The sequence below is a fragment of the Streptomyces sp. NBC_00370 genome (genome assembly GCF_036084755.1).
Taxonomy (GTDB): domain Bacteria; phylum Actinomycetota; class Actinomycetes; order Streptomycetales; family Streptomycetaceae; genus Streptomyces.
The window spans coordinates 1,886,207-1,943,447 of sequence record NZ_CP107968.1 but is presented as its reverse complement, the minus strand read 5'-3'; the positions used below and the strand labels follow the sequence as shown (position 1 = coordinate 1,943,447).

50 protein-coding genes and 1 tRNA gene (2 of these 51 cut by a window edge) are annotated in these 57,241 nt (G+C 71.3%); 30 read left to right on the top strand and 21 right to left on the bottom strand.

Going from position 1 to position 57,241, the window contains the following annotated elements; translation table 11 throughout:
* Window positions 1–74, top strand: partial view of a TetR family transcriptional regulator gene (locus OHS57_RS08320; RefSeq protein ID WP_328581523.1) — the 3' end only. It extends 511 nt beyond the left edge of the window; only the last 74 of its 585 coding nucleotides appear in the window; its start codon lies off the left edge, out of view; its stop codon occupies window positions 72–74.
* 46 nt (window positions 75–120) lie between these two features.
* On the opposite strand, the gene OHS57_RS08315 is transcribed toward OHS57_RS08320, so the two are convergent.
* Together OHS57_RS08315 and OHS57_RS08310 are read right to left on the bottom strand one after the other, a co-directional pair.
* Window positions 121–813 (bottom strand): alpha/beta hydrolase-fold protein, encoded by a 693-nt coding sequence (locus OHS57_RS08315; protein WP_328581522.1) that lies wholly within the window; start codon window positions 811–813, stop codon window positions 121–123.
* Window positions 814–851: 38 nt separating this feature from the next.
* Window positions 852–1,799: a pseudouridine synthase gene (locus OHS57_RS08310; protein WP_328581521.1), complete on the bottom strand. Its 948-nt coding sequence runs from the start codon at window positions 1,797–1,799 to the stop codon at window positions 852–854.
* 119 nt (window positions 1,800–1,918) lie between these two features.
* On the opposite strand from OHS57_RS08310, the gene OHS57_RS08305 reads away from it, so the two are divergent.
* Complete coding sequence (locus OHS57_RS08305; RefSeq protein ID WP_041991293.1) at window positions 1,919–2,791, top strand: DMT family transporter; 873 nt, start codon at window positions 1,919–1,921, stop codon at window positions 2,789–2,791.
* A 27-nt stretch (window positions 2,792–2,818) separates the two neighbouring features.
* Here OHS57_RS08305 and OHS57_RS08300 read toward each other — a convergent pair whose 3' ends face one another.
* From OHS57_RS08300 to aroA, 6 genes are all read right to left on the bottom strand, one after another.
* On the bottom strand, window positions 2,819–4,507 hold the full coding sequence (locus OHS57_RS08300; RefSeq protein WP_328581520.1) for a class I adenylate-forming enzyme family protein: 1,689 nt from the start codon (window positions 4,505–4,507) through the stop codon (window positions 2,819–2,821).
* A gap of 50 nt (window positions 4,508–4,557) precedes the next feature.
* Window positions 4,558–5,787, bottom strand: coding sequence for a beta-ketoacyl-ACP synthase II (gene fabF / locus OHS57_RS08295; protein WP_041996776.1), 1,230 nt, complete (start codon window positions 5,785–5,787; stop codon window positions 4,558–4,560).
* A gap of 67 nt (window positions 5,788–5,854) precedes the next feature.
* On the bottom strand, window positions 5,855–8,023 hold the full coding sequence (locus OHS57_RS08290) for an oxidoreductase (RefSeq protein ID WP_328581519.1): 2,169 nt from the start codon (window positions 8,021–8,023) through the stop codon (window positions 5,855–5,857).
* Between the two features lie 41 nt (window positions 8,024–8,064).
* On the bottom strand, window positions 8,065–8,907 hold the full coding sequence (locus OHS57_RS08285; RefSeq protein WP_328581518.1) for an SDR family oxidoreductase: 843 nt from the start codon (window positions 8,905–8,907) through the stop codon (window positions 8,065–8,067).
* A complete protein-coding gene (locus OHS57_RS08280) occupies window positions 8,904–10,073 on the bottom strand; it encodes an acyl-CoA dehydrogenase family protein (protein ID WP_328581517.1) in 1,170 nt (389 codons plus the stop codon). Before OHS57_RS08280 ends, OHS57_RS08285 begins: the two co-directional genes overlap by 4 nt.
* A gap of 102 nt (window positions 10,074–10,175) precedes the next feature.
* Entirely contained in the window at window positions 10,176–13,175 is a 3,000-nt protein-coding gene (aroA, locus tag OHS57_RS08275; protein WP_328581516.1) for a 3-phosphoshikimate 1-carboxyvinyltransferase, read from the bottom strand.
* A gap of 635 nt (window positions 13,176–13,810) precedes the next feature.
* On the opposite strand from aroA, the gene OHS57_RS08270 reads away from it, so the two are divergent.
* Window positions 13,811–14,626, top strand: coding sequence for a mycofactocin-coupled SDR family oxidoreductase (locus tag OHS57_RS08270; RefSeq protein WP_328581515.1), 816 nt, complete (start codon window positions 13,811–13,813; stop codon window positions 14,624–14,626).
* 12 nt (window positions 14,627–14,638) lie between these two features.
* Here OHS57_RS08270 and mftG read toward each other — a convergent pair whose 3' ends face one another.
* Entirely contained in the window at window positions 14,639–16,201 is a 1,563-nt protein-coding gene (mftG, locus tag OHS57_RS08265) for a mycofactocin dehydrogenase MftG (RefSeq protein ID WP_328581514.1), read from the bottom strand.
* Window positions 16,198–16,818: a mycofactocin system transcriptional regulator gene (mftR, locus tag OHS57_RS08260; RefSeq protein ID WP_041991307.1), complete on the bottom strand. Its 621-nt coding sequence runs from the start codon at window positions 16,816–16,818 to the stop codon at window positions 16,198–16,200. Before mftR ends, mftG begins: the two co-directional genes overlap by 4 nt.
* 112 nt (window positions 16,819–16,930) lie before the next feature.
* On the opposite strand from mftR, the gene mftA reads away from it, so the two are divergent.
* The 10 genes from mftA to mftF all read left to right on the top strand — a co-directional run bounded on the left by mftA (window position 16,931) and on the right by mftF (window position 25,829).
* Entirely contained in the window at window positions 16,931–17,083 is a 153-nt protein-coding gene (mftA, locus tag OHS57_RS08255) for a mycofactocin precursor MftA (protein WP_063779667.1), read from the top strand.
* 19 nt (window positions 17,084–17,102) lie between these two features.
* Complete coding sequence (gene mftB, locus OHS57_RS08250; protein ID WP_041996781.1) at window positions 17,103–17,369, top strand: mycofactocin biosynthesis chaperone MftB; 267 nt, start codon at window positions 17,103–17,105, stop codon at window positions 17,367–17,369.
* Window positions 17,366–18,613 (top strand): mycofactocin radical SAM maturase, encoded by a 1,248-nt coding sequence (gene mftC, locus OHS57_RS08245; protein ID WP_041991309.1) that lies wholly within the window; start codon window positions 17,366–17,368, stop codon window positions 18,611–18,613. Before mftB ends, mftC begins: the two co-directional genes overlap by 4 nt.
* A 98-nt stretch (window positions 18,614–18,711) precedes the next feature.
* Window positions 18,712–19,545: a mycofactocin-coupled SDR family oxidoreductase gene (locus OHS57_RS08240; RefSeq protein ID WP_041991312.1), complete on the top strand. Its 834-nt coding sequence runs from the start codon at window positions 18,712–18,714 to the stop codon at window positions 19,543–19,545.
* A 49-nt stretch (window positions 19,546–19,594) separates the two neighbouring features.
* Window positions 19,595–20,431, top strand: coding sequence for a mycofactocin-coupled SDR family oxidoreductase (locus tag OHS57_RS08235; RefSeq protein ID WP_041991314.1), 837 nt, complete (start codon window positions 19,595–19,597; stop codon window positions 20,429–20,431).
* Between the two features lie 11 nt (window positions 20,432–20,442).
* Window positions 20,443–21,405: an AAA family ATPase gene (locus OHS57_RS08230; protein WP_078863713.1), complete on the top strand. Its 963-nt coding sequence runs from the start codon at window positions 20,443–20,445 to the stop codon at window positions 21,403–21,405.
* 6 nt (window positions 21,406–21,411) lie between these two features.
* Complete coding sequence (locus OHS57_RS08225) at window positions 21,412–22,380, top strand: vWA domain-containing protein (protein WP_328581513.1); 969 nt, start codon at window positions 21,412–21,414, stop codon at window positions 22,378–22,380.
* Between the two features lie 18 nt (window positions 22,381–22,398).
* The gene (gene mftD, locus OHS57_RS08220; protein ID WP_328581512.1) at window positions 22,399–23,643 is read left to right on the top strand and encodes a pre-mycofactocin synthase MftD; all 1,245 of its coding nucleotides are present in this window, start codon (window positions 22,399–22,401) and stop codon (window positions 23,641–23,643) included.
* 9 nt (window positions 23,644–23,652) lie between these two features.
* Window positions 23,653–24,435 (top strand): mycofactocin biosynthesis peptidyl-dipeptidase MftE, encoded by a 783-nt coding sequence (mftE, locus tag OHS57_RS08215; RefSeq protein ID WP_328581511.1) that lies wholly within the window; start codon window positions 23,653–23,655, stop codon window positions 24,433–24,435.
* Complete coding sequence (gene mftF / locus OHS57_RS08210; protein ID WP_328581510.1) at window positions 24,432–25,829, top strand: mycofactocin biosynthesis glycosyltransferase MftF; 1,398 nt, start codon at window positions 24,432–24,434, stop codon at window positions 25,827–25,829. The genes mftE and mftF overlap by 4 nt, the downstream gene beginning before the upstream one ends.
* 87 nt (window positions 25,830–25,916) lie before the next feature.
* On the opposite strand, the gene OHS57_RS08205 is transcribed toward mftF, so the two are convergent.
* Window positions 25,917–26,001: transfer RNA gene (locus tag OHS57_RS08205), tRNA-Leu, on the bottom strand.
* A gap of 176 nt (window positions 26,002–26,177) precedes the next feature.
* Between OHS57_RS08205 and OHS57_RS08200 the strand changes: the two genes are divergently transcribed.
* The 3 genes from OHS57_RS08200 to OHS57_RS08190 all read left to right on the top strand — a co-directional run bounded on the left by OHS57_RS08200 (window position 26,178) and on the right by OHS57_RS08190 (window position 28,895).
* Window positions 26,178–27,503, top strand: a complete 1,326-nt coding sequence (locus OHS57_RS08200; RefSeq protein WP_041996787.1) for a M20/M25/M40 family metallo-hydrolase — start codon at window positions 26,178–26,180, stop codon at window positions 27,501–27,503.
* A gap of 147 nt (window positions 27,504–27,650) precedes the next feature.
* On the top strand, window positions 27,651–27,884 hold the full coding sequence (chpH, locus tag OHS57_RS08195) for a chaplin ChpH (protein ID WP_041991321.1): 234 nt from the start codon (window positions 27,651–27,653) through the stop codon (window positions 27,882–27,884).
* Between the two features lie 138 nt (window positions 27,885–28,022).
* Window positions 28,023–28,895 (top strand): chaplin, encoded by an 873-nt coding sequence (locus tag OHS57_RS08190; RefSeq protein WP_328581509.1) that lies wholly within the window; start codon window positions 28,023–28,025, stop codon window positions 28,893–28,895.
* A gap of 59 nt (window positions 28,896–28,954) precedes the next feature.
* On the opposite strand, the gene OHS57_RS08185 is transcribed toward OHS57_RS08190, so the two are convergent.
* Window positions 28,955–29,143, bottom strand: coding sequence for a DUF5703 family protein (locus OHS57_RS08185; protein ID WP_030354641.1), 189 nt, complete (start codon window positions 29,141–29,143; stop codon window positions 28,955–28,957).
* A gap of 47 nt (window positions 29,144–29,190) precedes the next feature.
* On the opposite strand from OHS57_RS08185, the gene OHS57_RS08180 reads away from it, so the two are divergent.
* Window positions 29,191–29,841, top strand: coding sequence for a hypothetical protein (locus OHS57_RS08180; protein ID WP_041991325.1), 651 nt, complete (start codon window positions 29,191–29,193; stop codon window positions 29,839–29,841).
* Window positions 29,842–29,924: 83 nt separating this feature from the next.
* Here the strand turns inward: OHS57_RS08180 and OHS57_RS08175 are convergent, their stop codons facing one another.
* Complete coding sequence (locus tag OHS57_RS08175; protein ID WP_443043062.1) at window positions 29,925–32,084, bottom strand: helix-hairpin-helix domain-containing protein; 2,160 nt, start codon at window positions 32,082–32,084, stop codon at window positions 29,925–29,927.
* Window positions 32,069–33,049, bottom strand: coding sequence for an aldo/keto reductase (locus OHS57_RS08170; protein ID WP_041991327.1), 981 nt, complete (start codon window positions 33,047–33,049; stop codon window positions 32,069–32,071). Before OHS57_RS08170 ends, OHS57_RS08175 begins: the two co-directional genes overlap by 16 nt.
* Before the next feature lie 132 nt (window positions 33,050–33,181).
* Between OHS57_RS08170 and OHS57_RS08165 the strand changes: the two genes are divergently transcribed.
* Together OHS57_RS08165 and OHS57_RS08160 are read left to right on the top strand one after the other, a co-directional pair.
* Window positions 33,182–34,234 (top strand): LLM class F420-dependent oxidoreductase, encoded by a 1,053-nt coding sequence (locus OHS57_RS08165; protein ID WP_041991329.1) that lies wholly within the window; start codon window positions 33,182–33,184, stop codon window positions 34,232–34,234.
* 253 nt (window positions 34,235–34,487) lie between these two features.
* A complete protein-coding gene (locus OHS57_RS08160) occupies window positions 34,488–35,273 on the top strand; it encodes a hypothetical protein (protein ID WP_041991331.1) in 786 nt (261 codons plus the stop codon).
* 42 nt (window positions 35,274–35,315) lie between these two features.
* Here OHS57_RS08160 and corA read toward each other — a convergent pair whose 3' ends face one another.
* The gene (corA, locus tag OHS57_RS08155) at window positions 35,316–36,323 is read right to left on the bottom strand and encodes a magnesium/cobalt transporter CorA (RefSeq protein WP_041991333.1); all 1,008 of its coding nucleotides are present in this window, start codon (window positions 36,321–36,323) and stop codon (window positions 35,316–35,318) included.
* 133 nt (window positions 36,324–36,456) lie between these two features.
* Here corA and OHS57_RS08150 point away from each other — a divergent pair, with 133 nt between their 5' ends.
* The 4 genes from OHS57_RS08150 to mshC all read left to right on the top strand — a co-directional run bounded on the left by OHS57_RS08150 (window position 36,457) and on the right by mshC (window position 40,067).
* On the top strand, window positions 36,457–37,173 hold the full coding sequence (locus tag OHS57_RS08150) for a histidine phosphatase family protein (protein ID WP_328581508.1): 717 nt from the start codon (window positions 36,457–36,459) through the stop codon (window positions 37,171–37,173).
* Between the two features lie 124 nt (window positions 37,174–37,297).
* A complete protein-coding gene (locus OHS57_RS08145) occupies window positions 37,298–37,888 on the top strand; it encodes a DUF3090 domain-containing protein (protein ID WP_078863714.1) in 591 nt (196 codons plus the stop codon).
* The gene (locus tag OHS57_RS08140) at window positions 37,852–38,733 is read left to right on the top strand and encodes an SCO1664 family protein (RefSeq protein ID WP_328581507.1); all 882 of its coding nucleotides are present in this window, start codon (window positions 37,852–37,854) and stop codon (window positions 38,731–38,733) included. Before OHS57_RS08145 ends, OHS57_RS08140 begins: the two co-directional genes overlap by 37 nt.
* Window positions 38,734–38,837: 104 nt before the next feature.
* Window positions 38,838–40,067, top strand: a complete 1,230-nt coding sequence (gene mshC, locus OHS57_RS08135; RefSeq protein ID WP_041991340.1) for a cysteine--1-D-myo-inosityl 2-amino-2-deoxy-alpha-D-glucopyranoside ligase — start codon at window positions 38,838–38,840, stop codon at window positions 40,065–40,067.
* A 102-nt stretch (window positions 40,068–40,169) separates the two neighbouring features.
* Here the strand turns inward: mshC and OHS57_RS08130 are convergent, their stop codons facing one another.
* Window positions 40,170–41,198: a PAC2 family protein gene (locus OHS57_RS08130; RefSeq protein ID WP_328581506.1), complete on the bottom strand. Its 1,029-nt coding sequence runs from the start codon at window positions 41,196–41,198 to the stop codon at window positions 40,170–40,172.
* 307 nt (window positions 41,199–41,505) lie between these two features.
* Here OHS57_RS08130 and OHS57_RS08125 point away from each other — a divergent pair, with 307 nt between their 5' ends.
* From OHS57_RS08125 to OHS57_RS08105, 5 genes are read left to right on the top strand one after another with little or no spacing between them, the layout of a single operon-like run.
* Complete coding sequence (locus OHS57_RS08125; RefSeq protein ID WP_328581505.1) at window positions 41,506–42,825, top strand: L-fuconate dehydratase; 1,320 nt, start codon at window positions 41,506–41,508, stop codon at window positions 42,823–42,825.
* Window positions 42,822–43,616: an SDR family NAD(P)-dependent oxidoreductase gene (locus OHS57_RS08120; RefSeq protein WP_041991346.1), complete on the top strand. Its 795-nt coding sequence runs from the start codon at window positions 42,822–42,824 to the stop codon at window positions 43,614–43,616. Before OHS57_RS08125 ends, OHS57_RS08120 begins: the two co-directional genes overlap by 4 nt.
* Before the next feature lie 36 nt (window positions 43,617–43,652).
* Window positions 43,653–44,726, top strand: a complete 1,074-nt coding sequence (locus tag OHS57_RS08115) for a sugar ABC transporter substrate-binding protein (protein WP_041991348.1) — start codon at window positions 43,653–43,655, stop codon at window positions 44,724–44,726.
* A 2-nt stretch (window positions 44,727–44,728) separates the two neighbouring features.
* Entirely contained in the window at window positions 44,729–46,276 is a 1,548-nt protein-coding gene (locus OHS57_RS08110) for a sugar ABC transporter ATP-binding protein (RefSeq protein WP_241778639.1), read from the top strand.
* Window positions 46,273–47,301, top strand: a complete 1,029-nt coding sequence (locus OHS57_RS08105) for an ABC transporter permease (RefSeq protein ID WP_041991350.1) — start codon at window positions 46,273–46,275, stop codon at window positions 47,299–47,301. Before OHS57_RS08110 ends, OHS57_RS08105 begins: the two co-directional genes overlap by 4 nt.
* Window positions 47,302–47,378: 77 nt before the next feature.
* Here OHS57_RS08105 and OHS57_RS08100 read toward each other — a convergent pair whose 3' ends face one another.
* From OHS57_RS08100 to OHS57_RS08080, 5 genes are all read right to left on the bottom strand, one after another.
* Window positions 47,379–48,050 carry a FadR/GntR family transcriptional regulator gene (locus OHS57_RS08100; RefSeq protein WP_041991352.1) on the bottom strand — a complete coding sequence of 224 codons (672 nt, stop codon included), beginning with the start codon at window positions 48,048–48,050 and terminating at the stop codon, window positions 47,379–47,381.
* A 114-nt stretch (window positions 48,051–48,164) separates the two neighbouring features.
* On the bottom strand, window positions 48,165–49,775 hold the full coding sequence (locus OHS57_RS08095) for a glycerol-3-phosphate dehydrogenase/oxidase (protein ID WP_041991354.1): 1,611 nt from the start codon (window positions 49,773–49,775) through the stop codon (window positions 48,165–48,167).
* A gap of 44 nt (window positions 49,776–49,819) precedes the next feature.
* Entirely contained in the window at window positions 49,820–51,370 is a 1,551-nt protein-coding gene (gene glpK / locus OHS57_RS08090; RefSeq protein ID WP_041991356.1) for a glycerol kinase GlpK, read from the bottom strand.
* A 49-nt stretch (window positions 51,371–51,419) separates the two neighbouring features.
* Window positions 51,420–52,211 carry an MIP/aquaporin family protein gene (locus tag OHS57_RS08085; RefSeq protein WP_041991358.1) on the bottom strand — a complete coding sequence of 264 codons (792 nt, stop codon included), beginning with the start codon at window positions 52,209–52,211 and terminating at the stop codon, window positions 51,420–51,422.
* A gap of 226 nt (window positions 52,212–52,437) precedes the next feature.
* Window positions 52,438–53,202, bottom strand: coding sequence for an IclR family transcriptional regulator (locus OHS57_RS08080; RefSeq protein ID WP_041991360.1), 765 nt, complete (start codon window positions 53,200–53,202; stop codon window positions 52,438–52,440).
* A gap of 201 nt (window positions 53,203–53,403) precedes the next feature.
* Between OHS57_RS08080 and metH the strand changes: the two genes are divergently transcribed.
* Complete coding sequence (gene metH, locus OHS57_RS08075) at window positions 53,404–56,922, top strand: methionine synthase (RefSeq protein WP_041991362.1); 3,519 nt, start codon at window positions 53,404–53,406, stop codon at window positions 56,920–56,922.
* Between the two features lie 148 nt (window positions 56,923–57,070).
* Window positions 57,071–57,241, top strand: the start of a protein-coding gene (locus OHS57_RS08070; RefSeq protein ID WP_328581504.1) for an HAD family hydrolase. It continues 531 nt past the right edge of the window; 171 of the gene's 702 nt are visible here — the first part of the coding sequence; the start codon lies at window positions 57,071–57,073; its stop codon lies beyond the right edge, outside the window.

Below are 57,241 nucleotides of genomic sequence, written 5' to 3'. Positions count from 1 at the left end.
CACACCTCCTTCAAGCGTTCAACGATCTGCACACCCTGGCCGCGCCCGCACCGGTCGCCGACCCGACCTCCTGACGATCCGCGTACCCCGCGAGAAGCGCGCCGACTGACGCGCGCGGGCTCAGTCGGTGCGGTGGTGGGCCAGGAGCCAGGTGTAGAGGTCGGGGTTGTCGTAGGTCCGGGTCCAGGAGTCGTGGCCGACGCCCTCGTACCGGGTGAAGCGGACGTCCGCGTCCAGCGCTTCGAGGCCTGCCACGATCTCTTCGGTCAACTCGATCGGGACGGTCTTGTCCTCCTCGCCGTGGAACGCCCAGACCGGCAGGTGGCGGATGGGGTCGACGTCCTGCAGCCACAGGCCTCCGCAGACCGGGGCGATGGCGGCGAAGCGTTCGGGGTAGCGGACGGCCAGGCTCCAGGTGCCGAAGCCGCCCATGCTCAGACCGGTGGCGTAGACGCGGGACGGGTCGATGCGGTAGTCGGCGGCGACGTCGTCCAGCAGCCCGGCGAGCGTGGTCAGCTCGGCGACCCATTGGCTGGACGCGGGGCATTGTGGCGTGGCGATCACGAAGGGGAACTCGTGGCCGGCCTCCGCCAGTTTCGGTATGCCGTGGACCGTTGCCGAGTCCAGGTCGGAGCCGCGTTCGCCGGCGCCGTGCAGGAACAGCACCAGCGGCCAGCTGCGCCCGGAGTCGGCGTCGTAGTCCTCCGGCAGATGGACGAGGTAGGGCAGGACGTCGGCAGGAGCGGGGCCGGGGGCGCCGTCGGGCAACTCGTGCTTGCGCGCGGCCGGGGTGACGCTTCGGACCTTGCGCATCACAGGTACCTCGATCGAGTCGTGGGGGTCGGGCCGTATCAACTATCGGCCGAGGGCCCGGCGAGCCGCCAGGCGCTTTCGAAGTGCCGTTGTTCGCCGGTCACCGGGTCCCTGAACTCCAGCACCCTCGCCAGCAGCCGCAGCGGGCGGCTGTAGTCGTCCGGGGCCGGTGGGAGGACCGTCGGGTACAGCGGGTCGTCCAGCAGGGGGAGGCCCAACGCGTTCATGTGGACGCGCAGTTGGTGCGTGCGGCCGGTGGTGGGCAGCAGGCGGTAGCGGGCGTGGCCGGCGTCGGCGTCGGCGTCGTGGGACAGCAGCTCGATCCGGCTCTCGCTGTTGGGCTCGCCGGGCACCTCACGGGCCGTCAGTACCCCGCGTTCCTTCTCGATGCGGCTGCGGACCGTCGTCGGCAGGGGCACTGCCGGGTCGTACGGGGCGATGGCCTCGTACTCCTTGCGCACCAGCCGGTCCCGGAACAGGGTCTGGTACGCGCCGCGCAGCTCGGGGCGTACCACCAGCAGGACGAGGCCCGCCGTCAGGCGGTCCAGGCGGTGGGCCGGCTGGAGGGCGGGGAGGTCCAGTTCGTGGCGGGCCCTGGCCACCAGCGTCTCGGTGACATGGCTGCCGCGCGGGGTCGTCGCCAGGAAGTGCGGTTTGTCGGCGATCACGATCCGGTCGTCGCGGTACACCACCCCGATCTCGAACGGCACCCGCTCCTCGGGGGCCGCGTCCCGGTGGAACCACAGCCAACGGCCTACGGTGTACGGCTCCCCGGGCGCGACGGACCGCCCGTCCGCGTCCACGAACCGTCCGTCGCGGAACATGCCGTCGACCTCCGGCACCCCGACGGCCCCGGCGAACCGTGCGACCAGATGGTCCCGCACGGTGGGCCAGGCCCCCGCGGGGTCGGCCGGGAGCCGCAGCCGCACCGGGTCGACCCCGTTCCGCTGGGGCAGCGGCGCGGCCGGGATTCGTTTTCTGCGCACCCGCCGTGTTCCTCACTCGCCGGTTCCGGACCGCTGGAACGTACCTCATTCGGACCGTGCGGGCGGCCTCGGCCAGGTCCGGCGCCGGTTCCCGGCGCCCCGACCCGCATGATGGTGCGGTGATCAGTGTCCTGTTCGCCGTGCTGACCGCCATCAGCAACGGCTCCGCATCGGTGCTCCAGCGCCGCGCCGCTTCCACCGTCCCCGACAAGGAGGCGATGCACCTCTCGCTGATCGGGCATCTGCTGCGGCAGAAGGTGTGGCTGGCGGGGATCGGCCTGGTGATCGTGGCAGCCGCCTGCCAGGCCATCGCCCTCGCCACCGGCGCCATCGCCGTGGTCCAGCCGATCTTCGTCATCGAGCTGCCGTCGACCCTGCTGATCGCCGGCTACGTCTTCCACACCAAGCTGCCACGCTCGGCCTGGTACGGCGTCGCCGCCGTGACCTTCGGGCTGGCGCTGGGGATGGCCAGTGCGGCGCCGGGCGGTGGCAGCGAGACCGTGAGCGGGGTCGCCTGGATCCCCGCGCTGATCATCACCGTGGGGTTCGAGGCCGTACTGATCTCGGTGGCCGTGCGGGTGCGCGGCAATCCGCGGGCCGCGCTGTTCGGGCTCGCCGCCGCCTGTGGGTACGCGCTGACGGCCGCCCTGATGAAGGACGCGGTGGCGCGTCTTGAGGACGGCGACGGCATCGTCGCGCTGTTCGCCTCCTGGCAGCTGTACGCCACGGCCGTCGCCGGGGTCGGCGCGCTGTTCCTGCTGCAGAACGCCCTGCAGGCCGGGTCGCTGGTGGCGTCCCAGCCGATGCTCACCCTCGGCGACGCGCTCATCAGCATCACCTACGGCGTGACGCTCTTCGGCGAGACCCTGCGCACCGGCTGGTGGCTGCTGCCCGAGCTGGCGGGGCTCGGGCTGGTCGCCGCCGGGTGCGTGGAGCTGGCGCGCTCCCCGCTCGTCTCGGGAAACGCGCCACAGCCACGCCGGGTCCGCTGAGGCCGGGCTGAGGTCCGCGGACACGACCTAGCCCAGGCGCTCCAGCAGCCCGGCCGCCGCGTCCGCCGCCACCTGCTCGCGCAGCTGGTAGTGGATCTTCTTGCCGGTCGCCGTGGTCGGCAGCGCGTCCACGAACCGGTAGGCGCGCGGCCGCTTGTACGGGGCCAGCATGGGGTGCGAGCGGCAGTGCTTCTCGCAGTCCTCGGCGGTCAGGGCGGGGTCCTTGCGCACCACGTACGCCGTGACCAGCTGCCCCCACTCCGGGTCGGGCAGCCCCACCACCGCCGAGTCCGCGACGCCCGGCAGCTCGCCCAGGATCTCCTCGACCTGGACGGGGTGCACGTTCTCGCCGCCCGACAGGATCATGTCGTCACGGCGGCCGACGATCGTGACGTACTCGTCCTCGTCCCAGGTCGCCAGGTCCCCGATGTAGAGCCAGCCGTCCCGGAAGTTCTCCGCCTCCTCGTCGGGCCGTCCGATGTAGCTGTACCCGGACTTGGGGGAGCGGACGATCACCTCGCCGATCTCCTGGCCGTCCTTCGCCGCCAGGTCGTCCGGCGCCGCCCTGCGGTCCTCGTAGACCTTGACGATCGCCACGTCGTCGTCGGTGGAGGCGCGCCCCGCGCTGCCCGCGTGCTCCGGCAGGTCCACCGGGCGCAGGAAGGTGTTCCAGAACGCCTCGGTCGTGCCGTAGCCGTTGAAGATCCGCGGGGTGAGCACCCGCTGGTAGCGCAGGGCGGCGGCCCGGTCCAGCGGGGCGCCCATGGTGACGATGCCGCGCAGCGTCGACAGGTCGCGCCCCGACCGCTCCTGCGCGTCGGCCAGCCGCTCCAGATTGGTCGGCGCGCCGATCAGGAAGGTGAGACCCCGCTCCTGGACCAGATCGAGGACGGTGTCCGCGTCGAAGTGGCGCAGCGGCACCACCTCGCCGCCGGCGTAGAACACCGGGTTGGGGCCGCCCGCGTACAGACCGCCCCGGTGGAACCACGGCGTCATGTTGAGTGTGCGGTCCTCTGGCGACAGCGGGAAGTGCATGATCACGTCATGCGCGGAGAGCACCTCGGTGGCGTTGTTGAGCGGTACGCCCTTGGGCAGTCCCGTGGTGCCGGAGGTGTAGAGCCGGGTGGTCTCCGTGTAGATACCGCCGGCGGGTTCGGGCAGGGGCGCCAGGTCCGCGCCGCTCGCGGCCAGTTCGGTGAACGGTACGGAGCCCGGCAGCGGCCGGTCGTCGGGGGCGCCCGATTCGACATGGGCGACCAGCGCCGGGGTGTGCCCGGCGAGCGACAGCGCGCGGCCCGCGTTCTCGGCGACGGCCGTGTCGTACACGAAAGCGGCGGGGCGCCCGCTGTCCAGCACATGGGCCGTCTCGCCGGGCGCGAGCCGGAAGTTGACGGGTGAGCCGATCGCGCCGAGCCGCTGGGTGGCCAGATAGAGCAGCGCGAACTCGGGCCCGTTGAAGAGCTGGTACGCCACCAGGTCACCCGCCCGCACCCCGGCGGCGGCGAGCCCCGCGGCGCAGCGCTCGGTCTCGGCCGCCAGCTCGGCGTACGTCCAGCTCCGCCCGGTCGCCGGGTCGGACATGGCGGTCGAGCGCGCGTACCGGTGGGCGTTGCGCCGGAAGCCGGACCAGTACGTGAACTGCCGCTCGAAGACGGCGCGGAAGGCGGCCGGGTCGTAGCCGGGTGGAGGGGTGTCTATCGGATCCGGGGTGTTCATCGCGTTGTTCCTTCGTTCCTTGTGGTGTTCCTTGTGGGCGGGGGAGGGCGTCAGACGGCTTTCAGCACGGCCACGCAGTTCTGGCCGCCGAAGCCGAAGGCGTTGACCGCGGCCGCCCGTACCCCGGTCTTGCGCGCCGTGCCGGGCACGTAGTCGAGATCGCACTCCTCGCCCGGCGTTTCGAGATTGATCGTCGGCGGTACGACCCCGTCCCTGATGGCCAGCGCGCACACCATCGCCGACAGCGCGCCGGCGGCGCCGATGAGATGGCCGACCATCGACTTCGGCGAGCTGATCGCCGTGTCGTAGGCGTGCGTCCGGTAGACCTCCTTGATCGCCCGGGTCTCGGCGAGGTCGTTGATCCGGGTGCTGGTGCCATGGGCGCAGATGTAGTCCACGTCGGCCGCCTCGGTGCCCGACGAGCGCAGCGCCCCGCGCATCGCCGCCACCGCGCCCGCGCCGCTCGGGTCGGGCGCGCTGACATGGAACGCGTCCGAGGTCAGCGCGCCGCCCGCGATCTCCGCGTACGCCCGGACGCCACGCGCGCGTGCGTGCTCGGCCGATTCCAGGACACAGACGACGGCGCCCTCGCCGAAGACGAAGCCGTCCCGGTCGGCGTCGAACGGCCGGCTGGCACGGGCCGGGTCGTCGTTACGGCGGGACAGCGCGCCCATGTTGGACAGGCCGGTGAACATCACCGGCGTGATCGCCGAGTCGGTGCCGCCCGCGATCACCACGTCGGCCTCGCCCGACAGGATCAGCCTGCGCGCCTCCAGCAGGGCGTAGATCCCGCTGGCGCAGGCCAGCGCGCTCGCCGTGACCGGGCCGCGCACACCGAGGTCGATGGCGACCTCGCAGGCCGGCATGTTCGGGATGACGGACGACACGAAGTACGGGGAGACGCCGCGCGGATCGGCGTGCATCAGGTCGACGGCCGCCTCGACGCCGTCCATCCCGGCGACCGCGTTGTTCAGGACGATCCCGACGCGCTCGGCGTCGATGCCGCCGTCCGCCGCGCCGACCGTGAGGCCGGCGTCGGCCACAGCCTCCCGCGCCGCCGCCACGGCCAGCTGTGAGAAGCGGGCCGAGCGGCGCTGCCGCTTGCGGTCGAAGAGGTCGGCCGGGTCGAAGCCCTTGACCTCGCCGGCGATCCCGGTCGCCATCCCCGACGCGTCGAAGCGCGTGATCGGGGCGATCCCCGACGTGCCCGCGAGGAGCGCCTGCCAGGTGCTTTCCCGGTCGTTGCCGACGGGGGTGAGGGCGCCGAAGCCCGTCACCACGACTTGCTGGTTGTTCTGCACGGCATTCCTCCTGCTCGGACCACGATCCGGCCGTGGCTCTGAAAAATCACCGGTTCTGCGCGATCCGGTTCTGCGCGCTCGCGTTCCGCGCGATCCCGTTCCGCCCGTCCCGGCCGTTCCGGTTCTGCTGTCGTGGGCTCCGGTTCCGCGCGATGCGATGCGCGGCCCGCAGCCCTTCCGCCGTGGCGCGCACGGCGTTGAGTCCTTCGGTGCCCGCGGCGCCGCCCGCCGTCTCGAACGGGATGCCGGCCGCGCTCAGCAGGGCCGCCGCGTCACGTTCCGGTTCTTGTCCCGCCGCGAGCACCACGTGGTCGGCCGCGACGAGCTGCGGCTGCCCCTCGGCGTCCACGATCCGTACGCCGTCGCGGGTGATCTCCTCGTACCGCACCCCGGTGAGGGTGCGGACCCCGGCCGAGCGCAGCTCAGCCATGACCACCCAGCGGGTGCTCGGACCGATGCCCGCGCCGATCCGGCCGGTCCGCCGCATCAGGGTCACCTCGCGCGGGCCGCGCCCCGGGCGGTGCTCGGCCCGCGTCGCCGCAGCGGTAATCCGCGGCGCTGTCAGGTCGTGCGCCGCCAGGAACTCCTCCGGTGTCACCTTCGCGTACGGATCGCCGGTCAGCAGATGCGCCAGGTCCACCGCGATCCCGCCGCCACCGACGATCGCGACCCGGGGGCCGAGCGTGTGGGGGTCGGCGAACGCCTTCGGGTAGTCGACGACATGGGGGAGCGCCAGGCCGGGCAGCGTCGGCAGGCACGGCACGACACCGGTCGCCAGCACCACACCGTCCAGCTCCCGCAGCGCCGCGAGGTCGCCGTGCCCGATCCGGTGGCCGAGCCGCAGCGGTACGTCCAACTCGGCCAGTTCCCTGACCCGGTGGCGCACGGTCTCGCCGAACTCGGCCTTCCCCGGCACCCGGGCGGCCAGCCGGAACTGGCCGCCGGGCTCGGCCGCCGCCTCGAAGACCTCGACCTGATGGCCGAGCCTGGCCAGCGTCCTGGCCGCCTCAAGTCCTGCGGGCCCGGCCCCGATCACGGCGTACCGGCCGGCGCGGCCGGGCGCGGGCCGCGCCCGCGCCGGGAACTCCCGCTCGTACCCCGCACGCGGGTTGACCAGGCAGGACACCCGTTCCGTACCGAAGGAGCGGTCGATGCACGCCTCGTTGCAGGCGATACAGATGTCCACCGAATCGCCCCGCCCCGCAGCGGACTTGGTGACGATCTCGGCGTCGGCGAGGAACGGCCTGGCCAGGGCGACGAAGTCGACCTCGCCGCCCGCCAGCACCTCGTCGGCCTGGGCGAGCCGGTTGAAGCGGTTGGACGCGATGACGGGCACCGCGCCGTGGCCGGCCGCCCGCAGCGCCCGCTTGATCTCCTTGGCGTGCACCGCCCAGGTACCGGCCGGCACCTGCGCCTGCACCGTGGGCACCTGCGACTCGTGCCAGCCGACCCCCACGGCCAGCGCGTCGGCGCCCGCCCCGGCGAGGGCCACGGCCAGCGCGGCCGTCTCCTCGCGCGGTGTGCCGTCCGGCACCAGATCGGCGCCGGACATCCGGAACAGCACGGGGAAGTCCGGTCCGACCTCGGCCCGTACGGCGCTCAGCACCGCGACCGGGAAGCTCCTGCGCCGCTCCGCGTCGCCGCCCCACGCGTCACCGCGCCGGTTGGTGAGCGGCGCGGTGAACTGGTTGATCAGATAGCCCTCGGAGCCCATCACCTCGACGGCGTCGAAGCCCAGCTCACGCGCCACCCCCGCGCCCCTGGCGAAGTCGGCGACCGTCGCCAGGATCTCCTCGTGCGTCAGCTCCCGCGGAGTGACGCGGGCGAAGCGGCTGAAGACGGCCGACGGCGCGACCGGTGGGCCGCCGTCGGTGCCGGGCGCGCCGGGCAGCGCGTACCGCCCGGCGTGGAAGAGCTGGAGGGCGATCAGACCGCCCGCCTCGTGCACCGCGTCCGCCGCCCGGCGCAGCGCCGCCCGGTGGCCCGGGTCGTCGGCCATGCCGTACCCGGGCCCGCCCGCGCCGGCCGGACTCACCGCCGTACCGCCGGTGACGATCAGCGCGGCCCCGCCCCTGGCGCGCTCCTGGTAGAAGGCGGCGAGCGCGGCGCCGTCGTCGTCCAGGGTCTCCAGGTTGAGGTGCATGGCCCCCATGACGACGCGGTGCGGCAGGGTCAGGCCTCCGATGGCGCCGGGCCGGAAGACGTGGTCGAACACGTGTCTTTTCCCTCTCCTCAGTAGCTCCCCGGCAGTCGCTGTCAGGCGTCGCGCGTCGGGCGCGGCGGCAGCGACAGCGGGCCACCGGTCTCGGAGTGGAACGGCGGCGCGACGATGCTCAGCCCGCCGTCGACCACCAGCGTCTGTCCCGTGATGTAGCCGGACCCGGCGCCGAGCAGGAACAGCACGGTGTCCGCCATCTCCTGCACCGTGCCCGGCCGGTTCGCCGGGATCCGGTCGAGGACGCTGTCCATCGGCGCCATCCCCTCGACCTTGTTGTAGAAGTAGTCCAGCGAGTCGGAGTCGATGAGCCCGCCGTTGACCCCGTTGACGTTGATGCCGTACGGCGCGAACTCCACCGCCATGTACCGCACCCACGACTCGATGGCGGCCTTCATCCCGCCGAGCATCGCGTACGTCGGATAGGCGCGGACCGAGCCGTACGACGACAGCGCGACGATCCGGCCGCCGTTGTCCATCAGCTTCACCGCCTCCTGCGCGCCCAGCACGAAGGGCCGCAGATTCATCGCGTACGACCGGTCGAGGTGGTGCGGACCGACGTCGACGATGTTCTTGAACGCGCTCGCCGCCGCGTTCGACACGAAGTGGTCGAGCCGCCCGCAGCGCCGCGCCACCTCGTCGAACAGCGCCTTGACGCCCTCGGTCGTCTCGACGTCCGCCTGGACGGCGAAGCCGCTGCCGCCCGCCTCCTCGACGTCGGCGACGGTCTTCTCCGCCAGATCGGCGTTCTTCTTGTAGTTGACGACGACCGTGCCGCCCTGCCGGGCGAGGGTGAGGGCCAGGGCGCGGCCGATACCGCGCGAGGCCCCCGTGATCAGCGAGACCTGCTCGCCGCCGCCGTTGCCGCCCTGCTGCCTGCTCATCGGGCCGTTCCTTCCGTGTCGTCGGCCGCCGCGCGCTGGAGCAGCTCACGGAAGACCACTGCCTTCTGCACCTCGTTGGTGCCTTCCTCGAAGCGCTGCGCGCGGGCGTCCCGGTAAACGCGTTCGATCTTCTGGGACTTCCAGTAGCCGAGCCCGCCGTGGATCTGCAGCGCCTTGTCGGTGACGTTCGTCAGCATCGTCACGGCGTGCATCTTGGCCATGGACGATTGCATCGACGCGTCGTCGGCGCCCTCCTCGAAGCGGCGCGCCGCGTGCAGGACGAGCTGCCGCGCCGCCTCGATGTCGGCGGCGTTCTCGGCGAGCATGAACTGGATGGCCTGGCGCTGGGTGAGGGACTTGCCGAAGGTCACCCGGCTGCGCGCGTAGTCGATCGCGAGCGACTGCGCCCGCTGCGCGAGCCCCACACAGCTCATCGCGACGGAGATCCGCGAGGGGGTGAGGAAGCCGCCGAGGAAGACCTCAAGTCCCTGCCCCTCGGCGCCGAGCCGGTGGTCGACCGGGACCGGCGTACGGTCGAAGGTCAGCGAAGCGTGGTCCGTGCCGGTGACGCCCATGGTGTTCGAGGTGTCCTCGGCGGTGAGCCCCGCCGCGTCGCGCGGCACCAGCAGCGCGACGGTGCCTTCGTGACCGGAGCTGCCCTCGACCCGGGCAGCCAGCAGGTAGTAGTCGCAGCGCATCCCGAAGGTGATCAGGTGCTTGCGGCCCGACAGGTAGTACGTGTCGCCCTCCCGCACCACCGACGTGGTGATGTCGGCGCCGGTGCCGTTGCCCGGCTCGGTCAGCGTGAAGGCGATCTTGATCTCGCCGGTGACCGAGGGGATGACGAAGCGCTTGCGCTGCTCGTCGGAGGCGTGGCCGTCCATGGACCGCCAGATGCCGTTGACGACGTGCACGATCATCCGGACCGAGCCGTGGGAGCGGGAGAAGACCTCCATCAGCTCCATCCACCGCGCGAAGCCCAGCCCCGCACCGCCGTACTCGCGGGGCGCCGCGATCCGCAGGAACCCCAGGCTGTTCAGCTCGGCCCACAGCTCCTCCGGTACCTCCCCGGTCTCCTCGATCCGCTCGGCCCAGCGTTCGCCGGGCCCCTCCACCCACCGCTCGACCTGCTCGCGGAGCTGGGGGAACCGCTCTTCTCGCGTCATGTGCTGCTTCTGCCTTCTTCTTCCGTCATAACTGAGTGGTACCCGGCCGGTGCCGGAGCGCGTCAGGGCTTGTCAGGGCTTGTCGGTGGTTGTCGGTGCTTGTCAGTGGTTCTCTTCGGTGTGCGGCCGCAGCCCGCGGGCCCGCTCGCGCAGTTCGAACTTCTGGACCTTGCCGATGGGGTTGCGGGGGAGCGTCGCGATCGGCTCCAGCCGCTCGGGCCAGTACTGCTTGGCGACCTGGTGTTCGTCGAGATAGCGGCACATCGCATCGAATCCCAGCTCGGCGCCGTTTTTGACGACCACGAACGCGCAGGCCCGCTCGCCCAGCCGTTCGTCGGGCATCGCCACCACGGCGACGTCGTCGACCGCCGGGTGCGCGAACAGCAGTTGCTCGATCTCGGCGACGGGGATCTTCTCGCCGCCCCGGTTGATCACGTCCTTGACGCGTCCGGTGATCCGCAGGAAACCGGAGCCGTCGATGGTCGCCAGGTCGCCCGTGCGGTACCAGCCGTCCTCGGTGAAGACCTCGGCCGTCAGATCGGGCCTGCCCAGATAGCCGTCGAACACGGTGGGGGAGCGCAGTTCGAAGTTGCCCTCCTCGCCCGCCGGCAGCACCCGGCCCACTTCGTCGGTGACGCGCAGCTCGATGCCGTCCAGCGCGCGGCCGTCGGAGCCCCAGCGCTGTCCCGGCTCGTCGGACGGCGCCGACAGCGCGCCGAGACACGTCTCCGTCGTACCGAAGGCCCCGCACACGTCGGCGCCGAGCACCCGCCCCGCCCGCTCGGCCAGACCGCGCGGCACGGTCGCGCCGGTGGCCACGAAGATCCGCAGGGAGCGGGGTGTGTCGCCGCTCTCCTCCACCGTCCTGACCAGGTCGGAGAGGAACGGCGTCGCCGCCTGTACGAAGGTCGCGCCGTGCTCGTTCAGCGACCGCACGGCCCGCTCCGGGTCCCACTCGGACTGCAGGATCTGCGGTACGCCGAGGACGGTCGCCAGCACCATCCCGTACAGGAACCCGGTCTGGTGGGCGAGCGGCGACGGCACCCAGATCGCGTCGTACGCGCCGAGCCCGAGGTGTCTGATCTCCATGGACGCGGCTCTGACCAGGTTCGCCGACGGCTGGGTCACGCCCTTGGGCTCGCCGGTGGTGCCCGAGGTGAACAGCAGCTGCGCCGTCATCGCGGGGGTGGGTTCGACCGCGTCGAGAGCCGCCCTGTCGATCGTCGTGTCCGCGAGCGCCTGCTCCCAGTCGTGTACGGCGGGGCCGCCGGCCGGGAAGTCCGGCAGCCGCGCGGGGCCCTTGGCCGAGGGGAGTACGACGACATGTTCGAGCGCGGAGCTGTCCTCGGCCGGCAGGCCCACCAGCTCGTCGGCCGGGCGGCGCGAGCGGTAGCTGTCGGCCACCACCAGGACCCTGGCCCGCGAGCGGCGCAGTACGTGTCCGACCTCGCGCTCCCGGAAGAACGGGATGATCGGGCAGCACACCGCGCCGATCCGCAGACACGCCAGGGACAGCACCACGAACTCGGCCCGGTTGGGGAGCTGGTAGGCGACGTGCTCACCCGGCCGCACCCCGAACCTCAGCAGTGTCGCCGCCGTCCGCTCGACCCGCTCGGCCAGCTCCCGCCAGCTGACGGTCTCGTCGCCGTCGGGCCGTACGTCCACCACGGCGGTGTCCTCGGGGCGGGCGGCGGCCCGCCGCGCCAGCCACTCGGGCAGCGTGATCCGCGCCGCCAGCTCCGGCTTGCCGACTTCCTTCTCCAGCCGCCGGACCGCGGCCCTGCCGGGCCGGGTCCCGCCGTCCTCGACGGACATGGGCACTCCCAGGGTGTTCATCGCGTCGAGGAACGTCGGATACGAGATCCGGTACGCGTTCGGGTAGGTGAGGGTCGAGTGGCCGCGGGCCCGGGAGGACGCCACGGCCAGCGACATCAGCACCCGGTGGTCGTTGAACGACGACAGCTTCGCGCCGACCAGAGCGCCCACCCCGCGCACCCGCAGCGCGTCGCCGGACAGCTCCAGGTCGCCGCCCATGGCGTTGAGCTGGAGCATCGCCGCCGCCCTGTCGGACTCCTTGAGCCGGGTGTGCGCGATGTTCTCGAACACCGACTCGCCGTAGGCGAAGGTGCTGAGCGTGGCCAGGACCGGCAGCATGTCGGGCACGTCACGGCAGTCGACGGTGACGGCCTTCAGCTCGGGCGCCCGCTGCCTGATCCGTACCCCGCCCGCCGCCTCGTCCAGCTCCATGGGCACGCCCATGGCCCGGGCGATGTCGAGGAAGTGGAACTCGGGGTGGTCGGCGGGGCCGCCTTCGAGCCGGTCCATGCCGCGCAGCAGCACGTCGGACGGGTGCAGGGCGGCGGCGGCGATACCGAAGGCGGCCGAGCCGATGTCGGGCGGCAGCGTCAGCTCGGTGGGCGTGGCCTCCTGCCCTGGGGCGATGTCGAAGCGCCGCCAGTCGGCGGAGACGCTCACCTCAAGGCCGAACTGCCGCATCATCGCGACGGTCAGTTCCAGGTAGGAGCGCTCGTTCAGCTCGCCCTCGACCTCGATGGTGGTGGGCCCCGTCGCGAACGGCGCGAGCAGGATGAGCCCCGAGATCCACTGCGAGAGCGTCCCGGCGATCCGGACATGGCCGCCGGCCGGCCGGCCGCCCCGGACATGCACCGGCGGGCAGTCGTCGGCCGACTCCAGCTCGACCCCGAGCTGCCGCAGCGCCGTCAGCAGCGGACCGACGGGCCGGCGCCTGAAGTACTTCTGGCCGGTCACGGTGACCGGCCGGTCGGAGAGCGCGGCGAGGCCGATCATGAAATAGAGGGTGGTGCCGGAGCTGCCCGCCGACACGGCGGCGCGGCGGGGCCGGTAGCGGCCGCCGAGCCCGTGCACCACGAACGTGTCACCGTCCGTCGTGATCTTGACACCGAGGCCGCGCAACAGCCCCACGGTGTACTGGACATGCCGGGCGTCGGAGAGCCCGTGCACCCGGCTGACCCCGTCGGCGAGCGAGGCGAGGATCAGCGCGCGGTGCGCGTGGTACTTGGAATTGGGGACGAGGACTTCACCGGTCAGCTGGTGCTGGATCCCCTTGACGAGAAGATGCATGTGGGCGTGCTACTCCCTGGCCATGGGCGGGCACACCGCGTCACGGAGCGCAGGCGGCGGAGCCCCACGGCCGCCGGGCGCGGGGCGCCGGGGCAGCACGAACAGGGCCTCGGACGCCGGAGTGCCGTGGCTCGGTGTTGGAACCGTCCGCAAGACGGCAGTGGTTACGTTATGAAACCGGGCGCGGTCAGACGTGTGACATCGCCGGTCGATCCGAGGAGTAGCCCATACGAGGGATGTCGGACCCGGCCGGTGCCTGCCGCTGGTTCGGGTGATGTGTGGGGAGCGCCGGGTGGGCGCTCGCGGGGGCTAATCGCCGTGCGCGGGTGGCGACATCCGGCGACGCGGGGAACAGATCGGACGGCTGTCATGGCGCGGGGCCCGTGCGGTGGGGCCCACTGGTCGTGGCAGTTGCCGAGGTGCGCTCGTACGGTCCGGGCGGGACCGTACGGGGAAGAGCGTCCGGATGACGAGCCCGCGCGTGCCGGCGCCGGGGAGGCGGGGGCGGTGCAGAGGGTGCTCAGTCATACGAGCTTTATATCAATGCTTTGTACATCTATCCATCCTGCCCCTGGTCCGGGCCGCGCGTAGGCTGCGGCCAGGGATTCGGTCGCTGGGTGAAGGGACGAGTAACCATGGCTGGACGACTGACCGGGAAGGTCGCATTCATCACCGGCGCCGCACGCGGGCAGGGCCGGGCGCACGCGGTGCGGCTGGCGAGCGAGGGGGCCGACATCGTCGCGGTCGACCTGGCGGGGCCGCTGCCGCACGTGCCGTACGATTCGCCGACTCCGGCCGACCTCGAAGAGACCGTACGGCTGGTCGAGGCGCAGGACCGGCGGATCGTCGCCGAGCGCTGCGACGTACGGGACCTCGAAGCGATGCGCGCCGCCGTCGACAGTGCCGTCGCCGAACTCGGCCGGCTGGACGTCGTGGTGGCCAACGCCGGCATCTGTATCCCGGCGGCCTGGGACCGGACGACGCCCGCGGTGTTCCAGGACACGATGGACATCAATGTCGTCGGCGTCTGGAACACCGTCATGGTCGGAGCCCCGCACCTGATCGCGGCAGGCGGCGGCTCGATCATCCTGACCAGCTCCTACGCGGGCAAGAAGATGCAGCCGTTCATGGTCCACTACACGGCCAGCAAACACGCCGTGACGGGCATGACCCGTGCCTTCGCCGCGGAACTCGGCCCGCACCGGATCCGGGTCAACAGCGTCCACCCCGGAGCGGTCAACACCCTGATGGGCTCGGGCCGGATGGTCGAGGAACTCGACGCGGCGTCGCAGACGAACCCGCCGCTCGCCGCGATGGGCACCCCGTTCCTGCCGCAGTGGTCGGCGGAGCCGGAGGAGATCGCTGCGACGGTGGCGTTCCTCGCCTCCGACGACGCGGGCTACATCACGGCCGAGCACATCAGCATCGACGGCGGCGCCCAGTACTACTAGGGCCTACTGGACCTAAGGGCTGTCCGGACGGCGCATCGCGGCGGCCACGACCTCGCCCACCAGCACCGCCGTCGCCGCGGGGCCGCGCAGCGGGGCCGTCGGCAGGATCGATGTGTCCGCGACGCGCAGTCCGCTGACCCCGTACACCCTGCCGTACTGGTCGACGACCGCGCCCGGATCGTCCGGCGGCCCCATCGGCGCGCTCGCGCAGGCGTGCACCGACGTGCCGAGCCGGCCGGCGATCCACCGGTCGAGCCCGCCGTCGTCGGCCAGGACCCGCGGATCCGGTCCGGCCCGCCCCGCGGCGACGGCGCCGAACGCGCGCGACGCGATCACCGCAGCCGTGACCCGTACCGCCTCGCGCATCCTGCGCCTGCTGTCGGCCGTGGACAGATAGCCGTAGTCGATCCGCGGCGGCACCCCGGGGTCGGCGGACACCAGCCGCAGCTTCCCCACGGACTCCGGTGCCTGGACGGAGACGAGGAACGGCAGGGGTGCGCCCGGGACCGCCGTCGTCCCGCCGACCAGGCCCGCCATCGGCACCAGCGACTGCAGGATCTCCAGATCGCCGGAGTGCCCGCCGTCCGACGACGACAGGTGGAGGCTCCCGCCCAGCCAGTTGCCTTCGGGCGCCGGCAGCTCGGACGAGGGAGCCCACTCGACGACGACCTGCGGATGGTCGCCGAAGCCCGCGCCCACGCCCGGGGCGTGCCGTACGACCGGCACCCCGAGCCGTTCGAGGTCGGCGCGCGGGCCGATGCCCGAGAGCAGCAGCAACTGCGGCGAGGCGAAGGCCCCGGCGCAGAGCACGACCTCACCGGCCCGTACGGTCTCCCGTCGGCCGGCGCGCTCCAGCTCGACCCCGACGGCGCGGGCGCCCGCCGTCCCGCCGCCCTCGACCAGGACCCGCAGGACGGTGCTGTCGCCGCTGACGTCGAGGTTGGGCCGGGCAAACGCGTCGAGCAGATAGCTGAGACCGGTGTTCACCCGCACACCCGCGTCCGTGTTCGTCGGCACGGGACCGAAGCCGGGCGCGCCCTGGTCGTTCTTGTCGGGCTCGGCGGGAAAGCCCAGCTCGGCGGCGGCGGCGCCGAACCCGGCCGCCGCGGGGTGGCCGAGCGAGGTGCGCCGGACCCTGACGGGACCCGAACCGCCGTGCACCGCCGACGAGCCGTGGTCCAGGTCGGTCTCCAGGCCGCGCAGGAACGGCAGGACCCGGTCGAAGGACCAGGCGTCGTTGCCGGCCGCCGACCACCGGTCGAAGTCGGCGCGCCTGGCGCGGACGAAGTACCCGCCGTTGATCGTGGTCGAGCCGCCGAGGAACCGGCCCCTGACGACGGTGTACGGGCGCTCCGGCGTGAGGTGCGCCGGATACTCCGTACCGGCGGGGTGGCCCGGCCAGGCGCCCGGGACCAGCCGCCCGTCCAGCAGTCCGGGCCCGAAGCCGGCCGCGCGCAGCGGTACGGGTCCGGCCTCCACCAGCAGCACCCGGCGGTCGCCGTCCTCGCTGAGCCGCGCGGCGAGCGGCGCTCCGCTCGCCCCCGCGCCGACGACCACCACGTCGTGCCGGATCACCTGGGCGGGTCCTCGGCGAAGGTCTCGCTCAGCACGTCGAACGCCGACCACAGCAGCTCCCGCAGATCACTGCCGTCCCGTCTGAGCCACTGCTCGTACGCGGACAGCGAGGCGGCCAGGAACGTCCAGGCGATCACCTGCGGCCGCAGATCGTCCTCGGACACACCGAGTCTGCGGGCGGCGTACTCGGCGACCACCTGCCGCCAGGACGCGTAGCGCAGCGTCGAGTGCGCGACCAGCGACGGCACGTTCAGCAGGAGGTCCATCCGGCGTTTGTGGTACTCGATCTCCTCGGCGGGGAACTGGTTGAACTCGACGATGGCGGAGCGCAGCGCGTCCAGCAGGGGGGTCTCCTGCGGGGTGGCGCGCAGATACTCGCGCATCTGCTCCACGAGGTCGTCGAAGTCGCCCCACGGGACGTCGTTCTTCGACCGGAAGTAGCGGAAGAAGGTGCGCCGCCCGATGCCGGACGCGTTGGCTATGTCGTCCACCGTCGTCTCGGCGAAGCCGCGTTCCACGAAGAGCTGGAGCGCGACATGGCTCAGCTCGCCCACCGACGTCGATGGCTGTCTGCCGGCGCGCGCCGCAGGCCGTGGGACGCCGGCTGAGGAAGTCACATCTTTCCCTTTCTTCCATTTGACACCGGGTGCCATTACAGTGGCGATTATCAGGCAGACAGGGACCGGCGGCCAGCCGGTACCGCGTCATCAAGCCGCAGAGGAGCATCGTATGAACGACCTCCAGATTGTCCCTTCCGGCGAGCAGTCCAGCGCTTCCGACGCCGCCGCGACAGCCGACACCGCACCGCGTCCCGATTCCGTCATCGAGGCCGACGACCTCGTCGAGGAGATCTCGATCGACGGCATGTGCGGCGTCTACTAGCCGCCGCGCCGTGACCGGCATGGACATCGATCGTCCCTGGGACCTGCATCCACAGGTCTCGGTACGGCCCGAACCCTTCGGTGCGCTGCTGTACCACTTCGGGACGCGCAAACTCTCGTTCCTCAAGGACCGCCGCCTGCTGACCGTCGTCCAGTCACTCGCGGACGCTCCCACCGCGCGGGCCGCGTGCACGGCCGCCGGTGTCGCCGAGCCCGAAGTGCCGCGCTACAGCCGGGCTCTCGCGACGCTCGCCCAGTCGTCGATGGTGGTGGAAAGGATCTCATGACCGCGCTCCAGGACACTCCCACCCGCAGTGCGGGCAGCAAGCCGCTCGTCGACCTGTTCGAGTACGGGCTCGACGCGCCGATCTGTCTCACCTGGGAGCTCACGTACGCCTGCAACCTCTCCTGCACCCACTGCCTGTCCAGCTCGGGACGGCGCGACCCGCGCGAACTGAGCACGGCTGAGGCGAAGGCGGTGATCGACGAGCTCGAACGCATGCAGGTCTTCTACGTCAACATCGGCGGCGGCGAACCGACGGTACGCGCCGATTTCTGGGAGCTCGTGGACTATGCCACAGCCCATCACGTGGGCGTGAAATTCTCCACGAACGGCGTGAAGATCACCCCGGAGGTGGCCGAGCGGCTCGCCCGGAACTCCTACGTCGACGTGCAGATCTCCCTCGACGGCGCGACCGCCGAGGTCAACGACGCCGTACGCGGCCCCGGTTCGTACGACATGGCCCTGCAGGCCATGGCCAATCTCTCCGCCGCAGGGATGGAGAACTTCAAACTGTCCGTCGTCTGCACCCGGCACAACATCCCGCAGATGGACGAGTTCAAGGAGATCGCCGACCGCTACGGGGCCCAGCTCAGGCTGACCCGGCTGCGCCCCTCGGGGCGCGGCGCCGACGTGTGGGACGAGCTGCACCCCACCCGCGACCAGCAACGCGAGCTGTACGACTGGCTCGTGGCGCACGGCGACAGCGTGCTGACCGGTGACTCGTTCTTCCACCTCTCCGCCTTCGGGGAGGCGCTGCCCGGGCTCAACCTGTGCGGCGCCGGACGTGTCGTCTGCCTGATCGACCCGATCGGCGACGTCTACGCCTGCCCGTTCGCGATCCACGACGAATTCCTCGCCGGCAACATCCGTACCCCCGGCGGCTTCACCGGCGTCTGGCGGCAGTCCGAGCTGTTCCAGCGGCTGCGCCAACCGCAGTCCGGGGGAGCCTGCGCCTCCTGCCAGTTCTTCGACACCTGCAAGGGCGGGTGCATGGCGGCGAAGTTCTTCACGGGCCTTCCGCTGGACGGCCCCGACCCCGAGTGCGTCCAGGGGTACGGCGAGCAGCTGCTCGCCGGCCGCACTTCACAGACTCCCGTCCCGAAATCCTCGGCGGATCACTCCCACCGCACCACCCGGGCCGCGCGCCCGGGTCCGGTGGCCCTGACCCTCACCCGCCGCGCGGAGCTGGACGGGCCTCCGGTCAGCGACTGCGCCGAGAGCCCGCTCGCCGGGTTCCGGCCGGAGTAGCCGGCCCCGGAGCAGTACAACAACACAGCCCGCACAGGCGCGTTCGACGGGAACGCGTCTCTGCGCGATGGCGAAATATGATGAGAAAGGTGCACGTAATGGGGCGTGTAGAAGGCAAGGTCGCATTCATCACGGGGGCAGCACGAGGACAGGGCCGCAGCCACGCGGTCAGGCTGGCGCAAGAGGGCGCCGACATCATCGCGGTCGACATCTGCGAGGACATACCCGGCGTGGTCTATTCAGGGGCCACCGAGGACGATCTCGCCGAGACCGTGCGCCAGGTGGAAGCCCTGGACCGCAGGATCGTGGCGCGGAAGGCCGACGTACGGGACCTCGCACAGCTCAAGGAGGCCGTCGGCCAGGGGGTCGCCGAGCTGGGGAAGCTCGACATCGTCTCGGCGAACGCCGGCATCCTCAACACCCCGGCCCCGGCCGAGGACCTGGCCGAGGACAGCTGGGCCACCATGATCGACATCAATCTGACCGGCGTGTGGAAGACCTGCGCCGCGGCGATCCCGCATCTCAAGGCCGGCGGCAGCGGCGGCTCGATCATCCTCACCAGCTCCGAGGCGGGCCTGATCGGCTATCAGAACGTCGCGCACTACGTCTCCGCCAAGCACGGCGTGGTCGGACTCATGCGCACCCTCGCGCTGGAGCTCGCGCCGGACAGCATCCGGGTCAACAGCCTCCACCCCACGCAGGTGGACACGGACATGATCCAGAACGAGTCGACGTACCGGATGTTCAGCCCGGACCTCGACCACCCGACCAGGGACGACTTCGCCGTGGCCTCACAGGCCGTCAACGCCCTGCCGATCCCGTGGGTCGAGTCGGTCGACATCTCCAACGCCCTGCTGTTCCTCGCCTCGGACGAGGCGCGCTACATCACCGGCGTTCCGCTGCCGGTCGACGCCGGCTGCTTCCTCAAGTGACAGACCCGCACCCAGCACCACCGAAGACTTCAAGACAAGGAGACACGCAATGGGGCGTGTAGAAGGCAAAGTAGCGTTCGTCACCGGCGCGGCACGCGGCCAGGGCCGCAGCCACGCGTTGCGCCTCGCCCAGGAGGGCGCGGACATCATCGCGATAGACATCGCATCCCAGATAGATTCCGTCCCGTACGCCATGGCGACACCGGACGACCTCGCCGAGACCGTACGCCAGGTGGAAGCCCTGGACCGCAGGATCGTCGCCACCCAGGCCGACGTACGCGACTTCGAAGCGGTGAAGCGGGCGGTCGACGACGGCGTCGCCCAGCTCGGCCGGCTCGACATCGTCTCGGCCAACGCCGGCATCTTCAGCTTCGGCACGATGGACGAACTCAGCGAGACCCAGTTCGCCGACATGATCGACGTCAATCTGACCGGTGTGTGGCGCACCGCCAAGGCGGCGATCCCGCATCTCAAGGCGGGCGGCAACGGCGGCTCGATCATCCTGACCAGCTCGACGGCCGGGTTGATGGGCATGGAGAACATCGGCCACTACGTGGCGGCCAAGCACGGTGTCGTGGGGCTCATGCGCACTCTCGCGCTGGAGCTGGCGCCGGACAGCATCCGGGTCAACAGCGTGCACCCCACGTCGGTCAACACCGACATGATCCAGAACTCGGCCGCCTACGAGCTGTTCTCGCCCGACCTCACCCCCGAGGAGCGGAACAGGGACGTCCTCGCACCGCGCTTCGCCGCGATGAACGCGCTGCCGATCCCGTGGGTCGAGCCGGTCGACATCTCCAACGCCGTGCTCTGGCTGGCCTCCGACGAGTCGCGTTACGTCACCGGCGTCACGCTGCCGGTGGACGCCGGACAGCTCACCAAGTAAGCGACGCCACCATGACAAGGACGAGGACGATTACCACGCAGCGGACAGCCCGGGAGACGTCGACCGCGACGGCCGGTGTGCTGGCGACCCGGGAGCGGATCGCCTCGCGCCTTGTCGGCCGTGAGCGCGAGCTGGAACTCGCGCTCGCGGCGGTCGCCGCCGGGCGTGATCTCGTGCTGGAAGGCCCCCCGGGCACCAGCAAGACCACCATGCTCAGGGCGATCACCGACGAATGGGGCATCCCCCTGGTGTTCGTGGAAGGCAACGCCGATCTGACCCCGGCCAAACTGATCGGCCATCACAACCCCTCGCGGGTGCTGCGGGAGGACTACAGCGCCGACAACTTCGTCGCCGGACCGCTGGTCGAGGCCATGAGCACCGGCGGCTTCCTCTACCTGGAGGAGTTCAACCGCGCCCCCGAGGACACCCTCAACGCGCTGCTCACCGCGATGGCGGACCGCACCATCCAGGTGCCGCGCGTCGGCCGGATCACCGCCCAGCCGTCGTTCCGGGTCGTCGCCTCGATGAACCCGTACGACAACGTCGGCACGACCCGGCTCTCCATGAGCGTCAGCGACCGGCTCAACCGGATCGTCGTGGACTACCAGGACACCCGGGCCGAGGAAGGCATCCTCGCGCTGCGCACCGAACTGACCGGCGCACTCGCCGAGCGGATCATCGCCGACGCCGTCGCCGTCACCCGGGCCACCCGCGTCCACCAGGACGTACGGCAGGGCAGCAGTGTGCGCGGAGCGATCGACTGCGCCCTCGTCGACCATGAACTCACCCTGCTGCGACAGCTCGCGGGACCGGCCGACGAGCGCTACCCCGAGACGTTCTACGACGCCATGACCGTCGCCCTGTCCGGCCGTATCCGCATCGACGAGGCGGCCGGGACGACCCCGGAACGCGTCCTGCGCGAGATCTGGGAGAACCGCTTCGTGCTGGACCCGGCACGCGCCGAACCTGGCTGAAGAGCTGTGGCCGCCGACTCGCCGCTGCGCCGTGAGACGGCTCGCGCCACAGCCACGAGCAGGCCGCTGCGCCGTACCCCGAAGAAGCTGGACGAGGATCCGATGGTGTTCGAGACCGTGCTGGGCACCGGCGGGGCCGTGCTGCGCGCCCAGCCGCGCGGCGGCACGGCGCGCGAGCGGCCCGCAGGCCCGGGAGCGGGCTTCACCGACGAGGAAGGACACCTGCTCACCGCCACCGACGAGGAGGCGGTCGACCCCGAGGTGCGGGCACGGGCCAGGGCCATCGCGGCCCGGCTCTCGCTGCCCAAGCCGAAGCGGGCCAGCACCGCACGGCGCGCCACCGGCCGGCTCGCCAGCCTGCCCTACCGGGACAGGAGCGACGAGATCGACCTCGACCGCACCCTGGAGAGCCTGGCCGAGCACCCGGTGCCCGAGGACGAGGACATCTACGTCTTCGAGCGGGTCCACGCCCGCAGGTCCGTGGTCCTCGCCGTCGACCTGTCCGGCTCGATGAAGGGCGAGCGGGTCCGCACGGCGGCGGCGACCGTCGGCGCGCTCGCCGCCGAACTGGCGCAGGACGCCCTCGCCGTCATCGCGTTCTGGTCCGACGCGGCGATCCTCCTCGGCCTCGGCGAGCCGGTCCGGCCCGCCGAACTCCTCGACGCGATGCTGCGGCTGCCCGCCAGGGGACTCACCAACGTGGGCTTCCCGCTCCAGCTCGCCGCCCGGCAGCTCGCCGGAGTGCCCGAACCCGACGCGCGGGTCCTGCTGCTGTCCGACTGCGTGCACAACGCGGGCCCCGACCCACGGCCCGCCGCCGCCCGGCTGCCGAGGCTCGACGTGCTGCTCGACACGAGCGGCGAGAAGGACGTCGAACTCGGCACGGAGATGGCCCGGCTGGGCCGCGGCACCTTCCACGCCGTCCGCACCCACCACGATGTCGGGGCCGCGCTCGGCGACATCTTTCGCGCCTGACCCGGATAGGAAAGATCTATGCCTAGGAATCCCTGGTTCGAGACCGTTGCCGAGGCGCAGCGCCGGGCCAAGAAGCAACTGCCCAGCTCGGTCTACGGGGCGCTGGTCGCCGGTTCCGAGCGCGGCCTGACCATCGACGACAACATCGGGGCCTTCGCCGAACTCGGCTTCGCCCCCCGGGTCGTCGGGCACCACGCCGAGCGGGATCTGTCGACCACCGTGCTCGGCGTCGAGACGGCGTTCCCCGTTCTCATCTCACCGACGGGCGTCCAGGCGGTGCATCCGGACGGCGAGGTCGCGGTCGCCCGCGCCGCCGCCAACCGGGGCATCATCATGGGCCTCAGCTCGTTCGCGAGCAAACCGGTCGAGGAGGTCGCGGCGGCCAACCCCAACACCTTCTTCCAGATGTACTGGACGGGTACGCGCGAGGCGATGACGCAGCGCATGGAGCGCGCCAGGGCGGCCGGGGCCAAGGCCCTCATCTCCACCCTCGACTGGTCCTTCTCCAACGGCCGCGACTGGGGCAGCCCGGCCATCCCCGACAAGGTCGACCTCAAAACCATGCTGCGGTTCGCGCCCGACGTACTGCCGCACCCGCGCTGGCTCCTGCAGTTCGCGAAGACCCGCAGCATCCCCGATCTGACCACCCCCAACCTGCGGCCCCCGGGCGGTGTCGCGCCGACGTTCTTCGGCGCGTACGGCGAGTGGATGCAGACCCCGCCGCCCACCTGGGACGACGTGAAGTGGCTCCGCGAGGAGTGGGGCGGGCCCTTCCTGCTCAAGGGCGTCACACGGGTCGACGACGCGCGGCGCGCCGTCGAAGCGGGAGTCTCGGCGATCTCCGTCTCCAACCACGGCGGCAACAACCTCGACTCGACCCCGGGCACGATCCGCATGCTGCCCTCGATCGCCGAAGCCGTCGGCGACGAGATCGAGGTGCTGCTTGACGGCGGCATCCGGCGCGGCGGTGACGTGGCCAAGGCACTCGCGCTCGGCGCCGACGCCGTACTGATCGGCCGCGCCTATCTGTGGGGGCTCGCCGCCAACGGACAGGGCGGGGTCGAGAACGTCCTGGACATCCTGCGCGGCGGCCTCGACTCCGCCGTACTGGGCCTCGGCCACTCCTCGGTCCACGAGCTGTCCCCCGACGACCTGGTGATCCCGCCGGGCTTCACCAGGACCCTGGGCGGCGGTCTCGTGGCCGGGTCGGACAAGCCGAAGGCGGGCCCGACCACACCGCGCGACCAGGACCCGATCGGCTAGCGGGCGCCCGTGTCGCAGGAACACACCGGCTCGTCGGAGCTGGCGCGGCTGGTGTGGCCGCGCGTCCCGGCCGCCGTGACCGTCCTCGTACCGATCGGTTCGACGGAACAGCACGGCCCGCACCTGCCGTTCACCACGGACAGCGTCATCGCGCGGGCCGTCGCGGCGCGGGCGGCGGACCACCCGTCGCTCGCCCGGCCGCACCCGCCGCTGGTCGCGCCGACCATCACGTACGGATCCAGCGGCGAGCACGCGGGCTTCCCCGGCACGGTCTCCATAGGGCGCGAGGCCCTGCTGGCGGTCGTCGTCGAGACGGTGCGCTCGCTGTCCCTGTGGGCAGGGCGGATCGTGTTCGTGAACGGCCACGGCGGCAATGTGCCGACCCTCGACCAGGCCGTCGGCCGGCTGCGCGCCGAGGGGCACGACGTGGCGTGGACGCTGTGCGCGCCGCCGGGCTCCGACGCGCACGCCGGACGTGCGGAGACCTCCGTCATGCTCCATCTCGTCCCCGACGAGGTACGGGTCGAGGCCGCGACCGCGGGCGACACCCGGCCGCTCGCCGAGATCATGCCCGAGCTGATCGCCCACGGCGTGCGGGCCGTCTCCCCGAACGGGGTGCTCGGCGACCCGACGGGTGCGTCGGCCGAGGAAGGCGCGGCGCTGCTGGACGCCATGGTGGCGAGCGCCGTACGGCGGATCGCCCGCTTCAGGGTGGACGCGCGCGGCCGGCTCACGGAGGAGACACCAACGGCAGCGGGGACACCAACGACAGAGGGGACACCGGAAGAATGACGCTCCCGCACGGCTTCGTCGTCCAACTCGACCGCAGGACCCGGGTCGTCGACGGCGGCAGGTCCCTGCTCGGCGGCTTCCCGACCCGGCTGGTGCGTCTGACCGAGCGCGCGAGGCCGCTTGTCACGGGCCGCCGTGTCGTGGTCAAGGACGCGGCGAGCGCGCTGCTCGCCGACCGGCTGCTGGAGACGGGCCTGGCCCACCCCGTCACCGCCGAACTCCCGCCCCACCCGGACCCGCGCTGGACCGTCGTCGTACCGGTACGCGACCGGCCGCGCGAACTCGACCGGCTGCTCACCAGCCTCGGCACCGCGCACCCCGTGATCGTCGTGGACGACGCGTCGTACGAGCCGGCGGCCGTCGGCGCCGTGGCCGCCCGGCACGGCGCGCTGCTGGTGCCCCTCGACGTCAACGTGGGTCCGGCCGCCGCCCGGAACGCCGGGCTGCGGCTGGTCCGCACCCCCTACGTGGCCTTCGTGGACTCCGACGTCGTCCTCCCCGCCACGACGATTCCCACGCTGCTCGGGCACTTCGCCGACCCGAAGGTCGCCATGGCCGTCCCGCGGATCGCCGGGCTGCGCAGCGAAGCGGCCCCCGGCTGGCTCACCCGCTACGAAGAGGCCCGCTCGTCCCTCGACCTCGGCGCGGAACCGGCGCAGGTCCGGCCGGGATCACCCGTCTCCTGGGCCTCCACCACCTGCGTGCTGGCCCGGGTCGACGCGCTGGCCGAGGGGATCGGCGGGTTCGACGACGGGATGCGGGTCGGCGAGGACGTCGACCTGTGCTGGCGGCTCGTCGCGCGCGGACTGCGGGTGCGCTACGACCCATCGGTCACCGCCGAGCACGAACACCGGGCCCGGCTGGGGGAGTGGTTCACCCGCAAGGCGTTCTACGGCACCGGCGCCCACCCGCTCGCCGTACGGCACCCCGAGGCGATCGCCCCGGTCGTCCTCGCCCCCTGGAGCGCGGCGCTGATCGTCGCGCTGCTCGCCCAGCGCCGCTGGTCGGTCCCGGCGGCGGGCGCCCTCTGCGCCGTCACCACCGTACGGATCGCCCGCAAGCTGGACCGCGCCGACCACCCGCTGAAACTGGCCGCCCGACTCACCGCGAACGGCGCCGTCGGGGCGCTCTCCCAGGCGGGCAGCCTGCTGACCCGGCACTGGTGGCCGGCGGCGGCCGCCGGCTGCCTGGTCTCCCGCCGGGTGCGCAGAGCGGTCGCCGTGGCGGCCGTCACCGACATCGCCCTGGAGTACCGCAAGAACCACGGGCACCTCGACCCCGTGCGCTTCGCCGTCGCCCGGCGCCTGGACGACCTCGCCTACGGCGCCGGCGTCTGGTACTCGGCGGCCAAGGGCCACTCGCTCGCGGCCCTGCGCCCGCGCGTCCGCGGCTGACGGCCCCGGCGCGGAACGCCGGAACGCGGAAGTGCCCGCCGGTCTCCCGGCGGGCACTTCCCGTATCCGTACTGCTGTACCGCTCTGTGTCCGAGGGGGGACTTGAACCCCCACGCCCGATAAAGGGCACTAGCACCTCAAGCTAGCGCGTCTGCCATTCCGCCACCCGGACGAGGTGTCTGCCGGGCGGCCATGGGCCGTTCCGACGTGGAAAACCATAGCAAACAATCGACGGTGCCCGATCACACCGCTCGGCCCCCGGACTCCCTTGGGGTCCGGGGCCTGATCGCGGCAGTATGTGGGGAGCAGCCGTATCGAACAGCATCGACCACCGTGGGAGTGAGCAGCGTGAGCGAGCCGAACGCGGGCAGGACCGTATCGGGCGAGGACGAGGTCGTCGACCTCTGCCGTGATCTGATCCGGATCGACACCAGCAACTACGGCGACCACTCAGGCCCCGGTGAACGGGCGGCCGCCGAATACGTGGCGGAGAAGCTCGCCGAGGTGGGCCTCGAACCGAAGATCTTCGAGTCCCATCCGGGCCGGGCCTCGACCGTGGCCCGGATCGAGGGCGAGGACCCGTCCAGGCCGGCCCTGCTCATCCACGGCCACACCGACGTCGTACCGGCCAACGCGGCGGACTGGCGGCACGACCCGTTCTCCGGTGAGATCGCCGACGGCTGCGTCTGGGGGCGCGGGGCGGTCGACATGAAGGACATGGACGCGATGACGCTGGCCGTCGTACGGGACCGGCTGCGCAGCGGCCGTAAGCCCCCGCGCGACATCGTGCTGGCCTTCCTCGCCGACGAGGAGGCGGGCGGCACCTACGGCGCCCGGTATCTGGTCGACAACCACCCGGACCTCTTCGAGGGTGTCACCGAAGCCATCAGCGAGGTCGGCGGCTTCTCCTACACCGTGGACGAGAACCGCAGGCTGTATCTGATCCAGACCGCCGAGAAGGGCATCCACTGGATGCGGCTCACGGTCGAGGGCGCCGCCGGACACGGGTCGATGATCAGCAAGGACAACGCGATCACGGAGCTGTGCGAGGCCGTGGCGCGGGTCGGGCGGCACAAGTGGCCGGTACGGGTCACCAAGAGCGTGCGGTCCTTCCTGGACGAGCTGTCGGACGCGTTCGGTGTCCCGGTCGACCCCGAGGACATGGACAGCACGCTGGAGCGGCTCGGCGGTATCGCCAAGATGATCGGCACCACCCTGTACAACACGGCGACCCCCACCATGCTGGGTGCCGGCTACAAGGCGAACGTGGTTCCGGGACAGGCGACCGCGCATCTCGACGGCCGCTACCTGCCGGGCTACGAGGAGGAGTTCCTCGCCGACCTGGACCGGATCCTCGGCCCGCGCGTGAAGCGCGAGGACGTGCACGCCGACAAGGCGCGCGAGACCAGCTTCGACGGGCCGCTGGTGGACGCCATGCAGGGCGCGCTGCTGGCGGAGGACCCGATCGCCAAGGCCGTGCCGTACATGCTCTCCGGCGGCACCGACGCCAAGTCCTTCGACGACCTCGGCATCCGCGGGTTCGGCTTCGCGCCGCTGAAGCTGCCGCCGGAGCTGGACTTCGCGGGGATGTTCCACGGCATCGACGAGCGGGTGCCGGTGGACGGACTCCAGTTCGGCGTGCGGGTGCTCGACCGGTTCATCGACAACTGCTGAGGACCGTCCACCGGGGACAATCGGCAGTGTGTGCGCACGCGACTGAAAAGGATGAATGCGACGATACGCTCGTAGCCTGATTACTTCCTTCTCGTTACAGGTGTGGCGGTCCGAGGCTTGGACCGCCTTTGCCTACAAGGAGGAAGAATGATCAAGAAGGTCGTCGCTGCTGCGGCTATCACCGGTGGTCTGGTGCTCGCCGGCGCGGGCATGGCCGTCGCCGACTCGGGTGCCCAGGGCGCTGCCCTGAACTCCCCGGGTGTGCTTTCGGGCAATGTCGTCCAGGTGCCGATTCACATCCCGGTGAACGCGTGCGGCAACACGGTCTCTGTGATCGGGCTGCTGAACCCCGCCTTCGGCAACACCTGCGTCAACGCGTGACGTTGTACATCAACCCATGAGGGTTTGAACCCGGGCGGCCCCGGAGTGCGCGCCATGCACTCCGGGGCCGCTGGGCATCCTGCCCCGGCACTTCGGCTCAGGGGCACTTTCGGCAGGTAGAAGGCAGGGATCGAAGCTATGAGACAGGTCACTCGCAAGGGCCTGATCACCGTGGCGGCCGCAGGCGGCGTACTCGCCCTCGGCGGCGGTTACGCGCACGCGGACTCGGGAGCCGCGGGCACCGCGGCGAATTCGCCGGGCGTGCTGTCCGGCAACAACGTCCAGGTTCCGGTGGACGTCCCGGTCAACGTGTGCGGGAACACCGTGAATGTCGTCGGGTTGCTCAACCCGGCCATCGGCAACAGCTGCGCCAACGTCTCGGGCGGCTCGTCCGGGCACGGCGGCGGCTCCCGCGGACACGGCGGTCCGGACGACGGCGGTTACGGCGGCGGCGGTTCGCACAACGGCGGACCGCAGCGCGACGGCGGCTCGCACCACAAGCCGCCGCAGGGCGGTTCACCCGGCGGCGGGCAGCACGGCGGTGGGTCACACGCCGGCGGGTCACACGGCGGTGGTTCGCACAGCGGTTCGCACGGTGGCGGGTCGCACGCCGGGGGTGACGCGGGGAACTCTCCCGGCGTCGGTTCCGGCAACGGGCTCCAGCTGCCGATCGACATTCCCGTGAACGTGTGCGGGCTCGGCATCGACGTCATCGGTCTCGGCAACCCCGTGACCGGCGACAGCTGCGAGAACGACGCACCGCCGGTGGTCACCCCGCCCGAGCGGCCCGTTACCCCGGGCACACCGCATCCGCACCCGGTGACCCACCGCAACATCCCGCCGGCCCCGAGCCACAACACCCCCGTGGCACAGACCGTCGCGAAGCCCCTGGCAGGACCCGAGGAACTCGCCCACACCGGGGCGGGCTCGGTCGGAATGGCCGCCTCAGCAGGCGTCGGGATGCTGCTCGCGGGCAGCATCCTCTACCGTCGCGCCCGCGCCGCCGCGTAGTCGGGCGCGTACGGACAGACAGGGCGGGCCTCGCGTGAGCGGGGCCCGTTCCGTCGTCGTCACCAGGTGGCGCGCACCTGACGGATGATGCGTCGGCGCAACCGCACCCTGCGGCTGCCGTCCCGGTGCAGACTCAGACGGTCGAGTTCCCAGTGCCCGTACTCGGCATGGTCGGTGAGCAGACGGGCCGCTTCCTTGCGGGAAACCCCGCGCGGCACGTACACGTCGACAAATTCGTATTCCGGCATCGCATCTATTGTGCGGGCAGAGGCCAGGTACGGATAGCGTCTGCACTATGTCTGATGCTGCGCAGTCCACCGCCGCCGAGGTACGCGCCGCCGCCGAGGCGGTCAAGATCGCTCTGGACCGTCATCTCGCGGCCGTCGAACACCGCTCCGGCGAGGACGACCAGGCCGTCTCCGAGGCGTTCAACGCCCTTGCCGCCGCCGCCGAGGTGTACGACGAGCGGCTGTACAGCCGTTACGACGAGGTCACTCCATTCGAGATTCCGGAGCCGGACGACTCGCTTCCGCCATACGCGGGACCCGAGGAGCCGAATGCCCTCAGCGTCCTGATCCGACGGGACTACGCGGTCACCGAACCGCAGCGGCTGCTGGCGCAGGCACAGCGCATCGCGGACGTCGAAGGCGAGAGCGACTCGACCGCCATGGTCGGCAGCAGTGTGCACGCGGCCCTCGGTGTGCTCTTCGGCGAGTACGAACCGGACGAGATCGCCTCCCGGCACAAGGAATTCGGCCTTGAGGAGGGCGACTCCACGCTGTGGGTGTCGGCTGCGGACGAACTCCCGGAACCGGGGGAGTGGCTGAGCGCCCCCTTCGACCAGGCAGACCCGCAGCAGGTGGTGTGCCGGTTCGACGTCAGCTCGGTCTTCGACGAGGACGACCTGGACCTGGACACGGACGACCTGGAGGAGCAGGAAGTCTGACGGCGCCGCGCGCGCGGCGCGGCGCCGGGGCCGGCACCTCGCGGTGTGCCGCCCCCCGCGAGCCCCGGCCCCCGCCCTAGGCCCTAGCCGGCCGCCGTCGGTGCCGGTGCCAGTAGTCCTTCCAGCAGCGGGCGCAGGCGGGTGGTGCGGTCCTGGGACGGGATCTGGGCCACCGCGTGGGCAAGGGCCTGGTCGGCGCCGTGGACCACCGAGAGGTGGCGGTCGCCGCGGCTGAAGGCCGTGTAGACCCAGGGGCGGCTCAGCCCCTGGGCCGCGTCGCCCGGGAGTACCACGACCGCGGCGGGCCAGCGCATGCCGGCCGCCTGGTGTGCGGTCAGGGCCCAGCCGTGCCGGACCGCCGATTCGACGCGCTCCTTCGGGACCACGACCGGCACCCCGGCGCAGTCGAGGTGCAGGCCGTCCGCGTCGGCCGACACCACCGATCCTTGCAGCGTCCTGCCGGGCGCCGGTACGTACGCGATCCGGTCGCCCGGGTCGAAGCCGCCGAACCGGCCGGGGCCCGGCTGGAGACGCTGCTTGAGCGCCGCGTTGAGCGCGCGGGTACCCGCGGCGCCGCCGTGGCCCACCGTGATCACCTGCGTCTGCTCGGCCGTCACACCGAACGCGCGCGGTACGGACTCGGCGACCAGCTGCACCGTCCGGTGCACCGCCTCGCCCGCGTCCCGCACCGGGACGATCACAACCTCCTTGCCGGGCGCCGGGACCTGGTTCAGCTCGCCCACGCCGATGCCGGAGACCAGCTCGCCCACCGGGCCCGGATCGGGCGTACGGGACGCGATCTGCGGGCACACCCGGGCGGCCAGCAGATCGGCGAACACCCGTCCAGCGCCCGCCGACCACAGCACACCCGGATCACCGCTGAGCACCAGCCGGCCGCCGTCGGGGAGCGACTCCACGAGCATCGCCGCCGTCTCCACGTCCAGCTGCGGCGCGTCCAGCACCACCAGCAGGTCGAGCGCGAAGAGCCCGTCGCTGTCCCGGCCGGGACCCTCGGCGCCGGAGAGCAGTCCGGCGACGGTGACGGCCGCGCCGCCCAGCCGCTCGCGGCCGTTCTCGCTGTGCGCGGCGACGACCGCGCGCAGACCGAGCGCACGCGCGGCCTCCGCCAGCTCCACCGGCTCCGCGCGCGCCGCCTCACCGCCCGTGTGCAGCACGAGCCCGTGCCCGGCGGCGGCACGGATCAGTTCGCCCGCCGACGGTGAGCCCGCGGCGCCTGCCGCCTCCTCCCAGGAGGCGTCGGGGCCGGTCTTGACCAGCCGCGCGAGCCCGTCGGCCAGGCTCTCCTCCGCGAGGGCGTACCGGTCGAGCCCCAGCAGCACCGGGACCGGCGCGGTCTCGGAGGCGCCGTCCGCCGGCTCGTCGGCGCTCTCGTCGGCCCCCTCACCCGTCAGGGCCTCGGCCTCCTCGTCGAGGCCGTCCTGGAAGACCAGGACCGCTCCCTCGGCGATGGCGTGCTGCAACGCCTCGTCGGGGTCCGGCACACCCTGGCCGGCCAGCGCCTTGCGCACCGCCGACGAGTCGAGCGCGGTGTGTCCCCGCAGCGCCGCCTGCTCCAGCAGCCAGCCGACGAGCGCCGCAGCGCGCCGCTCGTCGCCGGGACCGCACGCGGGGCCGAGCAGCGCCCGCGCGAAACCGTCGGCCTGCTCGGGGCGGACACCGGGCACGGACAGCAGCTGCCAGGGGTCCTCGCGCAGCACGTCGGCCCCGCGCTCGCCGAGCGTGGCGCAGACGGGCCCCGCCAGCTCCTCGGGCGCGCCGCCCTCGGTCAGCACGGCCCGTACGGCCGCCACCGCCCCCGGCGCGGCGGCAGGGCCTGCGGCGGGCTCGGGAACAGCGGCGGGCGCGGGAGCGGCGGCTGCCCGCTCTGCCACCGGCGCGGGCGCTGGCGGTGCCAACAGGGCCGGGTCGACCTTCTCGCCGCTCTCCACCGCCCGTACGGCGGCGAGCAGATCGGCCGCCTTCCCGTTCAGTTTCGTCCCCGCGGCGATGGGCCCGTCCTTCTCGGCCTTGCGCTGCTCGATGCGCTCCCGCAGCTCCCGCTGGGCGGCCAGCTCGGCCTCGGCCTCGGAGGGCGCCGCCGCCTCTGCGGCCGTCGCGTCCGTACCCGCAGCGTCCGTCCCGGCAGCGTCCGTACCCACCGCGTCCGTCTCCACGGCGTCCGGGGCCGCCGCATCCGGGGTCTCGTCCACGGTCTCGTGGTCCGTACTCACAGCGTGCTCCAGTCCTGGTCGGGATAGCGGTGAACGGGCGCCGACACATCGTCCAGCGCTTGGCGGATCTCGTCAGGAAGACTAAGGCTCTCCACTGACAACGCGGCCGCGAGCTGCTGCGCGTTCCGCGCGCCGACGATGGGGGCCACCACCCCCGGGCGGTCCCTGACCCAGGCCAGCGCGACCTCCAGCGGGGTCGTGGCGAGCCCGTCGGCCGCGGTCACCACCGCGTCCACGATCCGGCTCGCCGCCTCGTCCAGATACGGCTCGACGAACAGCGCCATGTCGGAAGCGCCCCGCGAGTCGGCGGGCGTGGCGTGCCGGTACTTGCCGGTGAGCACCCCGCGGCCGAGTGGCGACGAGGGCAGCAGGCCCACGCCCAGGTCCAGCGCCGCCGGCAGCACCTCGCGCTCGACGCCGCGCTGCAACAGCGAGTACTCCATCTGTGTGCTGGCGAGGCGCGTGCGTATGCCGGGCTGCGCGAGCTGCCAGGTCGCCGCCTTGGCGAGCTGCCAGCCGCAGAAGTTCGACACCCCCGCGTAGCGCGCCCGGCCGCTGGTGACGGCGATGTCCAGCGCGTGCAGCGTCTCTTCGAGCGGCGTCTCGGTGTCGAAGGCGTGGACCTGCCACAGGTCCACGTAGTCGGTGCCGAGCCGGGCGAGCGAGGCGTCCAGCGCGGCGAGCAGATGTCCGCGCGACCCGTCGAAGCGCCGGTCGGGGTCCGGCACACTGCCGGCCTTGGTCCCGATGATCAGATCCCTGCGGGGCACCAGCCGCTCGACGAGCTGGCCCAGCAGATACTCCGACTCCCCGCCGCCGTACACGTCCGCCGTGTCCACCAGGGTGCCGCCGGCCTCCCAGAACGTCTTCAACTGCTGGGCCGCGTCGTGCTCGTCGGTGTCCCTGCCCCACGTCAGGGTGCCGAGCCCGATCCTGGACACACGCAGGCCGGTACGGCCGAGATGCCTCTGCTCCATGGTGGCTGAGATTACTGGCCAGGACCGCACAGGGAGAGAGGGCTGTGGACAACGCGCCGCTGACGCGAGCGGCGGCGCGCGCTAGAGTCCCCGCACAAGGACGTTACTCGTCGGTAAGGGAAGGGAGCGGTTATGCGGCTCGGCATCAACCTCGGCTACTGGGGCGCGGGGATGGACAGCGACAACCTGGCCGTCGCGCAGGAGGCCGACCGGCTCGGCTACGACGTCTGCTGGGCCGCCGAGGCGTACGGATCCGACGCTCCCACCGTGCTGACCTGGGTGGCGGCGCAGACCGAGTCCATCGACGTCGGCTCGGCGATCCTGCAAATCCCGGCCCGCCAGCCCGCGATGACCGCCATGACAGCCGCCACCCTCGACTCGCTCTCCGGCGGCCGGTTCCGGCTCGGCCTCGGAGTGTCGGGCCCGCAGGTCTCCGAGGGCTGGTACGGCGTCAAGTTCGACAAGCCGCTGGCCCGCACCCGCGAGTACGTCGAGATCGTCCGCCGCGCGATGTCCCGCGAGCGGCTGTCGTTCGAGGGCGAGCACTGGACACTGCCGCTGCCGGACGGGCCGGGCAAGCCGCTCAAGCTCACGGTCCACCCGCAGCGCGAGCACATCCCGCTCTACATCGCGGCGATCGGCCCGAAGAACCTGGAGCAGACCGGCGAGATCGCCGACGGCGCCCTGCTGATCTTCCCCTCGGCCGAGCATCTGGAGGACACCGCGATCACGCATCTGCGGGCCGGCCGCGCCAAGGCCGGGCTCACGATGGACGGGTTCGACGTGTGCCCCACGCTGCCCCTCGCCGTCGGCGACGACGTCCAGGCACTGGCGGACGTCTTCCGCCCGTACACCGCGCTGTACGTGGGCGGCATGGGCAGCCGCAAGCAGAACTTCTACAACCAGCTCGCCCGGCGCATGGGGTACGAGAAGGAGGCGGCCGAGATCCAGGACAAGTACCTGGCGGGCGACAAGACCGGCGCCGCCGCCGCCGTACCGCACCAGCTCATCGACTCGACCACGCTGCTGGGCTCCGTCGAGCGGATCGCCGACCGGATGCAGGCGTACGCGGCGGCCGGTGTCACCACCCTCACCCTGGCCCCCGCGGGCTTCACGCTCGACGAGCGGCTGGCCGCGCTGCGGGTCGGCACCGACGCACTGGAGCGGGCCGGGCTCGTGTCCTGAGCCCGGCCCGGCCGGCGAACGCCCGGCCCGGGTCGGGCCGGCGGAAGTCTGCGGCCGTGGTGGGGGCTCGGGGGTCTTCCCCGCCACGGCCGTCATGCGGAACAACGCCTCCGGACGCCGCTCGGTTACGCCCTCCGGCGCACCTTCCGTGTCCTTCGTATGGAGCAGTCCTGCCCCGCACCTGTTGCCTGCCGCCCCGTACCCGCTTTGACTCGGATCCGGCGGACGTCGGTTCTGTACGGAGGTGGCAGTGATGCTCTCGGCCCGAAGCCTGTTCAGAGAAATGCTCGACAACGACCGCGCCTTCCAGCTCTTCTGCTCCATCGCCGCCAGCGGCGAGGCCCAGGGCGGCTGGGAGAACGGCAGGATCGCGGCGCTGGTCCCCGCGGGCATGCGGGACCTCGCGCCCAAGATCGCCCGGCACGGCGCCGACGAGGACAAGCACGGCCGGCTCTTCCAGGCGCTGCTCAAGAAGCGCGGCCTGCCCGCCGTCGACATCCCGCAGGAGACCGACTACACCGCCCTGCTGGAGCGGCGCGGCATCGGGCTCGCGCACGAGAAGCTGCGCCGCGACGAACCGCTCACCGAGCGGGACATCGTCATCTACCTCTCGCACAGCCGGGTCACCGAGCAGCGGGCCAGCGACCAGATGGTGATGCTGCGCAAGTACTTCGGCGACGACCCCGAGGTCGGCAAGGCCGTCAGGATGATCAGCAACGACGAGGACAACCACCTCGCGTACTCCAACGAGGAACTGCTGCGGCTCGCCGGGCTCGGCCACGGCAGGACGATCCACACCGCGCTGAGCGAGTGCGCCCGCGCCGAGATCCAGGTCTACCGCCAGGTGAGCCTCGCCGTGATGGACCACATGGGCCGCATCCTCGGCTGGCCGGCGCCCAAGGCCGCGCTGCTGCGGGTCGGCATCAACGCGATGTACGGCGTCGAGCGGACCGGCGGCTGGCGCCGGATGGTCCGGCTCGCCATGCCGGAGCGGCGCGACGCGCTCGGCGGCCCCGCCACCGCCGCGCCCGTCTTCTGAGCCGGACCGCGCTGGACCGGCCGGGCCGGGCTGCCGTCCGGCTCAGAGCCAGCCGCGCCGCTTGAACGTCCGGTGCAGGCTGATGACGGCCGTGGCCATCAGGGCGATCACCGCGGGGTAGCCCCAGACCCAGTGCAGCTCGGGCATGTGGTCGAAGTTCATCCCGTAGATGCCCGCCACCAGCGTGGGCACCGCCGCCATGGCCGCCCACGCCGAGATCTTCCGCATGTCGTCGTTCTGCCGCACACCCATCTGCGCCAGATGCGCGGACAGAATGTCGGAGAGCAGCCGGTCGAGCCCTTCGACCTGCTCGTTCGCATGTGTCAGGTGGTCGTTGACGTCCCGGAAGAACGGCCGGGACTCCTCGTTCACGAACGGCACCTCCTGGTCCGTCAGCCGGGCCATGGGCATCGCCAGCGGCCCCGTGGCGCGACGGAACTCCAGCACCTGCCGCTTGAAGTTGTAGATCTGCGCCGCCGTCGACGTGCCGGACCCCTTGGCCGGGCCCGAGATGCCCGGTGCGAAGACCTCCGCCTCCAGCTCCTCCAGGTCGACCTGGAGCTCGTCGGCCACGTCGATGTAGTTGTCGACCACCGCGTCGCTGATGGCGTACAGCACGGCGGTCGGACCCCGCTTCAGGATCTCCGGGTCCCCTTCGAGCCGCTTGCGGACAGCGGCGAGCGGGGAGATCTCGCCGTGCCTGACCGTCACCACGAACGAGTCGCCGATGAAGACCATCACCTCGCCCGTCGAGACGTCGTCGGTCGCCGCCTCGTAGGCGACCGGCTTGATGACCGTGAACAGCGAATCGTCGTAGATCTCCAGCTTGGGCCGCTGGTGCGCGGTCAGCGCGTCCTCGACGGCGAGCGGATGGAGCCCGAACTCGCTGCTCACCGTCTCGAACTCCACCTCCGTCGGCTCGTGCAGCCCGAGCCACAGGAAGGCGTCCCCCGAGGAACGCGCCTCGGCCAGGGCGTCGGAGAAGTCGGCGGGTCCGTCGGTGCGGTGTCCGTCGCGGTAGATGGCACAGTCCACGATCACGGCTGGCATTCTTCCCGGTCCGGGGGACCTCACTCGTCATCGCCCCTCGACGGCCGACCCGCCGCCGGCCGGTCGGCGACCCTCGGCGGTCGACCGCCGACCGCCGCCGACCGGCCGGCGGCGGGTCGTTAGGCTGACGGGCATGGCCACGCTGATCCTCGTCCGTCACGGACGGTCCACCGCCAACACCGCCGGGCTGCTCGCGGGCTGGACGCCGGACGTCGCCCTCGACGAGCGGGGCGCCGCCCAGGCGGCCGCGCTGCCCGGGCGGCTCGACGGCGTACCGATCGCCGCCGTCGTCTCCAGCCCGTTGCAGCGCTGCCGCGAGACGCTGGCGCCGCTGCTCGACGCCAGGCCGGAACTCCAGCTGCGCGAGGACGAGCGGATCGGCGAGTGCCACTACGGCGACTGGACGGGGCGCAAACTCGCCGAGCTGAGCGACGACCCGCTGATGGAGGTCGTCCAGCAGCACCCGTCGGCCGCCGCCTTTCCCGGCGGTGAGTCGATGCGCGCCATGCAGGCCCGCGCCGTCGAAGCCGTACGGGAGTGGAACGCCCGCGTGGAGGAGGAGCACGGCCAGGACGCCGTGTTCCTGATGTGCTCGCACGGCGACATCATCAAGGCGCTGGTGGCCGACGCGCTCGGGATGCACCTCGATCTCTTCCAGCGGATCCATGTCGATCCCTGCTCCGTGACCGCCGTCCGCTACACCCGGGTACGCCCCTTCGTGATGCGCCTCGGCGACACGGGCGACCTCAGCGGCTTCGTGCCGCGCGAGGCTTCCGCCGAGGGCGAAGCCGAAGCCGGGAAGGGCAGCGACGGAGCCGGTGTTGTAGGGGGCGGCGCGGGAGCACCGTGATCGCTCGGCGCAGTAGGGTGGACGCGCCGTCCGCGGCGTGATCCCGGGGTCTCCCGGGCCCCCCCGGACCGCCCCTTTCCGTTTTCGTTTCCGTTCTTCATCGATTCCCAAGGGAGACAGGACGTTGTCCCGTCAGGTGTTCCTCTACGACCCACCGGACCGTTTCGTGGCCGGTACGGTCGGGCTGCCTGGACGCCGTACGTTCTTCCTGCAGGCTTCCGCCGCAGGGCGCGTCACCAGCGTCGCCCTGGAGAAGACCCAGGTGGCGGCGTTGGCCGAGCGGATCGACGAGCTGCTGGACGAGGTCGTCCGCCGTACCGGCGGCAACGCACCCGTTCCCGCCGTCGCGTCGCCGGCCGTCGCCGACTCGGCCCCGCTCGACGCACCGGTCGAGGAGGAGTTCAGGGTCGGCACGATGGCGCTCGCCTGGGACGGCGACGAGCAGCGCATGATCATCGAGGCCCAGGCGCTGGTCGAGCTGGACGCCGACACCGACGAGGATCTCGCCGAGGCCGAGGAGCGGATGCTCCAGGACGACGAGAACGGTCCGCCGATGCTGCGCGTACGGCTCTCCGGGGCCCAGGCCAGGGCGTTCGCCAAGCGCGCGCTTGACGTGGTCAACGCGGGCCGGCCGCCGTGTCCGCTGTGCAGTCTGCCGCTCGATCCGGAAGGACACGTATGCCCGCGCCAGAACGGATACCGCCGGGACGCGTGACGGGGACCGTGACCGTGCTGGATCTGCTCACCAAGGGCGAGCTGACCGTACGCGGCCAGATCCGCGAGGCGTCCAACGCCGTGATCTACTGCTCCGTCGCGTACGAGGGCCAGGAGGCGCACTGCGTCTACAAGCCCGTGGCGGGGGAGCGGCCCCTGTGGGACTTCCCCGACGGGACGCTCGCCCAGCGCGAGGTCGCGGCCTACGAGGTCTCCGAGGCGACCGGCTGGGGTCTGGTGCCGCCCACCGTGCTGCGCGAGGGCCCGTACGGCCAGGGCATGTGCCAGCTCTGGATCGACACGCAGACTGAGGACGCCGAAGCCGACGGAGACGGCGACGGCGAAGCCGAGACCGAGGAGCCGGGCGCGCTCCTGGCGCTCGTCGAGGGCGACGAGCCCGGCGAGGGCTGGAAGGCCGTCGGCCTCGCCGACGTGGGCGAGGACCGGACGGCGCTGCTGGTGCACGCCGACGACGAGCGGCTGCGCCGCCTCGCCGTACTCGACGCGGTCATCAACAACGGCGACCGCAAGGGCGGCCACCTGCTGCCCGCCCCCGACGGGCGGCTGTACGCCATCGACCACGGCGTGACCTTCAACGTGGAGGACAAGCTGCGCACCCTGCTCTGGGGCTGGGCCGGCGAGCCGCTGACCGACGAGGCGCTGGCGGTGCTGGCCCGGCTGACCGACGAGCTGGCCGAAGGCGCCCCGCTGGCCACCCGGCTGGCCGCGCTGATCACCCCCGCCGAGACGGAGGCCGTCCGCGCGCGGGTACGTGAGCTGCGCCACACGGGCCGCCACCCCGAGCCGTCCGGCCAGTGGCCCGCGATCCCGTGGCCGCCGGTCTGAGAGCCGGTACGCCGACGGGGGCCGCGGGCCCATGACGTGGCCGGTATCGCCGGGAGCCGCCGTCCGGTTCGTATCGGGAACATCCGCCCGGTTACGCTCAAGGCATGTATGCCTGGCCCGCTTCCGAGGTGCCCGCCCTTCCTGGCAAGGGCCGCGACCTCAGCATTCACGACACCTCGACCGGTGACCGCGTCACACTCGAACCCGGTCCCGTCGCCCGCATATACGTCTGCGGCATCACGCCGTACGACGCGACCCATATGGGTCACGCGGCGACGTACAACGCGTTCGACCTCGTGCAGCGCGTGTGGCTCGACACGAAGCGGCAGGTTCACTATGTGCAGAACGTGACCGATGTCGACGATCCGCTGCTGGAGCGCGCGGTGCGCGACGGCGAGGACTGGGTCGCGCTCGCGGAGCGCGAAACGGCGCTGTTCCGCGAGGACATGACCGCCCTGCGGATGCTGCCGCCCCAGCACTACATCGGCGCCGTCGAGGCCATACCGGGCATCGTGCCGCTCGTGGAGCGGCTGCGGGACGCCGGGGCTGCGTACGAACTCGAAGGCGACGTCTACTTCTCCGTGGCGGCCGACCCGCACTTCGGCGAGGTGTCCCGGCTCGACGCCGAGGCGATGCGGCTGCTCTCGGCCGAGCGCGGCGGCGACCCCGACAGGGCGGGCAAGAAGAACCCGCTCGACCCGATCCTGTGGCTGGCGGCCCGGCCCGGCGAGCCGAGCTGGGACGGCGGCAGCCTCGGCCGCGGCAGGCCCGGCTGGCACATCGAGTGTGTGGCGATCGCGCTCGACCATCTCGGCATGGCCTTCGACGTCCAGGGCGGCGGCAGCGATCTGGCCTTCCCGCACCACGAGATGGGCGCGTCCCACGCCCAGGTGCTGACCGGTGAGCACCCGTTCGCCCGCGCCTATGTGCACGCGGGCATGGTCGCACTGGACGGCGAGAAGATGTCCAAGTCCAAGGGCAATCTGGTCTTCGTCTCGACCCTGCGCCGCGCGGGCGTGGACCCGGCGGCGATCCGGCTGGCGCTGCTCGCCAACCACTACCGGGCCGACTGGGAGTGGACGGACCGGATCCTCCAGGACGCGGTGGAGCGACTCGCCCGCTGGCGGGCCGCGGTGTCGCGTCCTGACGGCCCGTCGGCCGACGCGCTGGTCGACGAGATCAGGGCCGCCCTCGCCGACGACCTGGACTCCCCGTCGGCGCTGCTCGCCGTGGACCGCTGGGCCCGCTCGCAGGAGGCCGAAGGCGGTACGGAGGAGGGCGCCCCCGGTGTCGTCTCCCGCGCCGTGGACGCGCTCCTCGGGGTGGCCCTGTGAGGCCGTAGCCAAGGCCGCGTGCCGGGACCGTACGCGGAGAGGGGCGGCGCCGTCAGGCGCCGCCCCTCTCCTTGTGCTCCTCGTAACGAGGACGCTGAGGGCTCAGTCCTCCGATGAATCTTCCCCGTCGTCCGGCTCGGGACCCTTGTTCCGCTCGGGATCCGAGCCCGTCTCGGGGCCGCCGCGCGGTGGCTTCGGCGGCCGGCTGCGACCGCCGGCCGAGGTGTCGCGCCGGTATGACGGGCCGTCACCGCTCTCCGTGGCATGGCCCCCCGGCGGCTGTCCGGGACCGCCGTCGCGGCGGCGCAGATACCGCTCGAATTCACGAGCGATGGCCTCGCCCGACGCCTCGGGCAGCTCGGCCGTGTCCCGCGCCTCCTCCAACGACTGCACGTACTCCGCCACTTCGGTGTCCTCGGCGGCCAGCTGGTCCACCCCGAGCTGCCAGGCCCGCGCGTCCTCCGCCAGCTCGCCCAGCGGGATCCGCAGCCCGATCAGGTCCTCCAGCCGGTTGAGCAGCGCCAGCGTGGCCTTCGGGTTGGGCGGCTGCGACACGTAGTGCGGCACGGCCGCCCACAGGCTCACGGCCGGGACGCCCGCGTGGGTGCACGCCTCCTGGAGGATGCCGACGATGCCCGTCGGGCCCTCGTACCTGGTCTCCTCCAGATCCATCGTCCTGGCCAGGTCGGCGTCCGACGTGACGCCGCTGACCGGGACGGGGCGGGTGTGCGGCGTGTCGCCGAGCAGCGCACCCAGGATGACCACCATCTCCACGCCCAGCTCATGGGCGAAGCCCAGGATCTCGTTGCAGAAGGACCGCCAGCGCATGGACGGTTCGATGCCCCTGACCAGCACCAGGTCGCGTGGGGTGTCCCCGCCGACGCGCACCACGGAGAGCCGGGTGGTGGGCCAGGTGATCTTCCGTGAGCCGCCGTCCAGGAACACCGTGGGCCGGTTGACCTGGAAGTCGTAGTAGTCCTCGGCGTCGAGCGCCGCGAACACCTCGCCCTTCCACTCCCGGTCCAGATGGCCGACCGCCGTGGAGGCCGCGTCGCCGGCGTCGTTCCAGCCCTCGAACGCGGCCACCATGACCGGGTCGATCAGCTCGGGAACTCCCTCCAGCTCGATCACCCAGTGCCTCCTTCCGAAGTTCCTTTTCTACGGACCAACCTTACGGCTTTCCCGCTGCTCGCCCGCAGCCCCTGCGCACGCGCGGGTGAACTTCGCCCTCCCGGGGCAGAGAAGGGGGGACGAAGGTCCCCGCGGCGCTCCTTGGGCGAGTCGCCGACCAGCTGCCGACGAGCTGCGGACGGGCTCCGGACGAGATTCATCCGAGCTGTGACCTCATTTTTCTTCCTGCCCCTGGACGGTTGGGCGTCAACGACGCTATACATCGGATGACCACAAGAGGTCCGATGTTCTTCCAAGGGGGGCGTGCATGAGTCAGACCGTCACGGGGTTCGAGGTTCACGACATTCGTTTTCCCACCTCGGAACAGCTCGACGGCTCCGACGCCATGAACCCGGATCCCGACTACTCGGCGGCCTACGTGATCCTGCGGACCACGGACGGCGCCGAAGGCCACGGATTCTGCTTCACGATCGGCCGGGGAAACGAGGTCACGGCAGCCGCCATCGAGGCGCTGCGGCCGTACGTCGTGGGACGCCCCGCCCCGCACACGGCGGCCGATCTCGCCGCGCTCTACTTCGAGTTGACCCATGACTCGCAACTGCGCTGGCTCGGCCCCGAGAAGGGCGTGATGCACATGGCGGCGGGTGCCGTCGTCAACGCCGCCTGGGATCTGGCGGCGAAGTACGCGGGCAAGCCCGTATGGGAGTTCCTCGCCGGGATGACCCCCGAGGAACTGGTCTCGCTCGTCGACTTCCGCTATCTCACCGACGCCCTCACCCCCGACGAGGCCCTGGAGATCCTGCGCGCGGCCGAACCGGGCCGCGCGGAACGCGCCGCGGCGCTGCGGGAGCAGGGCTATCCCGCGTACACCACGTCGCCCGGCTGGCTCGGCTACTCCGACGCCAAGCTCGTGGGGCTCGCCAAACAGGCCGTCGCCGACGGGTTCGAGCAGATCAAACTGAAGGTCGGCGGCTCGCTCGACGACGACAGACGCCGTATGGAGCTGGCCCGCGCCGCCGTGGGACCCGACATCCGGATCGCCGTCGACGCCAACCAGCGCTGGGACGTCTCCGACGCGCTGCGCTGGATGTCGGCGCTCGCCCCGTTCGACCCGCACTGGATCGAGGAGCCGACCAGCCCCGACGACATTCTCGGCCACGCGGCCATCAGGGCCGGGCAGCCGGTCAAGGTGGCCACCGGCGAACATGTCGCCAACCGGGTCGTCTTCAAGCAGCTGTTGCAGGCGGGCGCCGTCGACTTCGTGCAGATCGACGCGGCCAGGGTCGCGGGCGTCAACGAGAACGTGGCGATCCTGCTGCTCGCCGCCAAGTTCGGGGTGCCGGTCTGCCCGCACGCCGGCGGTGTCGGACTCTGCGAACTGGTCCAGCATCTCTCGATGTTCGACTATGTCGCGGTGTCCGGCAGCTGGGACGACCGGGTCATCGAGTACGTCGACCATCTCCACGAGCACTTCGCCGACCCGGCCGTGATCGTCTCGGGGCGCTACGCCACCCCGACGGCGCCCGGCTTCTCCGCGCGGATGCTCCCCGGGTCGATCGCCGCGCACAGTTTTCCGGAGGGACCCGTCTGGCAGTCCCGCCGCACCACCGAGGAGGTCAGTTCGTGACGGCAGTACCCCAGCCCCCCGAGACCCGTGACTTCGCCGGACTCGGCGCCGTGGTCACCGGCGGTGCCTCCGGCATCGGCGCGGCCATCGCGACGCTGCTGCTCTCGCGCGGCGCCCAGGTCGCCGTACTGGACAGGGCGACCGAGGGGGCGCCGGCCGGGACGCTGGCGCTCACGGCCGACGTCACGGACGACGCGGCAGTCAAGGCGGCGGTGGACGCGGCGGCGGCCGAGTTCGGCGGCCTGCACACCATCGTCTCCAACGCCGGGATCGGCGCCCAGGGCACCGTCCTCGACAACGCGGACGACGAATGGCTCCGCGTCATCGACATCAACGTCCTCGGCATGGTCCGCACCGCCCGGCACGCGCTGCCCCATCTGCGCCGCTCGGCGGGCGAGCGGCCCGGCTGCGTCTCCATCACCCAGACCTGCTCCATCGCCGCCACCGCCGGACTGCCCCAACGGGCCCTGTACAGCGCGAGCAAGGGCGCGGTCCTCTCGCTGACCCTGGCCATGGCGGCCGACCACATCCGCGAGGGGATCCGGGTCAACTGCGTCAACCCCGGTACCGCGGACACTCCTTGGATCGGCCGGCTGCTCGACCAGGCACCGGACCCGGAGGCCGAACGCGCCGCGCTCGCCGCCCGACAGCCGACGGGACGGCTGGTCGGTGCGGACGAGGTCGCGGCAGCGGTCGCCTATCTCGCCAGCCCCGCGGCGGCAGCCGTCACGGGAACGGCCCTCGCTGTGGACGGCGGAATGCAGGGCCTGCGCCTGCGTCCCGCCAACTGAGCCGTATTTCACCAAGCCTTAAGGACGGGACAATCCATGCCGCGAAACACCGTGGGGCGAGCCCCACTCCGCAGACTGCGTACGACGAGTGTCGCCGCCGGCGTCGCCCTGCTCGCCGTCACGGCCCTCGCGGGCTGCAACCGTGACGAGGGCGACTCGGGCGCAGGCGGCGGCAAGGTCGGTATCGACCTGCCGCGCAGCGACACCGACTTCTGGAACTCGTACCAGCAGTACGTGGAGAAGGGCGTCAAGGCCGGTGACGTGGACGCGTTGCCGCTGACGAACTCGCAGAACGACATCGGCAAGCTCGCCTCCAACGTGCAGGCGCTGACCGACCAGGGCGCCAAGGCCGTCGTCATGGCTCCGCAGGACACCGGGGCCGTGGCCGAGACGCTCCAGAAGCTGAACGACAAGAAGATACCCGTCATCAGCGTGGACACCCGGCCCGACAAGGGCAACGTGTACATGGTCGTCAGGGCCGACAACCGCGCGTACGGCGAGAACGCCTGCCAGTACCTCGGCAAGCAGCTCAAGGGCAAGGGCAAGGTGGCCGAGTTCCAGGGCGACCTGTCCTCCATCAACGGCCGTGACCGCTCCGAGGCGTTCAAGTCCTGCATGGACAAGAACTTCCCCGGTATCAAGGTCTTCGAGCTGGTCACCAACTGGGCCGGGGACGTGGCCTCGGCCAAGCTCCAGTCCACGCTCACCGCCAACCCGGACCTGAACGGCATCTACATGCAGGCGGGCGGTGTCTTCCTGGAGCCGACCCTGGCCCTGCTGGAGCAGAAGAAGCTGCTCAAGCCGCCGGGCACGGCGGGCCACATCACGATCATCTCGAACGACGGCATCCCGCAGGAGTTCGACGCGATCCGCTCCGGCAAGATCGACGCCACGATCTCGCAGCCGGCCGACCTGTACGCCAAGTACGCGCTCTACTACGCCAAGCAGGCGCTGGAGGGCAAGAAGCAGAAGCTGGGCCCGACGGACCACGACTCCAACGTCATCAAGATCCCCAACGGGTACGAGGACCAGCTCCCCGCGCCCCTGGTGACCAAGGAGAACGTGGACGACCCGAAGCTCTGGGCCAACCAGCTGGACAAGAAGAGCTAGCCGTGACCCTGGAAGCACCTGACGCGGCAGCACCTGCCGCGGTACACGCGGAAGGCATCGTCAAGCGCTTCGGGCCCACCGTCGCGCTTGACGGTGTCCAACTCACCGTACGGCCCGGCGAGTCACACGCACTCGTCGGCCGTAACGGCGCGGGCAAGTCCACCCTGGTCAGCGTTCTCACCGGGCTGCACAAGCCGGACGAGGGGCAGGTGACCTTCGGCGGTGCGCCCGCGCCCGCGTACGGCGACACCGCCGCCTGGCAGTCCAAGGTCGCCTGCGTCTACCAGAAGTCCATGGTGGTGCCCGACCTGACCGTCGCCGAGAACCTGTTCCTCAACGACTTCGGTCTGCGCGGGACCGGCAACAGCGCGCGCTTCATCAGCTGGCGCGGCCTGCGCAGACGCGCACAGGACCTGCTGGCCGAGTACGGGGTCGACGTCGGCCCGAACGTACGGATGAAGGATCTGCCCGTCGAGCAGCGGCAGTTCGTCGAGATCGCGCGGGCGCTGTCCTTCGGCGCCCGGCTGATCATCCTGGACGAGCCGACGGCGCAGCTCGACGCGCGCGGTATCCAGCGGCTGTTCGAGCGGCTGCGTGAACTGCAGGCGCAGGGAGTGGCGTTCCTCTTCATCTCCCACCATCTGCAGGAGGTGTACGAGCTGTGCACCGCGGTCACCGTCTACCGTGACGCCCGGCACGTGCTGACGGCGCCGGTCGCCGACCTGTCCAAGGACGAACTGGTGACGGCGATGACCGGCGAGTCGGGGGCGAAGACGGCGGCCTGGCACGCGGCGCGCGCCGAACAGCCCGACACCGGGGCCGAGCCGGTCCTGCGGACCGAAGGGCTCGCCCTCGACGGGACGTTCGAGCCGCTGGACCTGGCGGTGCGCCCCGGTGAGGTGCTGGGCGTGGCGGGCGCGGCGGCCAGCGGCACCACCGCGCTCGGCGAGATCCTGGTCGGGATGCGCAGCGCGACAGCCGGCCGGATCTCCATGAACGGCAGGACGGTGAAGCCGGGCAGTGTCCCGCACGCCCTGGACGCAGGGATCGGCTACATCCCCGAGGACCGGCACCTCCAGGGTCTGGTCGTCGGCCGCAGCGTCGCGGAGAACGCGACGCTCACCGTCGCCGACCAGCTCGGGCCGTGGGGGACCGTACTGCCCTCGCGGACAAGGGCGTTCGCCCGGTCGATGATCTCGGCCCTGGACATCAAGACCACGGGTCCCGAACAGCCGGTCTCGGGTCTGTCCGGCGGGAACCAGCAGAAGGTGGTGGTCGCGCGTGCGCTCGCGCGCAACCCCACGGCGCTGGTGGCGGTACGGCCCACCGCCGGTGTCGACGTGAAATCGAAGGACTCGCTGCTCGGCGTGGTGCGCAGGGTGGCGGACGAAGGCAGCGCGGCCGTGATCATCTCGGACGAGCTGGACGATCTGCGGGTGTGCGACCGCGTACTCGCGCTGTTCCACGGGCGCGTGGTGGCCACGTTCGGGAGTGGGTGGACCGACCGGGAACTGGTCGCCGCCATGGAAGGTGTGGGGGAGCGGGAATGACCGAGACGATGCGGCCGCCGGTGGCGGCCGAGACCGAGAAGCTGACGCCGCGCGGCAGGCTTCAGCTCATCCGGTGGAGCGACTTCTCGCTGGTGCCGGTGATCCTGGTGCTGATGGTGATCGGCTTCATCGTCTCGCCGGTGTTCCTCACCTCCAACAACCTGATCAGCGTGGTCCAGCAGTCGTCGGAGCTGAGCCTGCTGGTGCTGGGCGAGGCGCTGATCCTGATCAGCGGCCGGATGGACCTGTCCCTGGAGTCGACGATCGGCATCGCGCCGGTCATCGCGATGTGGCTGGTCCTGCCCACGTCCGGCGGCCGGTTCAACGGGCTGGGCCTGCTGCCGGAGTGGTCGGCGATCCCGGTCTGTCTGCTGGCGGGTCTCGCGGTGGGGCTGATCAACGGCTTCCTGATCCTGAAACTGCGGGTCAACGGCTTCATCGCCACGCTCGGCATGCTCACCATGCTGCGCGGCCTGCAGATCGGCATCACCGAGGGCAAGTCGATCACCGACGTGCCCGAGTCCTTCCGCTACCTGGGCAAGACCAGCTGGATCGGTGCGCCGGCCGCGGTGTGGATCTGTCTGGCGCTGTTCGCCGTCGGCGGGGCCGTGCTGGCCTGGATGCGGCACGGCAGGGCGCTGTACGCGATCGGCGGCAACCCGGAGGCGGCGCGCGCCGCCGGTATCCGGGTCGACCGGATCACCTGGATCGTCCTCGGGGTCGGCGGGCTGCTGGCCGGCTTCGCGGGTGTGCTCTACACCGGCCACTACGGCTCGGTCGCGGCCAACCAGGGCAACGGCTGGATCTTCCAGGTCTTCGCCGCCGCCGTCATCGGCGGCATCAGCCTCAAGGGCGGCCGCGGCACGCTGTTCGGCGCGCTGACGGGTGTGCTCACCCTCCAGCTGGTGGTCAACGTGATGACCCTGGGCGGGGTGCCGCCGCTGTGGAACCAGTTCCTCAACGGCGCGATCATCATCGTCGCGCTGGTCATCTCGCGCTTCGCCAGCGGTGAGAAACAGGACTGACAACTCCCGTACGGAGTAATGGGAAGGGCCGGGGTGGTGCTCGTACGAGCACCACCCCGGCCCTTCCCGTCAGCGGCTCAGAGCGCCGAACGCAGCCACATCTCCACGCTCGCGATATGCACCGTCGCCCAGGATCTCGCCGCCTCCGCGTCCCTGTCGCGCAGCGCCGCGAGGATCGCGCGGTGCTCGTGCAGGGTGCGGCTGACCGCGTCCTCCTGGGTCAGGCCGCGCCATATCCGGGCCCGGGTGGTGGGTCCCGAGAGCCCGTCGAGCAGCGAACAGAGCACCGAGTTCCCCGAGGCCTGCACGATCCCGCGGTGGAACTCCAGATCGGACGCGACCAGCTCCTCCACCGAGGGCTGCGCCCCCAGCGCGTCCAACTGTGCGTCGAGACGCACGAGTTCGTCGTCGGTGATACGGGCGCTCGCCATCGCGGTGGCCGCGGGTTCCAGGATGCGGCGCACCGCCAGGAACTCCAGCACCGTGTCGTCGCGGTGGAAGTCCACGACGAAGCTCAGCGCCTCCAGCAGCAACTGCGGTTCGAGGCTGGTGACATACGTGCCGTCGCCCTGCCGCACATCGAGGATGTGCATGAGCGACAGGGCGCGCACCGCCTCCCGCAGTGAGTTGCGCGAAAGCCCCAGATCGGCGGCGAGTTCGCTTTCCTTGGGGAGGCGGTCGCCCGGGCGCAGTGCGCCCGAGACGATCATTCCCTTGATCTTCTCTATGGCCTCGTCGGTGACAGCCACGGGCGACCTCCAGACATCCGATGTATCGCCCCCATTATGCGTCCAAGAACGCGAAAGCGGGGCGGTACCCCGGAGGTACCTGTCGGTCGCATCGATCTGTGGGTCACACCGCCGTCAGTCGCGCCGGGCCAGCAGTTCCTCGACCCGGGCGCGGATCTCGTCCGTCGCCAGGCCGCGGATCGTCAGCGTGGTACGGCGGCGCAGCACGTCGTCGGCCGTCTCCGCCCACTCGTGGTCCCGCGCGTACACCACCTGCGCCCAGATCTCGGGCGCCTCCGGGTGGATACGCTCGCCCAGCTCGGGGTGCTCGTAGGCGAGGCGTACCAGGTCGAAGGCGAGCGAGCCGTAGTGCGTCGCCAGATGGTGCGCGGTGTCGGGCGCCATGCCGGGCCCGGAGCCGCCGCCGTCGATCATCAGCCGGTGGGCCACGGCGTGCGGGTTCGAGATGCCGGGCAGCGGGAACTTCTTCGGCAGCCGGGCCACCGGCTCCACGTCCGAGCCGAGCGGGCGCCCCGGCAGGGTCTCCAGCTTGGTCAGGACCGTCCGGCCGATGTGGCGGAACGTGGTCCACTTGCCGCCGGCGACCGACAGCATGCCGCCGCTGCCCTCGGTCACGACCGTCTCGCGCTTCGCCTTGGAGGTGTCGCCGGGACCGCCGGGCAGCACCCGCAGACCGGCGAACGAGTACGTGATCAGATCGCGGGACAGCTGCTGGTCGCGTACCGAGAGGGACGCCTCGTCCAGGATCTGGTGGATGTCCTTCTCGTTGACCGCGACGTCCGCCGGGTCACCCACGTACTCCTCGTCGGTGGTGCCGAGCAGCAGCATGCCCTCCCAGGGCAGCGCGAAGGTGATGCGGTACTTGTCGATCGGTGTCGCGAGCGCCGCGTTCCACGGCGCGCTGCGCTTGAGCACGAGGTGCGCGCCCTTGGACAGCCGGATGGAGGGCTCGGAGTTCGGGTCCTCCATCTTCCGCAGGTGGTCCACCCACGGCCCGGTCGCGTTGAGCACCAGCCGGGCGTTGACGCCGAACTCCGTACCGTCCATCCGGTCCCGCAGGTCGGCGCCGGTCACCCGGCCGCCGGAGAACCGCAGCCCGGTCACCTCGGCGTGGTTGAGCACGGCGGCGCCCGACTCGACGGCTGCGCGCACCGTCATGATCGCCATCCGCGCGTCGTTCATCTGGTCGTCGCCGTAGACCGCGACGGCCTGCAGATTGTCGGTACGCAGCTCGGGCACCGCCTGCCGCGCCTTGGCCGGGCTGATCACATGCCCGACCCCGTCGCGGAAGGCGGAGAGCGCCGAGTAGGCGAAGACGCCGGCGCCGAGCTTGGCGGCGCTGTGCGGTCCGCCCTTGTAGACCGGCAGGTAGAAGGTCAGCGGGTTGGCCAGGTGGGGGGCCACCTGGTTGGAGACGGCGCGCCGTTCGAAGTGGTTCTCCGCGACCAGCTTCACCGCGCCGGTCTGCAGATAGCGCAGACCGCCGTGGAGGAGCTTGGACGAGGCCGACGAGGTGGCGCCGGCGAAGTCGCCGCCGTCCACGAGGGCCACCCGCAGTCCCGACTGCGAGGCGTGCCAGGCGGTGGAGATGCCCAGGATCCCGCCGCCGATCACCAGGAGGTCGTACGTCGCGTTGGACAGTTGCTCCCGGGTCTCGGCGCGGCTCGGAAGGGAACCGCCAGCCGGGTGCGTCCCCAGTGCGGGGCCGCTCTGCAGGGTGCTCATCGTTACTCCTTGTCGGCCTTACGGTGCGTCGGACGCTCGACGGGTCAGCTGTCGTCCTCGTCCAGCCAGCCCTTGGTGCGGTCGACCGCCTTGAGCCAGTTCTTGTATTCGTGGTCGCGCCGCGCGGCGTCCATGTCGGGCGTCCACTCGGCGGCCCTGCGCCAGTTGGCGCGCAGCGCGTCGGTGTCGGGCCAGAAGCCCACGGCGAGCCCCGCCGCGTAGGCGGCGCCGAGACAGGTCGTCTCGGCGACCATCGGGCGGACCACCGGCGCGTCCAGGACGTTGGCCAGCGTCTGCATCAGCAGATTGTTCGCCGTCATACCGCCGTCGACCTTCAGCGACGTCAGCTCGACCTTGGAGTCCTTGGTCATGGCGTCGCTGATCTCGCGGGTCTGCCAGGCCGTGGCCTCCAGGACCGCGCGGGCGATGTGCGCCTTGGTGACGTAGCCGGTCAGACCGGCGATCACCCCACGCGCGCCCGAGTCCCAGTGCGGGGCGAAGAGACCGGAGAAGGCGGGGACGAAGTACGCGCCGCCGTTGTCCTCCACGGAGGAGGCCAGCGTCTCGATCTCGGGGGCCGAGTTGATCAGGCCCATCTGGTCGCGCATCCACTGCACAAGCGCGCCGGTGACGGCGATGGAGCCCTCCAGCGCGTACACGGCGGGCTGGTCACCGATGCGGTAACCGACCGTGGTCAGCAGGCCGTTGTACGAGTTGATCGGCTTGTTGGCGGTGTTCATCAGCATGAACGTGCCGGTGCCGTAGGTGGACTTGGCCTCGCCCTCGGCGAAGCAGGTCTGGCCGAACAGGGCCGCCTGCTGGTCACCGAGCGCCGAGGCGACCGGAATCCCGTCCAGGGGGCCGCCCTTGGCCGTTCCGTACACCTCGGAGGAGGAGCGGATCTCCGGCAGCATCGCGGTCGGGACGCCGATGGAGTTGCAGATCTTCGGGTCCCACTGGAGCGTGTCGAGGCGCATCAGCATCGTGCGGGACGCGTTGGTCACGTCGGTGACGTGGACGCCGCCGTCGACTCCGCCGGTCAGGTTCCAGATGACCCAGGAGTCCATGGTGCCGAAGAGGATGTCGCCGCTCTCCGCGCGCTCGCGCAGCCCCTCGACGTTGTCGAGCAGCCAGCGGGCCTTCGGGCCGGCGAAGTAGGTCGCGAGCGGCAGTCCCGTGTCGCGCCTGAACCGGTCCTGGCCGACGTTGCGGCCCAGTTCCCTGACCAGACCGCTGGTCCTGGTGTCCTGCCAGACGATGGCGTTGTGCACGGGCTCACCGGTGTTCTTGTCCCAGAGCATGGTGGTCTCGCGCTGGTTGGTGATCCCGATCGCCAGGACGTCGGCCTTGGTGATGCCGGCCTTCTCGATGGCGTTCGCGACCACTTCCTGGACGTTGGTCCAGATCTCCTTGGCGTCGTGCTCCACCCAGCCGGGCTTGGGGAATATCTGCTCGTGCTCCTTCTGGTCGACGGCGACGATGCGCCCGTCGACGTCGAAGACGATGCAGCGGCTGGACGTCGTGCCCTGGTCGATGGCCGCGATGAACGGCCCGGTTCCGTGGGAGGAAGTCCCGGTTGCGTTGTCGTCACTCACGGTGTCTGCTCCTGGTCCGTCGGGATGGTGGGGGTGGCCGGCCGGGCGATCACATGAAGCAGGCCCGGTAGAAGCCGGCCGCCAGCGCCGCGCCGGCGAACGGCCCGATCACCGGAACCCATGCGTAGGTCCAGTCGGAGCCGCCCTTGTTGGGCAGCGGCAGGATCGCGTGGATGATGCGGGGGCCGAGGTCTCGGGCCGGGTTGATGGCGTATCCGGTCGGCCCACCGAGGGAGAGACCGATACCCACCACGACGAACGACGTGATCAGGATGCCGATGGGACCGAGCCCGTCGCCCTTCTGGTTCAGGCCCTGGGTCAGGACCGCGATGACCAGGACGAACGTGGCGATGATCTCGGTCAGGACGTTCTGCCAGTAGTTCCGCACCTCAGGACCCGTGGAGAAGATACCCAGCACGGGACCCGCCTTGGGAGCGGTCTTCTGGTCGACCAGACCCTCCACCTCGGGCTGCGCCGCCAGCACCTCGGGGTCGCGGAGGTGGGCGTAGAACTGGCCCAGGTAGGCCAGGTACACCAGTACGGCGCCGATCATCGCGCCGAGCAGCTCGGAGCCGATGTAGAGAAGGACGTCGCCCCACTTGATGCTGCCCTGAATGGCCAGACCGATCGTCAGCGCCGGGTTGAGGGACGCGGCCGATTTCGGTGCGGAGAGATACGCGCCGACCATGACCGCGAAACCCCAGCCGAGGCTGATCGCGACCCAGCCCGCGCCGGAGGCCTTGGACCGCCTGAGCACGACGCCGGCGACCACGCCGCCACCGAGCAGGATCAGGGCGGCGGTACCCGCGGTCTCGCCTAGGAAAATGTCGAGATTGGACACCCGAAGACTCCTTCGTCCAGGGGAAGGCGGACCTCCGGCTCGTACCGGTGGCCCGCGCCCTCGGTGAGGGCATTTCGGCCCTTGGCGTTGTCACGACCGCTGGCTCGTCCACCGAAAAGCGTTCGACAATGCCGACCGTCTTACGGCAGTCTCATCCTCGGGTCGTGACGCGGTCAAGGGTTCCGGGGCCGAAACCTTGTTCAAGTCAGATCATCCGGCAAATGACTCAAAACCGCCCGGCGCCGACATCTCGGGACACCGACCTGGCGCACTCGCGGACCGCCGCGATCAGCTCGGGGCGCGGCTCGCCCGACTCGCAGAGCCGTTCGACCGCACCGGTGACGGCGATCGCTCCCACCGGCATACGGCGCCTGTCGTGGACGGGCGCGGCCACGGCGGCGACGCCTTCCCAGGTCTCCTCGACGTCCGACGCCCAGCCGCGCGCGCGGGTCAGTTCGAGAATTTTCTCGAACTCGGCCAGACCGGTGACGGTCCGCGTCGTGAACGCCGTCCGCTCACCCTGGACGGCCTCGTTGTGGGCCACCGGGTCGTACGCCGACAGCACCTTGCCCAGCGCCGTCGAGTGCAGCGGCTGCATCGCCCCCACTTCGAGCACCTGCCGGCTGTCGTCCGGGCGGAAGACATGGTGGACGATCAGCACCCCCTCCAGGTGCGCCACGCCCAGATGGACGCTCTCGCCGGACGACCTCGCCAGGTCGTCCGTCCAGACCAGGGCGCGCGAGCGCAGCTCGTGGACGTCCAGATAGCTGTTGCCGAGCCGCAGCAGCTCGGCCCCCAGCTGGTATCTGCCCGAAGGCCCGTCCTGCTCCACGAAGCCCTCGGCCTGGAGGGTGCGGAGGATGCCGTGGGCCGTGCCCTTGGCCAGGCCGAGTGAGGAAGCGATGTCGGAGAGGCCGAGCCTGCGCTCGCCGCCCGCGAGGAGCCGCAGGATCGCGGCCGCCCGCTCCAGCGACTGGATCGTCTTCGCCATGGCACGGACCTCCAAAACGGGATTCGACAATGCTGAACACTATCGGCCGATGCCGACCTGCGCCCCGCCAAGCGGGGGGCGGTCCCGGCCCCCGGGGCGGAATGCCGGACCGTAAGGGGGCACGCCCCGCTACGCTGGCGGGGTGCCCCTTCCGCCGGGAAGGCGCAAAGCCGACAGCCGTCGCAACCCGGGAGTACATACATGGCCTCGTCGCCAACCCCAGCCCCCGCTACTGACAGCCGTACCCGCATCGAAGCCCTGCGCGAGGCCTTCGCCACCCGAGTGGTGGTGGCCGACGGCGCGATGGGCACGATGCTCCAGGCGCAGGACCCCACCCTGGAGGACTTCCAGGACCTGGAAGGCTGCAACGAGATCCTCAACGTGACACGCCCGGACATCGTCCGCTCCGTGCACCAGGAGTACTTCGCTGTCGGCGTCGACTGCGTCGAGACCAACACCTTCGGCGCGAACTTCGCCGCGCTGGGGGAGTACGACATCCCCGAGCGGGTCTTCGAACTCTCCGAGGCCGGCGCCAGGATCGCCCGCGAGGTGGCCGACGAGTTCACGGCTTCCAGCGGACGCCAGCGCTGGGTGCTCGGCTCCATGGGCCCCGGCACCAAGCTGCCCACCCTGGGCCACGCCCCGTACGTCAAGCTGCGCGACGCCTACCAGCAGAACGCCGAAGGCATGATCGCCGGCGGCGCCGACGCGCTGCTCGTCGAGACCACCCAGGACCTGCTCCAGACCAAGGCCGCCGTCCTCGGCGCCCGCCGCGCCCTGGAGACCACCGGCGCCAACCTCCCGATCATCTGCTCCGTGACGGTCGAGACGACCGGCACGATGCTGCTCGGCTCCGAGATCGGCGCGGCGCTGACGGCCCTGGAGCCGCTGGGCATCGACATGATCGGCCTGAACTGCGCCACCGGGCCCGCCGAGATGAGCGAGCACCTGCGCTATCTGGCCCGGCACTCCCGGATCCCGCTCTCCTGCATGCCCAACGCCGGCCTGCCCGTCCTCGGCAAGAACGGCGCCCACTACCCGCTGCAGCCCGCCGAACTGGCCGACGCCCAGGAGACCTTCGTCGGCGAGTACGGCCTCTCGCTGGTCGGCGGCTGCTGCGGCACCACCCCCGAGCATCTGCGCCAGGTGGTCGAGCGGGTGCGCGACGTGCCCCGTACGGAGCGCGAGCCGCACCCCGAGCCGGGCGCCGCCTCGCTCTACCAGACGGTGCCGTTCCGCCAGGACGCGTCCTTCCTCGCCATCGGCGAGCGCACCAACGCCAACGGCTCGAAGAAGTTCCGCGAGGCCATGCTGGACGGCCGCTGGGACGACTGCGTCGAGATGGCGCGCGGTCAGATCCGGGAGGGCGCGCATCTGCTGGACCTGTGCGTCGACTACGTCGGCCGCGACGGTGTCGCCGACATGGCCGAGCTGGCCGGCCGGTTCGCCACGGCCTCCACGCTGCCCATCGTGCTGGACTCCACCGAGCTGCCCGTCCTCCGGGCGGGCCTGGAGAAGCTGGGCGGCCGGGCCGTCATCAACTCCGTCAACTACGAGGACGGCGACGGCCCCGAGTCCCGCTTCACCAAGGTCACCCAGCTCGCCGTCGAGCACGGCGCCGCGCTGATCGCGCTGACCATCGACGAGGAGGGCCAGGCCCGTACCCCCGAGCACAAGGTCGCCATCGCCGAGCGGCTGATCGGCGAGCTGACCGGCACCTACGGCGTGCACGAGTCGGACATCCTCATCGACACCCTGACCTTCACCATCTGCACCGGCCAGGAGGAGTCCCGCAAGGACGGCATCGCCACGATCGAGGCGATCCGCCGGCTCAAGGAACGGCACCCCGACGTCCAGACCACGCTGGGCCTCTCCAACATCTCCTTCGGCCTCAACCCGGCCGCCCGTATCGTCCTCAACTCCGTCTTCCTCGACGAGTGCGTCAAGGCCGGGCTCGACTCCGCGATCGTGCACGCCTCGAAGATCCTGCCCATCGCGCGGCTGGAGGAGGAGCAGGTCAAGGTCGCCCTCGACCTGATCTACGATCGCCGCGAAGAGGGCTACGACCCGCTGCAGAAGCTCATGGAGCTGTTCGAGGGCGTCAACACCAAGTCGATGAAGGACGGCAGGGCCGAGGAACTGCGCGCCCTGCCGCTCAACGAGCGCCTGGAGCGGCGCATCATCGACGGCGAGAAGAACGGCCTGGAGGAGGACCTCGCCGCCGCCCTGGCCGAGCGTCCCGCGCTGGAGATCGTCAACGACACCCTGCTGAACGGGATGAAGGTCGTCGGCGAGCTGTTCGGCTCCGGCCAGATGCAGCTGCCGTTCGTGCTCCAGTCCGCCGAGGTGATGAAGACCGCGGTCGCCTACCTGGAACCGCACATGGAGAAGACGGACGACGACGGTAAGGGCACCATCGTGCTCGCGACCGTACGCGGCGACGTCCACGACATCGGCAAGAACCTCGTGGACATCATCCTCTCCAACAACGGCTACACCGTGGTCAATCTGGGCATCAAGCAGCCCGTCTCCGCGATCCTGGAAGCCGCCGAGGAGCATAAGGCGGATGTCATCGGCATGTCGGGTCTGCTGGTGAAGTCGACCGTGATCATGAAGGAGAACCTGGAAGAGCTGAACCAGCGCAAGATGGCGGCCGACTTCCCCGTCATCCTCGGTGGCGCCGCGCTCACCCGGGCCTATGTCGAGCAGGACCTGCACGAGATCTACGAGGGCGAAGTCCGCTACGCCCGCGACGCGTTCGAAGGCCTGCGGCTGATGGACGCGCTGATCGGCGTCAAGCGCGGCGTCCCCGGCGTCACGCTCCCCGAGCTGAAGCCGCGCCGGGTCAGGGCCACCACGAACACCGTGGTCGAGGAGCGGCCCGAGGAGGGCGGCGGGCGCTCGGACGTCGCCGTCGACAACCCCGTACCCACCCCGCCGTTCTGGGGCACCCGCGTCGTCAAGGGCATCCAGCTCAAGGAGTACGCGTCCTGGCTGGACGAAGGCGCGCTGTTCAAGGGCCAGTGGGGCCTCAAGGAGGCCCGTACCGGCGACGGACCCAGCTACGAGGAACTGGTCGAGACCGAGGGCCGGCCGCATCTGCGCGGCTGGCTGGAGCGGCTGCACACCGAGAACATGCTGGAAGCCGCCGTCGTCTACGGCTACTTCCCCTGCGTCTCCAAGGGCGAGGACCTGATCCTGCTCGGTGAGGACGGCGCTGAGCGCACCCGCTTCACCTTCCCCCGCCAGCGGCGCGGCCGCAGGCTCTGCCTCGCCGACTACTTCCGCCCCGAGGAGTCGGGCGAGACGGACGTCGTCGGACTGCAGATCGTCACCGTGGGCTCGAAGATCGGCGGCACGACCGCCGAACTCTTCGAGCGCAACGCCTACCGCGACTACCTGGAGCTGCACGGGCTGTCCGTCCAGCTCGCCGAGGCGCTCGCCGAGTACTGGCACGCCAGGGTCCGCTCCGAGCTGGGCTTCGCAGGCGAGGACCCGTCCGAGGTCGAGGACATGTTCGCGCTGAAGTACCGCGGCGCGCGCTTCTCGCTCGGCTACGGCGCCTGCCCCAACCTGGAGGACCGCGCCAAGATCGCCGAGCTGCTCGAACCCGAGCGGATCGGCGTCCAGCTCTCCGAGGAGTTCCAGCTCCACCCGGAGCAGTCCACCGACGCGATCGTCATCCACCACCCCGACGCCACCTACTTCAACGCTCGGTGAACATCGGTCCGAAGACCCGGTAATCGATAAGCACGACAACCGGACAAGTCGTACACTGGTCGGCCCAGCGCAGGCCGGTCGCCTGTTCCGGCGGGACACCCCGCCGGCCAGGCGACCGGCCTTCTCGTCCCTCTTGGAGGTGTGCCGGATGACCAGTACGGTCCCCGCGTCCCTGACCCGTACGGCCGAAGGGTCCTCCCTGCAGGCTGTCCTCCTCGACATGGACGGCACCCTGGTCGACAGCGAGGGCTTCTGGTGGGACGCGGAGGTCGAGGTCTTCAAGGGCCTCGGACACGCGCTCGACGAGTCCTGGCGCGAA

What these genes read in the sequence shown, in the direction of transcription:
- OHS57_RS08315 (WP_328581522.1), bottom strand. Translation starts at nt 813, where the DNA reads ATGCGCAAGGTCCGAAGCGTCACCCCGGCCGCGCGCAAGCACGAGTTG.
- OHS57_RS08300 (WP_328581520.1), bottom strand. Translation starts at nt 4,507, where the DNA reads ATGAACACCCCGGATCCGATAGACACCCCTCCACCCGGCTACGACCCG.
- OHS57_RS08285 (WP_328581518.1), bottom strand. Translation starts at nt 8,907, where the DNA reads ATGAGCAGGCAGCAGGGCGGCAACGGCGGCGGCGAGCAGGTCTCGCTG.
- OHS57_RS08280 (WP_328581517.1), bottom strand. Translation starts at nt 10,073, where the DNA reads ATGACGCGAGAAGAGCGGTTCCCCCAGCTCCGCGAGCAGGTCGAGCGG.
- aroA (WP_328581516.1), bottom strand. Translation starts at nt 13,175, where the DNA reads ATGCATCTTCTCGTCAAGGGGATCCAGCACCAGCTGACCGGTGAAGTC.
- OHS57_RS08270 (WP_328581515.1), top strand. Translation starts at nt 13,811, where the DNA reads ATGGCTGGACGACTGACCGGGAAGGTCGCATTCATCACCGGCGCCGCA.
- mftA (WP_063779667.1), top strand. Translation starts at nt 16,931, where the DNA reads ATGAACGACCTCCAGATTGTCCCTTCCGGCGAGCAGTCCAGCGCTTCC.
- mftB (WP_041996781.1), top strand. Translation starts at nt 17,103, where the DNA reads ATGGACATCGATCGTCCCTGGGACCTGCATCCACAGGTCTCGGTACGG.
- mftC (WP_041991309.1), top strand. Translation starts at nt 17,366, where the DNA reads ATGACCGCGCTCCAGGACACTCCCACCCGCAGTGCGGGCAGCAAGCCG.
- OHS57_RS08240 (WP_041991312.1), top strand. Translation starts at nt 18,712, where the DNA reads ATGGGGCGTGTAGAAGGCAAGGTCGCATTCATCACGGGGGCAGCACGA.
- OHS57_RS08235 (WP_041991314.1), top strand. Translation starts at nt 19,595, where the DNA reads ATGGGGCGTGTAGAAGGCAAAGTAGCGTTCGTCACCGGCGCGGCACGC.
- OHS57_RS08230 (WP_078863713.1), top strand. Translation starts at nt 20,443, where the DNA reads ATGACAAGGACGAGGACGATTACCACGCAGCGGACAGCCCGGGAGACG.
- mftD (WP_328581512.1), top strand. Translation starts at nt 22,399, where the DNA reads ATGCCTAGGAATCCCTGGTTCGAGACCGTTGCCGAGGCGCAGCGCCGG.
- mftF (WP_328581510.1), top strand. Translation starts at nt 24,432, where the DNA reads ATGACGCTCCCGCACGGCTTCGTCGTCCAACTCGACCGCAGGACCCGG.
- chpH (WP_041991321.1), top strand. Translation starts at nt 27,651, where the DNA reads ATGATCAAGAAGGTCGTCGCTGCTGCGGCTATCACCGGTGGTCTGGTG.
- OHS57_RS08190 (WP_328581509.1), top strand. Translation starts at nt 28,023, where the DNA reads ATGAGACAGGTCACTCGCAAGGGCCTGATCACCGTGGCGGCCGCAGGC.
- OHS57_RS08185 (WP_030354641.1), bottom strand. Translation starts at nt 29,143, where the DNA reads ATGCCGGAATACGAATTTGTCGACGTGTACGTGCCGCGCGGGGTTTCC.
- OHS57_RS08180 (WP_041991325.1), top strand. Translation starts at nt 29,191, where the DNA reads ATGTCTGATGCTGCGCAGTCCACCGCCGCCGAGGTACGCGCCGCCGCC.
- OHS57_RS08170 (WP_041991327.1), bottom strand. Translation starts at nt 33,049, where the DNA reads ATGGAGCAGAGGCATCTCGGCCGTACCGGCCTGCGTGTGTCCAGGATC.
- OHS57_RS08165 (WP_041991329.1), top strand. Translation starts at nt 33,182, where the DNA reads ATGCGGCTCGGCATCAACCTCGGCTACTGGGGCGCGGGGATGGACAGC.
- OHS57_RS08160 (WP_041991331.1), top strand. Translation starts at nt 34,488, where the DNA reads ATGCTCTCGGCCCGAAGCCTGTTCAGAGAAATGCTCGACAACGACCGC.
- corA (WP_041991333.1), bottom strand. Translation starts at nt 36,323, where the DNA reads ATGCCAGCCGTGATCGTGGACTGTGCCATCTACCGCGACGGACACCGC.
- OHS57_RS08150 (WP_328581508.1), top strand. Translation starts at nt 36,457, where the DNA reads ATGGCCACGCTGATCCTCGTCCGTCACGGACGGTCCACCGCCAACACC.
- OHS57_RS08140 (WP_328581507.1), top strand. Translation starts at nt 37,852, where the DNA reads ATGCCCGCGCCAGAACGGATACCGCCGGGACGCGTGACGGGGACCGTG.
- mshC (WP_041991340.1), top strand. Translation starts at nt 38,838, where the DNA reads ATGTATGCCTGGCCCGCTTCCGAGGTGCCCGCCCTTCCTGGCAAGGGC.
- OHS57_RS08125 (WP_328581505.1), top strand. Translation starts at nt 41,506, where the DNA reads ATGAGTCAGACCGTCACGGGGTTCGAGGTTCACGACATTCGTTTTCCC.
- OHS57_RS08115 (WP_041991348.1), top strand. Translation starts at nt 43,653, where the DNA reads ATGCCGCGAAACACCGTGGGGCGAGCCCCACTCCGCAGACTGCGTACG.
- OHS57_RS08105 (WP_041991350.1), top strand. Translation starts at nt 46,273, where the DNA reads ATGACCGAGACGATGCGGCCGCCGGTGGCGGCCGAGACCGAGAAGCTG.
- OHS57_RS08095 (WP_041991354.1), bottom strand. Translation starts at nt 49,775, where the DNA reads ATGAGCACCCTGCAGAGCGGCCCCGCACTGGGGACGCACCCGGCTGGC.
- OHS57_RS08080 (WP_041991360.1), bottom strand. Translation starts at nt 53,202, where the DNA reads ATGGCGAAGACGATCCAGTCGCTGGAGCGGGCGGCCGCGATCCTGCGG.
- metH (WP_041991362.1), top strand. Translation starts at nt 53,404, where the DNA reads ATGGCCTCGTCGCCAACCCCAGCCCCCGCTACTGACAGCCGTACCCGC.